Raw genomic sequence first — 48,178 nt, forward strand, 5'->3', positions numbered from 1 at the left:
CTTATCGTGGAGGATGGTGTGATATTTAATGGTAAATGCTTAATGGATGAAAAACTAATTAAGGAGGCAAAACAAAAAGAAGAAAAGTGAATTTTTCTATAATTGTAGTTAATTTTAACAGTGGAAATTACCTTACCTATACCTTACGTTCCATAAAATTAAACATTTTAAATAAAGAAGATGACTTTGAAGTTATCGTGGTTGATAATAGTTCTACAGATGGTTCCTTAGAAAAGGCTCAAAAAATTTTTCCTGAGTTTAAATATATTAAAAGTCAAAAAAATCTTGGCTATGGAGGCGGATGTAACTTAGGAGCAGAGCTATCTAAGGGCAAAATTCTTATTTTTTCTAATGCTGACATAGTAATTCCACAAGGAACTTTTGATAAAATAAGATGGTATTTTGAAAAAGAAAAAAAACTCGGAATTCTTGGAGCAAAACTAGAGTATCCAGATGGAACTTATCAACCAAGTTGCAGAAGATATCCCAGGTTTAAATATCTTTTATTTGGAAGAAAATCAATTGGATCTTTTATTTTAAAAAATAACCCTATAACACGAGAATTTCTCTATCTTGACCTTGAAAAAGAGAAAAAAGCATGTGAAGTAGAAGCTGTTTTAGGTGCCTTTATGGCTATAAAAAGAGAAGTCTTTGAAAGTGTCGGAGGTTTTGATGAAGAATTTTTCTTGTTTGCCGAAGATATCGACTTATGTCTAAGAGTTAAAAAAAGAGGATACAAAGTTTTATACGCTCCCGATATAAAAATTATTCATTTTCATGGGGGTTCAAGAAAGTATTTAGGCCCCAAATCTGAACATTATTTAAGAAAATCTATTTTTAAATTTTTTAAAAAACACAATTCAATAAACACCCTATCAAGGCTAATTTTATACTTAGGACTAGTTGCATCTACTTCCTATTCCTCTGCATTTTCAATTTTCCACACAAATAAAAATTAAAGCTTTTGGAAGGACCGGGTGTTTTCCTTATAGCAGAAAAATTGAAATTTCTAAAAGGGAAAAATCCACTTGAAGTTAAGGGAAATAGTCGCGAAAGTAAAGAAGTCATCCTAGGGAAAAAAATTTTAGATGTAAAGAGTCATGGTAAAAACTTAATCTTTGAATTTGACTCCTTTTACCTTATAATCCATTTTTTAATTTATGGTTCGATCAGAATAAATAGTGTAAAAGAGGGAAAAAAAGAAAGATTATCAATTAGATTTAATGATACTTTAATAAATTTTTACAATACCTCAGTTAAAATACTGAACAAAAGGGACTTTAAAATTGATCCAACTATCGATGTAATGAAGAGAAACTTTGATAAGAATAAAGCGAAGGAAAAAATTATTAATTCAGATGAGTTTATTTGCGATATTCTATTGGATCAAAAAATTTTTGCTGGAGTAGGAAACATAATTAAAAACGAAGCACTCTTTAGAGCAAAGATTCACCCGCTAAGTATAGGGAAAAAAATAAAAGAAGAAAATATTGAAAGATTAGTTAAAGAAGTACTGTCTTTTTCCCGTCTTTTCTATATTACAAGAAAATCGAATAAAAGATTAAAGGACTATCTTTTAATATACGGAAAAAAACTCTGTCCAATTTGTAATGGAAAAGTTAACCTAAAATATATAGCAAAAACAAAAAGAAAAACCTACTTTTGCATGTCCTGTCAATTTTTATATTGAATCAAAAAATCTAAACTTTATTTAATATTTTAACAGGCACGCCCTTTAAATCAAAATCTCTTCTAAACCTATTTTTAAGATATCTAAGATAATCTCCACTTAGAAAATCTGTTGAAATTACTTCATAAACTCTTGGAATTTTACTTATTTCTCTCATATCTTTTATGTAACAGGGCGGTGTATTTTCTTTTATAGCCTTCGCTAAGAACTTTTTGAGTTCTCTTTTTTCTATTTTTCTATTCATTTCTTTCCAGACTTCCCTGATTTTTAGTGGAATAGCGTCTATTCCGTATTTTAAAGTAGCAGAAGTAAAAACTTGAGGAATATACGAAAAGTAAGGATAAAGCTCCCTTTTTTCAGTATAGATATTATTTATTTCCTTTTTCGTCAGTAAGTCTATCTTGTTTAAAATAATAACGATTCCCTTTCCTTTCTCCTCAATTAAAGATAAAATTTTTCTTTCAATTCTAGTAAAAGGTTCCCTTATGTCCATTACAAACAATACAATTAAGGCATAATCTAGAGAATGTGAGGTTTTCACATAAGAAAAGTATTCAAGATCACTTTTAAATTTATTTCTTATTCCTGCTGTATCAATAAAAATAAACTCGCCACTTTCAAGCTCTATCGGATCCCTTGTAGTTCCAGGAATAGGTGATACTATGGCATAATCTTTTCCTATTAGACAATTTAAAATTGAAGATTTTCCTACATTTGGCCTTCCAATGATTGCTACAGGAATTCTTAAAATTTTTTCTCCCTTAAAGGGAAAATCTCTTGATAGCACCTCTATTAACTCAGAAATTCCAATCTTATGTGACGCTGAGATCTTAAAAATTTTTTCTTTGCTAACAGGTAATAGGGCAAATTCATCGTCTTTTCTTTTTTTCACATCAATTTTATTTATAATAAGGTAAATAGGCTTACCCTTTTTTCTAAGCATCTCCATAATTAACTTATCACCTTCGGTTAAGCCCTCTTTCGCATCTACAACAAATAGAAAGGCATCTGCTTCATCTAGTACCTCTAGGACTCTTTTTTCTATCTCTTCATTTAATGGATCAACGGAATTAAAAAGACCACCAGTATCACAAATTTCAAAGGCAAAATCGTCGAGGAAAACTTTTTTCCTTAGAACATCTCTTGTAACACCTGGCATACTGTGAGTCACAGCAATATTTTTCCCGATTATTGAATTAAAGAGAGTACTTTTTCCTACGTTAACTCTTCCCACAATCACAAAAAAAGGCAAATTACTCATCTTTTAAAAAGATAAGAGAAAATAGGGGGAAAAATAAAGTTAAAAATATATTGGTAAAAGTAAGATTAATTATAACAGCTGAAAGCGAAAATGTGGAAATTCTCAGAATATAAACAGTAAACTCATCTTTTACAAGTTCTTTATATAGCTTAAAAAGGGGAAAATTTTTTAATAATAGAAAAGAATAGAGGAAAATAAGAGCAGAAATTAAAATAGAAACAAATTTTAATTCTTTGAAAATATCGGGTAAAAATGAGGAAAGTAAATAGGGAAATAAAAAAATTAAAAAATAGAAGAAAAATTTAGACCCGGGGGACTTTTTTTTAATAATTTTACTTTTTCAAAAGGTTTTTAAGTTCAGAAGAAGGTCTAAAGAAGGGAACCTTTTGGGCAGGAATTTGTATTTCTGCTCCAGTTTTTGGATTCCTGCCCTTTCTTGCTTTTCTTTTCTTAACTCCAAAGGTTCCAAATCCAACCAATCTAAGCTCTGAACCTTTTTTTAAAGTTTGTTTTACAGCATCTACAAAAGCATCAACGGCTGCCGCAGCAGCCTTCTTTGATATTTTTGCATAATTTGCTACATGACTTATAAGTTCTGCTTTGTTCATGGTTTACCTCCTTTTTGTTTTTTTCCGTCCCCCGGGTCTTTTAAATATTATAACATTTCAATTGAAAAAAGTCAAGTCTTTTCATTGATAAAGGCCATTTTTCCTAAAGCTTAATTAAAAATTTAAAATTTACTATATTATAATATTTCTAATTTAGTATTAAATATACGGGATTAAATTTATCTTTATTTTTCAATATCTGCCGTAGATATCTTAAGGAACTTATTATTTCTTCTGATTTTTCCCTTTTTGATTTAAGTGTAACTAAAAACTCTCTAATTTCTTTTAAATTTATATGTTGAACGTATTCTGGAATAACTCTTTTTTTTAAAATTATATTTACTAGTGAAACGTAGGGAACTTTAGTTAACAACCTACCCAAAATATAGGTAGGTTCAGAGACTTTATATATTACAACCATTGGAGTACCAGCAAGAGCACACTCAAGAGCTACTGTCCCACTTACTGTAATTGCATACCTTGCTCTTTCTATATAGGGAACCACATCCTCCCTTATAATTTCAAACTTACCCTCAACCTTAGACAGTATCTCACTATCACTATATAAAAGTGAAATTAAAAATCTATAATCTTTAAAATCTTTTTCTATATAATCTCTTATTCTAACCATGTCATTGACATGCCTTATTATTTCCCTTTTTCTTGAACCAGGCAAAAAAATTATAATATTTTCCTTATCTTCATTCCATCTAATTCTTTCAACTATAGGGTTACCGACAAAGAAGGTATTTACTTTCTTTTTTCTTAAAAATTCTGCCTCAAAAGGGAACGTAGAAAGAACCCTATCAGTGTATTTCCTAAGTTCTCTGATTCTCCAAGAACCCCAAGCCCAAACTTGAGGAGGTATAAAATAAAAGATTTCCCTTTCTATCTTTTTTAAAACTCTGGCTAAATTTAAATTAAAACCAGGAAAATCAACAAGAACAACCTTTTTTATATTCTCTCTCCTAACAAAATTAAAAATCTTTTTTAGTAAATTTTTAAAATATAAAATAGAACCTATAGCTTCGGTAAAACCAATAACTGCCTTATCGGTTATATCTTCAACTAAAATTGCTCCAACTTTTTTACTTTCCTTTCCTGCATAAGCATAAATTTCTAGGTCTTTTTTTACTTGTTTCAATTTATCTATAAGATAAGAAGCATTCCTATCTCCAGAAGGCTCACCAGCTACAAATAAAATTTTCATTTTATATACTTTAATAAAACTCCAACAAATATTAAAAAAAGAATCAGTATTAAAGTTGACTTTTCAAATCTTAATACTTCTTTTAAATTATATAGCCTTTTCGTTTTTTTTTCATAGGAAGGAAACTTAGGTATAAATCTAAAAGTCTTCCTCTTATACTCCTTATATTCTTCTCCAAATTTTTCCTCTAAAAATTTTTCCTCTTCTAAAATAATAAAATAGTATTGAACAAAAAAAAGTATGAAAAATAGAAGATAAAAGATTATAGGAGGGTTATAAAAAATAACGAAAAAAAGAGCTATAAAAAAATTACCTAAATAAATTGGATTTCTCACATAAGAGTAGGGACCACCAGTAACAAGAAAGTTTGCATTAATTTCCTTTGCCCTAGTTAGCTCTCCCACATACATCAAACTGTAAATCCTTAAAAACTCACCTAGAAAAAGCAAGGGGATTAAAAGAAAACCTTTAAAGCTTGGATTAGAAAAAAAAAGCATTATAACAAAAAAAGGGATTGGGATTTTATCTCTATTTCTATATAGAAACTTACCAAAGTTAATCAAAATTTTATCCTCTTTAAATTATTTTCTATAACTCTTTTTATCCTTAAAGCAATACTTAAACTTTTTATAGCCTCTCTTCCGTCTACAAGAACTTTCTCGCCATATAGACAAGCCCTAACAAAATTTCTAAGTTCCTCTTTTAAGGGATTAATATTAAAACTTTTAACTGGATAGGGTAAAATCTGATTGTCTTTTTTTATGTAAACTTGTGCTGTTTTCCCCCTTAAATCAACAGAAATGTATGTATCCTTTTGGAAAAAGCGAATCTTTCTAAAAGGCTCCCTTGATATTCTTGAAGCAGTTAAGTTGCATACTCCTCCATCTTGAAACTCAATTCTCACATTAGCAATATCTATCTTATCAGTTATAACAGGCACTCCTACAGCCTCCAATTTTTTTATCTTCGAATTTTTAAAAAGTAATACAAGATCTATATCATGAACCATAAGATCTAAAATAACATCTACATCTGTACCCCTTCCGACAAAAGTAGAGAGTCTTTCTGCCTCAATAAACATTGGATTGAGAATAAGATCCTTTATACTTAAAATACCTGGATTTAGTCTCTCAACAAAACCAACCTGTAAAATAAGACTTCTTTTTTCTGCCTCTTTAACAAGCCTTTTGGCTTCACTGATTTTTGTTGTTATTGGCTTTTCCATAAAAAGATGCTTATTGTTTTTTAAAACCATAAACCCAACTTCGTAGTGAGAAAGTGTAGGAACAGCACATGTCACAGCATCAACCATTTCTAAAAGTTCATAAGGTGAGTTAGCTGCATATAAATTGAATTCCTTTGCTACCTCCTTTGCTCTATCTTCATTTATATCATAAACAGCAACAACTTCTGCCTCCTCAATTTCTTTTAAAAGTTTCACATGAATCGAACCAAGATAACCTACCCCGATTGTTCCAACCTTTAATTTTCTCATAAATGACCCTTATATCCAACCTGAAAAGTTCTCATATATGTGTCTGAAAGTAAGTCCCTAAAAGAAAAAGTAAAGAAGAACTGATTTATAAGATTAAAAGATACACCAGAGTTAAGAATACCCTTAGTATGTAGTGGATCGTTGTATCCAAGGGCATATTCAAGAAAAAAACTAAACTCGGGTGAAAAATTCAAAATCAAAGAAGAAAATATATCAAAACCACTTTTTTCATCTTTTGTCTCAAAGGTTCTGTTTAATCCCCCATTTAAAATAAAGCCTGAAAGCACAGGAAATTCTTTACTTATACATAAATATAGTCCTCGTGACTTTATAAAATACCTTTCATTATCTTCGATATAATGATCAAAGCCCTGAGTCTCTATACCTAAAATAGCTGAGGGCCAATATTCTAACTCTTCTAAAATTAGATAGGAAATACTAACACCTGGAGCAGGATTAAATCTAACTTTCCCATAGCCGATGATACCTGTGCCTCCATATCTTAATCCAATAGACAATTTATCTAATATAGCTGCATCAATAGAAAATAAAAGACCGCCATCATTATAAAACCTAATATCAAATTTATATTCACCTCTTGCAAGATTTTTTGCTATTGGAAAATCACATGGCAAAACAGAAAGAGAAAACAAACTTACAGGAATAACGAGTAATAGTTTATTCATTTTTTCTAAATAAATTAGAAATTTTATGATTTTTATAGAGCTTTTTTCAAAAATTCAAAATCAGAAATTAGGATAAGGTCACAACCTGCCTTCATAGAAAGTTTTATACTTTCTCTAAGTGAATAAAACTTTTTTATCCCACCCATTAATAAATCATCTGTTATAACCTTTCCCCTAAAAGAAAGTTTTTTCTTTAATAATTTCTTTATAAAATATTCGGAAAAAACAACAGGCTCATCTGAAATTCTTCTGTACTTTATATAACCAGCCATTATGTAAGAAATACCCTCTTTTATTAATACTTTATATGGTAAAAGATCCCTTGCAATATCTTTAAGACTAGAATCAGAAACTGGCAAATCCCTGTGGGGATCTTCCCTTGCTCTTGCTTGATTAACAAAATGTTTAGCACAACACTCCACACCATTTTCCTTCATTATCTTATAAAATCTATATGAATATTCCATTACAATTTTTAAATTTTTACCAAAACTCCTCTCTTTTTTGCAGATTACCTCATTTTCTTCATCATAACAGATATCAACACAGGGAGCAAAATTTATATCAATCCCTATACTTTTAAGCTCCTTTGCCATTTTATTGCAGGATACTTCAAATTCTTCGAGACTATTCTGTCCCCACTTCATCGGTGAGGGGTAACCATCTATAACCCAAGAAGCATAACCACCTTCCTGATCTGTAGAGAGTTTTAAATCATAACCTGCAAACTTTTTTAAATCTCTTATAAATTCCCTCAGCTCATTCAGATTCTTGTTTTTAAAATGACTTGTTAAAAAAATAGAAAAGGGGCTAAAATTTTTTACAACTTCAAAGCCATCCTCATAATCACTTATACCAATAATAAAATTACTAAAATCCATTCAGAAGTTGATCTTTTTCTCAGTTCCTTCTAAGAGTCTTTTTATGTTAGAAAGATGTGCAATATATATGACTAAAACTGTCATCAAAGAAATAACATCAAAATAAAGAGGATAATCTTCGATAAACACTATGATTAAAAGCCAAACTAATGAAGCAATGAGTGAACTGAGGGAAACGATTCTAAAGAGTAAAAGAAAGGTAATAAAGGAAATTAAGGCTATGAAAACTGGATAAGGCGTAAGGGCAAGATAAGCTCCAAAGGCTGTAGCAACCCCTTTTCCTCCTCTAAAATTAAGAAAAGGAGATGTAATATGTCCTAAAATTGATGCAAAGGCAACTAAAATAGCAAAATTAAAAGAAAAAAATTTAGTGGCAAGAAGTGTAGGGAAAAAAGATTTAGCAGTATCAAAAAGTAGTGTTAAAATTCCTAACTTTTTGTCATATCTAAAAACATTTGTAGCACCTATGTTTCCACTTCCAAGTTTTCTTATATCGATCCCTTTTAGGGTCTTCACAAGTAAATATCCAAATGGTACTGCTCCTAAAAAATAAGATAAAATAAGATAGAGAATTTTAACGTGCATTTAATTATTCTAAGCTTTTATAATTTCAAAATGAAAGCATTTGCACAACTTATCTCTATTATAGTGCCAATTTCTTTCCCACTCTCGGTAACTCTCTCATCCATTTTATTTATAATTCTTATAATATTTCCGATTTTAAAATTTAAGGATTTTGCAATTTTTTCGAAAAAATTCAAACTTTTTTATTTACTTTTCTTCCTATTTTTATTATCCTACACGTTATCAGCGATTTTATCATGCGATACTGTTGATGCAATTAAAAGAGCAAGGGAATATTTTTTCTATCTTGGAATAATCTCTGTAGCCTTTATTTTTAGAGAAAAAATTGACTTAGAAAAAATTTTGAAGATATTCCTATTTTTCTCGGCAATCTCTGTTTTATATTCAATTTTAAGCATACTAAGGGGAACTGCAAATGAGGGAAGGGCTCATGGTTTTTTTCTTCATCCGTTAACATATGCTGGATTCCTTATAATTCCAACTCTCTTTTCGGTTGGACTCTTTTTCATTAAAAAAAAGAGCACTCAAAAAATTATCCTCCTATTAATCTCCTTAATACTTTTTTTAGGCTTAATTTTAACTGATTCAAGAGGAGCAATAGTCGTAACCTTTTTGTCCTTGTTAATTCTAATCTATAAATTCAGTAAGAAACTGATTTTACCCTTAATAGTAGTGGCCTTATTTTTTTCAGCGCTATTTATCATAAAAAATCCTTTAAATTTGAGAGAGAAAGCCTTAAGAGAACAAAGTTTAAAAAAGAGATTAGAGTTAATTAGAGCTTTCCCTGAATTTTTTCTTAAAAGAGCACTTTTTGGATACGGTAGAGTCCATACACAAAAAATAGTCTCTCACCTTGAAAAAGAAAACTTTAATAGAGAAAAACTTGATCTTTTGAGATATATGAATCATTTTCATGTAAGTTATTTACAGGTTCTTTTTTATTTTGGTATTTCCGGTTTTCTTTTACTTTACTCTTTGTTTTTTTATCTTCTCTATATTCTTTACAAAAAATCAAGAGAAAGTATCTTTTCTTTTTTAAATTTAGTAAATCTTTTTGCCTTTTTGACTTATGGATTATTTGAAATAAATATCTTTGCCGATGAGATTCTTTTACCACTTTTCTTCTTTATAGGAATTTCACTAGTTGAAAATGAGAATAATTCTATTTTCAGGGTTTAAACCCTTTGCAACTGTTTCTTACTTTTATAAATATCTTAAAAGAGAAGAACCAGATACAGTGTTTGTTTCCTATGATGAAGGAACAGATTTTTATCTAAATTCACACAAATTAAACTTAAAGAAAATCTTCAAAGAGATATTTGAACCTGATCTTTTTATATATGTAGAAACAGATCCTGGTAAAGGTTTTTTTATTGAAGACCTTTTAGAGGTAAAAGTTAAGAAGGCCACATGGCTTATTGATAGTCACTTAAATTTTAGATGGCATAAAAATTTTGCCAAATTATTTGACTACGTGTTTGTTGCCCAAAAATCACTTATTCCTTGGTTTAGAAAATACAGTATAAATCCAAAGTGGCTTCCACTTGCCTGTGACCCTGAAATTCACAAGGAATGGTTCAAAACAAAAGAGTATGATATTGTTTTTATTGGACATCTAAATAGAGAAAGAGAAAAATTTTTTAAAGAAATGGAAAGTAACTTAAGAGGAATTAAAATACTTGTAAAAGAAAAAATATACCTTGAAGAGAATGCAAAAATTCAAAGTAAAGGAAAAATAGGTTTTAATCTACCTGTAAGAAAAGATATTAACATGAGAACTTTTGAAGTTCCAGCCTGTGGCTCACTTTTATTTTCTCCCTTTGTAAAACATTTAAACGAGATTTTTAGTGAAGAAGAAATTGTAATCTATAGAAATAAAAATGAAATTTATAAAAAAATTGAGTATTTTCTCGAAAGAGACGAAGAAAGGGAAGAGATGAAAGAAAGAGCTAAAAATTTAGTAATAAATAAGCATAATTACCTTGAAAGAGTCAAAAGTTTTCTTTTTGAAATAAAAAAAGATAAAAAAATAGGCGAAAAAAGCTACTTTGACTTTTTTTATTTAACCTATAACAAAAACTTCAAAAAGTATAGGAAATTTCATTTTCTTTTTAAGATTTTAAACTTTAAAAAACTGCTTCAGAATTTGCTACTTGAGTTTGAAGAAAGAATAAGAAAAAAATTTAATAGGTTTCCGTACTAAATATATGAAGATATTTGTGGACACAACGCCGCTTAGGTACACATTTTCTGGTATACAGGTTTTTATAGTAAATTTAGTTGATGAATTAAAAAGGAAAGGTTTAAAAGTAATTGAGATTAAAAAACCCTTTTTAAGATTAATTTTTGAAAAAGGCGATATCTATCTGGGCCCAGATGGAAGAGTCCCCTCTTTTAAAAACTTTAAACTTTTAACCACTATGATTCACGATCTTTGCTTTGAAATATACCCAAAACTTTTTCCACCTAAGGCAATCAAAATATCAAGAAAAAAGATTAAAAAAGCTCTCTATTACTCAGACATTGTATTTGTCCCATCAAAATTTACAAAGGAAAGTATTATAAAATTTTATGGCTTTAAAGATAAAATTGAGGTAATTTATCCTGGTGTAAAAAAAATAGAAAATTTAAAAAAAGTTAATAATATAGGAGAGAATTTTTTTCTGTTTGTTGGGGTCATTCAAAAAAGAAAAAACTTAGTAAACCTTGTAAGAGCCTTTAAAGAGTTGAATTTAAAAAATCATCATTTATTATTAGCAGGTAAAGAAGGCTTTGGTTATGAAGAGGTTGAAAAAGAAATTGATAATAAAACTTCCTTTTGGCTAAGAAAAACTTTTGATCAAAGTGAGATATTTTATTTATATAAAAAATGCACTGCCCTTGTATTTCCAAGTTTCTGTGAAGGATTCGGTTTACCTGTTCTCGAGGCAATTTCTCTAAAAAAACCTGTTATTGCCTCGCCACTGAGCGTTTTTAAAGAATATCTCGGAGAAAACCTTTTTTACCTAAATGGATTTGATAAAGAAGATATAAAGGAAGGTATAATAAAATTTCTGGATGAAAAAAGAGAAAACATTGAAATAAAAATTAACAGGGCCTATGAGATAGTGAAAAGCTTTACGTGGGAAAATACAGCTTTGAATATGATAAAAAAATGGAGGGAAAGAATATAATAAAAAGATTAATAGAGAACCAAGAACTATTAGCACCTGAAACTGAACCTAATCCCCTGCATTATAAAAACATAACAAGATTTTATGAAATTTTAGAAGAAAAAAAAGAATTCGGAGAAAAAATTTATGTAATAGGTCATGAAGACTTAGATGGTATAGCTTCTTTATACGGAATTGAACTACTCCTTAAAGAGCTAGAAATAGAGTTTAAAACCTATCTTCCTTCAAGAGAAAATGAATCTTATGGTGTGTCAAATGCTGTGATTGAAAGATTCGTAAAAGAAAATTTTGATTTTTTAATTACAGTAGACTGTGGACTTTCTAACAGTAACGAAATAAAGCTTTTGAGAGAACTAGGATACGATATTTTTATAATAGACCATCACTCTGAGGGGAACTTTGAAGAAGAAAATTTGATACATCCCTTTTTGGGAATTGGATTCCCCTTTTTGTCTAACGCAGTGCTTGTATTTGTCATACTATTTTTAAAGTTTGGTGAAAGACTTTGGAAAGAGAAAAAATTTTTGGATTTTACCTATCTTTCTGGTCTTTCAGTTCTTTCAGATAAGGTTCCTCCTTATTCGGTAAACGGTTTTGTTTTAAAGAAATCACAGCTAATTTTTCAAGAAACTGAAATTTATAAGGTTTTCACCGAAGTTAACACTAAACCACCGGAGTTTAGGAGGATCTCAAGAATTATTCCCTTTATATCTGCAAGAAATGGAACTCACCTGATCATAGAATTCTTAAGAGAAAAGGATGAAAAAACAAAGAGAGATATAATGAGCAATATAATATCTAAATATATTGAGGAGCAGGGAAAATTTGAGGAGTCCCTCTTCAATTCGAAAAATTGTTGGCAAAGCGATGATAGAATGGTATTTATAATATCTAAAAATATTAATCCGAGATATGCAGGATGGGTTGCTTCACGATTTCTTAAAGAAAGTGGACTTCCTTCAATATGTATAGCAAAAAAGGGAAACAGGTGGGTGGGAGAAGCACGATCTAAACCACCACTCTCTGTGTTAAAAATATTAAAGGAAACATCTTATCTCTTTGAAGAATTTGGAGGACACCCCTTTGCCTGTGGGTTTAGTATAAGGGAAGAAAACATAGAACCACTTTTAAATAATCTAAAAATTTTGTCAAAAAGAATTTCAAATTTTATACCTGAACCTGATCTTTTCCTAAGTGAAGATGAATTTAAAAAAATTAAAAGTATTTTAGAAAAAATTGGCCTTATGGGTATCACTGTATACTTTAAAGTGGACGAAAAAATGTACTACACCTCCCCCAGCGGAATTTTAGAGATTGTTCTTACATAGGGACTTAGCCGTTACAACAGTGTAAGCAAAAATAAAATCTCTATATAATCCTTCAGATGTCTTTGCTTTTATACTTATAACTTCAGGTTTTATTTTCAAAATTTTTGCTAATTTTTCCCTTATTTTTTTCTTTTTTTCTCCAAGCTTTGGAGAGTCAAGTAAAATAGTTATATCAATATTTGAAATTTCATAGCCATCACTCTTAAAAATTTGAAAAATTTTCTTTAAAAAAAAAGTAGATCTTTTCCCCCTCCATCTCATATCAGTATCTGGAAAAAAATCTCCTATATCTCCCCTTACAGTAATCCCTAATAAGGCATCACATAGAGAGTGAATAACTGCATCACCATCTGAGTGTCCAACTGCATAAATTCCCTTTTTTATAGCTACACCACCTACAAAAAGACTTTTATTTCCTCTTGCTAACCTATGTATATCGAAACCAAAACTTGTTTTAAAATTAAAGTGACCTAAAAAATAATCTAAATCAGAAAGATCCCTGTCATAAGTGATTTTAAAATTAAAAAGAGAATCTTTAACATAAAAAGGGTTAATATTTAAGACTTCTTTAAGTAGAGTACTTTCATCAGGGTAATCTCTTTTTTCTGTTTTTTCAAGGGCTTTTAATATTAAACTCTTTTTTGTTGCCTGAGGTGTATGAATTAACTTAACGTTATCTCTATCGATTCTTTTATTCTCGTAGATGCAGGTATCATAGGGTGAAAAATAGGGAACAACGATATTGGCTTTTTTAAGTTTTTTTCTCATGTCTACTACTAGTGATTTTGAAAAGAAAGGTCTTGCAAGATCATGAATAAAAACATATTCAAATTTAGCCTTTTTGACAGCCTTCTCCATACTTTCACATCTTGTTTTTCCACCCTCTATTACTTTCACTTTTAGTTTAGGTTTTTGGTTTTTAATCTCTTTTTTAACCTTTGACTTATACTCCGCTGGACATGCAAGGATTACTTCTCCGATAAATTCTATACCTTCAAGTTTTTCAATTAAATACTTATAAATAGGTTTATCCTCTATTTTTAGAAAAATCTTTGGTTTTCCGATTCTTTCCCCTTTTCCGGCCCCTAGTATAATAAAAGATGTATCTTTCAAATTTTTTGTAAGAGATATATCATAAGAAAAATAAGGACAAAAGTTAGGATATTTATTGAGAAATTAAATCCAAATTTAAAGTCTAGTATAATGAGATTGATTTTTAGTTCTTCTAAACCAATTTTGGAGCTATAGAGCACTACGTCTCTGGCAGGAGATGGGGGTATAAGATTTTTAAGTATGACGCCTAAAATATCACCCAATGCTCCTGCCAGTATTACAGCAATAATGTTTCTGATTGTAAAAATTTTACGGGAAGACATTTATTTTATTATGCCGGGGGCGGGACTCGAACCCGCACGGGGTCACCCCCAGGGGATTTTAAGTCCCCTACGTCTACCGATTCCGTCACCCCGGCATAACCCTCCCTCTGACTTGCTTTTTATATTTTAATAAAATTAAAATTAATTTTCAAGATGGTTCAACTCCTTATGTTTTTAAGAAAGGAGAACCTTAAATGGATGTATTTGCAACATTAAGAGATATAATAGTAGAAGAATTAAACGTTACACCAGAACAAGTAACAATGGAAGCTAGATTTCAAGAAGATTTGGGTGCTGATTCTTTAGATGTAGTCGAGCTTGTCATGAAAATTGAAGAAAAGTTTGGCATTGAAGTTCCTGATGAAGATGCCGAAAAAATCAGAACAGTAAAAGACGCAGTTGAGTATATACAAAGTAAACTAAAAACATGAAAGAAAGAGAAGTAGTCGTTACAGGAATAGGAATCCTTACTTCACTTGGCAGAACTAAGGATGAAAATTTTGAAAACTTATTAAAGGGTAAAAGCGGAGTATCAAGAATAGAAAGATTTGACACCTCTAATTTACCATCAAAAATTGCAGCCGAAATTAAAAATTTCAACCCAGAAGAAAGATTATCTAGCAAAGAAATTAAAAGACAAGATCTTTATACTATCTACTCCCTTTATGTAACCGAAGAGGCTTTAGAAGATGCAGGATGGGGTAATGGTTTTCCCTATAAAGGCGAAGATGTAGGAGTTATAATTTCATCTGGAATAGGGGGAATAATTACACTAGAAGAAGAGATCAGAAAAATGTATGAAAGGGGAGTTAAATGGGTTTCTCCTTTTCTTGTTCCTATGATGATACCAGATATTGCCTCTGGTGTAATTTCAATTAAATACGGATTTAAAGGGCCTAACTTTTCGGTTGTTTCTGCCTGTGCCTCTAGTGCCCACGCCATTGGTGAAGCGATGCTACTTATTAAAAACGGACATGCCAAGGCAATTATAGTTGGTGGATCAGAGGCACCTTTAACTCCAATTGCACTTGCGGGTTTTGGCAACATGAAAGCATTGTCAACGAGAAACGATGAACCAGAAAAGGCTTCAAGACCTTTTGATAAACTGAGAGATGGATTTGTAATGGCTGAAGGTTGTGCTGTTCTTGTACTTGAAGAAAAAGAAAGTGCTATGAAAAGAGGTGCAAGGATTTATGCTGAGCTTGTTGGATACGGAGCAACTGCAGATGCATACCATATAACTGCTCCCTGTGTTGACGGAGAAGGAGCCTATAGATCTATGAAAAGGGCCTGTGAAAGTGCCTCTGTAGACCCTATGGAAATAGACTACATAAATTCTCATGGAACTGCAACACCTAGAGGTGATGTAGCAGAAACTTTGGCTATAAAAAGACTTCTGGGGGAAAGAGCCTATAAGATACCTATCAATTCCACAAAAAGTATGGTTGGTCACCTACTAGGGGGAGCTGGAGCTTTGGAGGCGGGGGTTACAGTGTTATCTATATATCACAAAAAAGTACATCCCACAATTAACCTTGAATATCCTGATCCTGAATGTGACCTTGACTATGTTAAGGAGGGCGCAAGAGAAGTTGATATAAGGTATGCACTTTCAAATTCTTTTGGCTTTGGGGGACATAACTGTTCCCTTTTATTTAAAAGATTCGAGGGTTAAAAATGAAAGATGAGAGGAAAAAAGCACTTGAATTAGCAGTAAAACAAATAGAGAAAGTCCACGGCAAAGGTGCCATAATGAGACTTGGCGAAAAGGAACTTATAAAGGTTCCAGTAATCCCCACTGGTTCAATTTCTCTTGATCTTGCTATTGGAATAGGTGGATATCCAAGGGGAAGGATAGTAGAGATATATGGTCCAGAAGCATCAGGAAAAACTACTTTAGCACTTCATGCGATAGCAGAAGTTCAGAAAGAAGATGGAATTGCAGCTTTCATAGATGCTGAACATGCGCTCGATCCAGCCTATGCTGAAAAACTTGGAGTAAATTTATCAGAGCTGTGGATTTCTCAACCAGATACTGGGGAACAGGCTCTTGAGATAGCTGAAACTTTAGTAAGATCAGGAGCGGTTGACCTCATAGTAGTTGATTCGGTAGCGGCTCTTGTGCCTAAAGCTGAGATAATGGGAGAAATGGGAGAGTCCCACGTTGGACTGCAGGCAAGACTTATGTCACAGGCTATGAGAAAATTAGCAGGTGTACTCAATAAATCAAAAACTTGTGCAATTTTTGTAAATCAGATAAGACACAGGATAGGGGTACTTTATGGTAATCCTGAAACAACACCTGGAGGACTTGCTTTAAAGTTTCATGCATCTTTAAGATTAGAGATTAAAAAAGTTGAGAATATAAAGGTAGATGAAGAGGTAATTGGAAGTAGAGTTAAAGTAAAAGTGGTAAAAAATAAACTTGCACCTCCCTTTAAAGAGGCGACTTTTGACATACTTTACGGCAAGGGAATTTCAAAAGAGAGTGAATTAATTGATCTTGCTGTTGAAAGAGGAATAATACAGAGATCTGGAACATGGTATTCCTATAAAGGAAAACAACTTGGACAGGGGAGGGAAAATGTAAGGAAATTACTTGAAGAAAATCAAGCTCTCTTTAGCGAGATTGAAAAGGAATTGAAAAAGGAGATTTTCGAGAAACAAGCAAAGGAAGAGAAAAAAGATTAAGGTAGGTGTAATTTTTAATCCCTATTCAGGCTCAGGAAAATCTTTTAAAATTCTTAGGTGGTTAAAGGAGAGATTAAAAAGGGATAATCTAAAATTTTTTATTGAGAAAATAGAGAAGAAGATTAATATAAAAGAAAATTTGTTAAGATTAAAGGAGAAAGGGGTTGATAGAGTTATAGTTCTTGGGGGTGATGGAACACTTTTTCATATTATTAACAACTTACCAGTTGATTTTAAAATACCCTTTTGCCTTTTTCCCTCAGGGTCAGGAAATGATTTTCTAAAGACAGTTTTTGGGAAAAAGAGAGACTTAAATTTTTTCTATACTGTTTTCAAAGAGGGTGAAGTTAGAGAAAGCTTTACTGGAGAAATAGAAACAGAGAAAAGAAAGCTATTATTTACTAATGCTGCAGGTATCGGATTTGATGCCAAAATAGCAAAGAGAGCACTTAAAATTAAAAATTTAAGGGGTTTACCAAGATACCTACTTTCACTTCTAATTGAGCTAAAAGGAAAAATTTCATATAAGATGGAACTAAGAAACGGTGATAATTTTTTAGTCGGAGAATACCTCCTTTTAGGAATTGGACTTGGTAAATATGTGGGTGGTGGATTTAAACTTTTTCCAAACGCTTCACCCTTTAAAGATGAATTTTCCGTTTGCATAATTAAAAATATGGGGAAAATAGAAGCTTTAAGAAAGCTCCCCTATGTGATAAAGGGAACTCATCTTTCTTTACCGGATTGTATTTATTTTAAAACAAAAGAATTAAAACTCAACATCAAGGAAGATTCTCTAATTCAACTTGATGGTGAGGTTTTAAATTTAAAAAGAGGAGATATTAAAGCAAGGATATCTCAAAAAAAGTTCCTCTTTCTTTATAAGACCTCTATTTGAAAATTATCTTAGAGACTATATTTTCTCTATCACTACTAATGATGACTTTACCTTTTTTGTTTTTACCGAATATTCCGAAAGCAACTTTTTCAAGCTCTTTAAGAAGTTCACTTTCTATTCCTCTTGCTCCTGTTCCTCTTTTGAGAGCTTTTTGAACAATTAAATCTTTAGCCTTTTCAGTAATAACAACATCAAAACCTTCCAGTTTAAATTCATTTTTTAATTTTTCTAATTTAAGATCTAGGATATCTTTGAGGGTTTCTTTATCAAGAGCTTCAAAGGGTATTATTCTTTGAAACCTCGCGATGAGTTCAGGTAAAAAGCCGTATTTTAGAAAATTTGTAAGATCTTCCTCTTCTCCCCTTAGTTTATATGCTATTAATTCCTCATTTTCCTCAATTTCCCTTAAAAAACCAATACTCTCTCTCTCTATTTCTCTTTTAAAACCAGTGAAGGCTCCTATTGCAATAAAAAGTATCTCCCTTGTATTTATTTTTCCCTCTACGTTATGATCCTCGCCATATTCAAATATTTTATGTTCAAGAAGTTTTAGAAGCTCTCTCTGAACTCCATAACCAGAAACATCTTTTTGAGTCCCAGCTCCAGCAAATCTTAAATTACTAGTTGACCCTGCTATTTTATCAAATTCATCAATAATTACTGCTCCAATTTGAGCTAAGTATTTGTTTCCCCTTGCTGCCTCAATTAATTTATAGGGAATATTTATGACATTTTCACCTACGTATCCTGTTTCACTGTATTTTGTAATATCAATTATCACATAGGGAATTTTCAGGATTTTACCAAAAAGTAGCTCCACTATATAGGTTTTTCCACAACCTGTAGGACCCATGAATATGTAATTTACCTTCTCTGGAAGTAACTCGGGCGCAATTTTGTCTTCATAAATCATCTTTATTCTTCTAAGATGCCTATAGATTGCCACACAAACCATTTTCCTTGCTTCTTTTTGCCCTCTATAACCCTCTTTTTCGAGAAGCTCAAAAAGTTCTCCAGGTGAATATAAAGGTAAATCTCTTACAAATTTCTCAAATTCTTTTATTTTCTGACCCTCTATTTCAGAAACTTTATTAAGAAAGAAGAAAAAATCATCAGCATACCGGTATTTTTTTTCCTTCATTTTTAAAATTATAAGAAACAGGTATTTCTATTTGACAAAGTGTATACTTAGACTTTATTAAATTAACTACCCTGGGAAAAGACAAAAAAATTAGAGTAATTGTAACAAAAATTATGGACAAAATTGATTTAGAGAGAAATTTTAAAAAAATTCACTTTAATGTTATGTGGAAATTTTCCCTTGATTTTAAAAATCTTGCTCTTAGAGAAGTAAATATTTATAGAAATAAATGTGGAAAACTTTGTGGAAAAATTTTATATCAAGGAGGGATTTAAAATGAGAGTGAAACTATGGGATCTTATTAAGGAAAGGTTGCAAACAGAATTATCTGAAAGTGAGTATAAATTTTTTGAAAAAGCAAAAGCAAGTGATCTTGAACCTGATCATGTGATGAGAATAATCTGTGACAATGACTATGTGTTAAATATAATGCAGAAAGTATTTGATGTAAAGTTAAGGAGAATACTTATGGAACTTGGGTATCCAATGGTTAAACTTGTTTATGAAGTGAGAAAGGATGAAAAAGAGGACGAGAAAAAAGATCCTGTAATCGAAGTTAGGGATGTAAATGTCGAAGCCTCAAGATATGGATTAAATTCAAAGTATACTTTTGAAAATTTTGTTACTGGTAAAAACAATGAAATGGCTTATACTGCAGCAAGAGCTGTTGCTCATGCTCCAGGGAGTGAATATAATCCCTTTTTTATATATGGGGGAGTTGGACTTGGAAAAACTCATTTACTCCATGCTATTGGAAACGATATTTTAAAAAGAAGAAGAAATACGAAGATCCTTTTAATTACAACAGAGGAACTTATTTCTAAAATAGTAGAGGCTATACAAAAAAGAAAAATGAATGAATTTAGATCAAAGATTAGATCCTTTGAAATCTTATTAATTGACGATATTCATTTTTTGGCTGGAGCAGATTTTTCTCAAGAGGCACTCTTTCATATTTTTAATTCGTTTTATAATGAGAAAAAACAGGTTGTATTTACGGCAGACCGTGCACCATGGGAACTAGATAATATTGCTGAGAGGCTGGTAGACAGATTCTCATGGGGACTTGTAACTGACATAAAACCACCTGAATATGAAACAAGACTCGCTATTTTAAAACTAAAGGCGGAAGAGAGGGGTCTTGAAGTTCCAAATGATGTTTTAGAATTAATTGCGAAAAATGTTAAGAAAAACGTTAGACTTTTGGAAAGCTGTATAATTAAACTCTATGCACTTCAATCAACAAAAAATATAAAAATTAACTTAGCTATTGCTCAAAAGGTACTAAGTGATATATTTTCAAAGTCTCAATCTAGTGATCTTGAGGATGTTTTAATAACTGTTTCAGAGTACTATAATTTACCAAAAACTGAAATAATGAGTAAAAAGCAAAAGAAAGAGCTTGTTCATGCAAGACAAGTAAGTATGTTTATTATGAAGAATGTTCTCAACATGTCTATAGTCGAAATTGCAAGATTTTTTGGGAAAGATCATACAACTGTTTTACACGCAATAGAAAAAATTGAAAATTTATTAGATAAAGATGAAAAATTAAAAAACGAAATTTTAGAAATAGAAAAAATGTTAAAAAGAGTGTGAATTCTATGTTGATAAACAAAAAGGAAACTTTTTCACAAATTTTCCACACAAGTCTCCTGCCGGAATGACTTGGTATTTTAAATTTCCACAGCTTAAATATTATAATTAATTATATATTTTTTATATTTTTTAAATTTATTTTAGGTTCAAACCCATTATTAATTATTAAATTTATGAGGTTTAGAATATTAAGGGATGAATTTTTAAAAATGATAGAGAGCGTATACCATGCAATCCCATCAAGGGCAGCTTTGCCAATTCTTGAAAACATTAAAGTAGAAATAAAAGGAAACGAGCTTAGTCTTTTTTCTACAAACTTAAATTTTTCCTTGAAGGTTAAAGGACAAGTTGAAGTAGAAGAGGAAGGTGCACTATGTGTAAGAGGAAGGGAGTTAAAAGAGATAACATCAAGATTAAAAAACGAAAAAATTTTAATTGAAAAAAAAGAAGACAGAGAACTTTTAATTTACACTTCTCAGGGGCACTATAGCTTTTATATTCAACCAGTAGAGGAATTTCCAGTAATTGAGGAGGTCAAAGTAAAGGGTGAAATAACAATTTCATCGGATAAGATTTTAGAGGGAGTGGAAAAAGTTTCTTTTTGTGTAGCCAAAAATGATTCAAGACAATTTTTAAATAACATCTTACTTGACGTAAAAGGTAATAGACTCTCAATTGTGTCTTCAGATTCACATAGGTTAGGACTATATGACATAGAAATAGAAAATGATGGGTTAGAGGGTAATTTCTTAGTTGATCCAAAAAGTTTTGATTTCTTAAAAAATTATAAAAAAGAACAGATAAAAATACTTTTTTCAGATACAAAAATTCAATTTAATTTCAGCAATGGATACGAAATAGTTAACCTCGTTGATGATAAGTTTCCAGATTATAGAGCAGTGATACCGATTAACGTCACGAATAATTTAAAAATTTCAAAACAAGATTTAATTGAGGCCTTAAGAAGGTTACGTATTTTTACTTCACCACCAAATAATCCTATTCAATTTACACTTTCAAAAGACTCTCTAACTATAAAAGCTGTTTCAAGTGAAATTGGAGAGGGTTATGAAAGACTAAATGGTTTTTATGAAGGAGAAAGTATAGAAGTAGGGTTTAACTGCAACTATTTACTTGAGATCTTAAGACACATTGATGAGGATGTAGTTTATATGGGTATTACAGGTAGTGAAAGTGCCTGTATTATAAAGGGCGAGGGTGTTCATCATTACCTATATCTTCTAATGCCTATCAGGATTTAAAAGAGAATCTAAAATTTGGAAAACCTCTTTTGTCTCCTTTACATCATGTACTCTTAAAATGTTTATATTTTTTAAAAATAGGTAGGCTGAAATAGCAAGTGTGGGAATTCCTCTATCTTCTGGTTTTTCTATGTTTAAAACTTTACCTATAAATGACTTTCTTGAGTGTCCAACTAAGATGGGGAAGTTAAGTTCCTTAAAGATTTCGATGTTTTTTAAAATTAAAAGATTGTCAATTACTCTTTTACCAAAGCCTATTCCTGGATCTATAACTATTTTTTCTTTTTTAATTCCCTTTTTTATAGCGTAATCTGTTCTTTCCTTTAATTCTTCCTTAATCTCTTTAATTGTATCCTTATAGTATGGATTTATTTGCATATCCTTAGGTGTGCCTCTAATATGTACTATTATAATCCCTGCGTCAAATTTTTTAACTACTTCAACCATTTCCTTATCGTGTTTTAATCCTGATATATCGTTTACTATGTTAGCACCCTTTTTTAGGGCTTCATAAGCCACCTTTGATTTTCTAGTATCTATTGAAATAGGGATATCGATTTCTTTTCTTAATTTTTCAATAACAGGAATTACCCTTTTTAACTCAACTTCAAGTGGCACTTCTTCTGAAAAAGGTCTTGTAGATTCTCCTCCAACATCTAAAATATCAGCACCACTTTTTGTCAGATACTTTCCCCATTCTACAGCCCTATCAACATCTAAGAATTTTCCGCCATCGAAAAAGGAGTCAGGGGTTACATTTAAAATACCCATTATCTTGGGTTTATCGAGATTGAGGAAACCGTCCTTAAAAGAAAAGATCAAAAATAAAAGATGGGCCCGGTAGGACTCGAACCTACAACCAACGGATTATGAGTCCGCCGCTCTACCGTTGAGCTACGGGCCCTTTTTATTTTTAATAATAATTTTTAAAAAGTTTTTTTTCAAGACTCTTTTTTCATTAATTTTCTTATAGCTTCTTTTAAGGTTTGTACAGTAAAGGGTTTCGGAAGGAAGAAGTCTGCGTTTATATTTTTGACTTTTTCTCTAGTCTCAAAAGAATCATAAGCTGTTATCACAATCGACTTTATATTTGGATCGTGCATCTGGATCTTCGAAAGTAATTCAAGGCCTGATATTCCAGGTAATTTTATATCAGTTATTATTATATCAAACTCACCTGGAACAAATTTCTCTAGGGCTTCTTCGCCTGATCTTGCCCAAACTACATCATGTTCCTCTTTCAAACTTTGTGTAATAAAAAAAGACAAAGGTCCCTCGTCTTCGACAACTAAAATTTTTACTCTTTTCATTTTGTCTCCTCCAATAACTCTATAAATTTATCTACAATAACTGGACCAAATTTATTTCCCCTTAAGTTTTTCAAAAGCTCTATTGCCTCTTGTTTGCTTAATTTATCAGCATAACTTCTTTCATGAGTTATAGCATCATATACGTCACATATAGATATAATTTGTGAACCTAACGGAATTTCTTCACCTTTAAGCTGCTCTGGATATCCGGTACCATCCCAGTTTTCGTGATGATACTTTATTAAAGGTAAAACTTGTTTTAAAAAGGTTATCGGTTTTAAAATTTCAATTCCTATATTTATATGTTCTTTCATTAACTCCATTTCTTCCTTTGAAAGTGCCCCAGGTTTATCAAGTAAATATTCCCTTATGCCGATTTTGCCTACATCGTGGAGTAAGGCAGCATACCGTATATTTTTGATTTCCTCTTCTGAGAGATTAAATTTTTTTGAGAGTTTAACAGCAAGGTCTGAGACTCTTTGCGAATGTCCCCTTAAAGAAGGATCCTTAGCCTCTATTGCTTTTACAAGTGCAAGAAGTGACTCTATGTAGCTTCTCTCAAGTTTTTTAAATAATAGAGCATTTTGAAGTGAAGAAGCTGCATGCTTTGCAAATATTAAAAGTTCATCCCTTAATTCTTCTAAATTTTCACCTGTCCTGTTTCCAACAATTAAAACTCCTAATACCCCATCCTTTGTTTCTAGTGGTATAACTATCACTTCTTTAATATCACCTTCCTGATACTTAATAATGTAGCTCTCCTTTTCTTTTTCTAGGTGTAATTTATCTTCTTTTTTGATAATATTATCAAAGCCGTATACCTCACACACTTCAAAAGTGTCATTTTCCTTTATTAGAATTGCACAATCCTGTTTCTCCACTATTTCTATTACTCCCTTTAAAATTAGAGATAAAAGTTCCTCAAGATTAATTTCTGATTGGAGTTTATCACTCCAGTAAAGAATCTTTGAGAGTTTTTTAATTTTTTCCTCAAGTTTTTTGTCTACCTCAGCTTTTGCCATTTTTAATCTTTCGTTTGCAACTTTTAATTCTTTATTTAACCTTTCAAGTTCATTTAAAAGTCTTTTGTTTTCTTCTTGTAATTTTCTTTTGTTAAGGGCGTTTTTAATTGTATTTTTCAGAGTTTCAACTTTGAAAGGTTTAATTAAATAATCATAAGCTCCAGCTTTTAAAGCTTCAATTGATGTATCAAGAGAAGCATAAGCTGTCATCATTATAACTTGAACATCAGGATCTAAAGCCTTAGCAGCTTTTAAGATTTCAATTCCCGTAATATCAGGAAGTTTTATATCCTGAAGAATTAGATGAGGCAAAAATCCCTCTATTATCTTTAAAGCATCATTTCCACTGTTTGCAACTCTTACATCATAATCTATATTGTCCTGAGTTATGTTCTTTACTATAAAATTTGCTAAAGTTTCTTCATCGTCTACTACAAGTATTCTCCATTTTTCCTCTTTCATAACTTCTTTATATCCATATTTTAAGTTCTTTATTTAGGTAAATCAATTAAAAATTTTGTTCCTTTCCCTTTTTCGCTTTCAACACTTATTTTTGCTCCATGGTCTTCTAATATTTTATGTACAATTGAAAGCCCAAGTCCCGATCCCCCTTTTTTAGTTGTATAGAAGGGCTCAAATATATGTATCAATTCAGAAGGTTCTATTCCTACTCCAGTATCTTCAACGGAAATAAAAATTGTACCACCTTTTTTTTCTCCCAGAGATATAGTTAATCTTCCTCCATCTGGCATTGCCTCAATCGCATTTCTTATTAAGTTCTCCATCACCTCCCTCATTTGATCCTCATCAACAAAAGCTATAATGTCCTCTTCTGGTAAAATTAATTTTAGTTCTATTTTCTTTTCGCTTAGTTCTTGACTAAAGAATATTGAAAGTTCTTCAATCATATCTTTTAAATTTATTTTTTTTCTCTTTAGGGGTGGTCTTCTAGCAAAAGATAGGAGGTTTTTTATTAATCTATCAAGTCTTGATATTTCCCTCAATATAACACCAAGATGTTTTTTCTTGGGATCGTTTTCACTTAGAGTTGAATAGATATACTCTATTCCTACAGAAATACTTGCAAGGGGATTTTTGATTTCATGAGCCATATGGGCTGCCACTCTTCCAATTGCCGAGAGCCTTTCTGAACGTCTAAGTTGTTCCTCTAAAGCTACAACCTCTTTTATATCTTCAATCATAAGTATTATTCCCTTTATTTTCTCTCTTTCATAAATAAAAGTCGATGAAAGAGAAAGAGGTAGTACCTCTTCGCCTCTTTTTATTTCTATGTTCTTTTTTACTAAGGGTACTCTTTCTTCTATACTTTTTTTAAATATGCAGTTAGGATCTCCAGGTTCATGCTCTTCAAAAATCTTGCATAGAATTGTTCCCTTTAAATCTTCTTCTTTTAGTTTTAAAGTATAAACAGCTGTGTAATTAACCCTTTTTATATAAAGATCCCTTTCAGCATAGATTATTCCGATAGGAATGTTTTTAAGAATAATATCAATAAACTCTTCCTCTTCCTTTAATAAATATAAGTTTTTTTGAAGCTCATCAATTATTCTCCTATATCTGAGAAATGAAGATACCAATTTAGATATTTTTTCAAATGTTTCTATGTCTTCTTTTGAAAAACCATCAATTTTTGGTGAAGATACAATCATTACTCCTATAGCTTTATTTTCATCAAGTATAGGGATAGCTACCTCTGACTTAACAAGGGGAGAGGCTTGAACATATCTTGCATCTTTTGAAACATCAGGCGAGTATATAATCTCTTTTGTATGAGCTGCAAAACCTGATAGACCTTCATATCCAATTTTTAACTTTCTCTCTAAGAGTTTTTCATAATCCTCATATCCAATACCAACCTTCATTCTAAGGTAATCCTCATCTTCCCTTAGAAGAAAACCTGCATAAACAATGTCTAACTCTTCCTTTAAAATGAAACACACTTGATGGAGTATTTCATCAACTTTTTCTGTGCGAGAAATAACTTCTATTATTCTCATTAACACTCTGTTAAACTTATTTATATTCTCAACTTTCCTGTTAATAACTAGAAGATCTAAGATAATTGAAATTAAATTTAATGGGATTTCCTTTTTTTCACCGGTAAAGGAGATCAGATATTCTCCCTGTCTACCCTTTAATTTATAAAAATTTAAATTTTCCCTTTCTTCAAAATTAATTCTATCTATTATTGATTTGTAATTCCCGTTTTCCTTTATATAAATTTCGCATTCTTTGATATTAAATTTCTCATAGAGAAAGTTTTTAAGGAATTTTATTGATTCGTTAGGTTTCTGGGACATTAATTTATCTAGTAAATCAAAAGAAATAGGGAGTTTTTCTTCAAACCATTCTTCAGTTAGTTCTAAAATAGATATCAGAAACTCCCTCTCATCATCATATAGATAATCTTTTTCAACAAGTATTAGAGATTTTTCTTTTAGAAAACAGTAAAGTCTCAGCTCCTCAAACTCAATATATTCTCCCTTTGTTTCAAAAAAAGGCAATACCTTTAACAGTTTTTCATCATCTAACTGAGTTAGAGATCCAAGTTTTATCAAAATTCCTTTAGTTTTAAAGTAAAGTCCCTTTGAGTTTAAAATAAAGGAGAGTTCCTTTAATGAGTTTGTTATATTTTCCTTTATTTGCGATTCAAGGGCCCTGTGAAAGTTAAAGAGAAAATTTAATTTAAAGATTTCATTTTTAGCATCTTCAAGGAGCCTAAAATTTTTAAGAAAAACACTTGTAAGGTTTAATGCGTTCTCAACTTCTTCTATTTTTTTATCATCTACTTTTCTAAAAGAAATAATCGTATAAATTTTCTCCTCATCTTTAAGTGGAATATAAGCTTTTTCATCTTTAATAACTTTTTCCCTATCTATCAATATTTTCTTTAAATCAGTTATGCTAAGTATTTCCTTAATTTTTTCTGTATCTATAAAATCTATCTCAGATAAAATATTTTTTTCTAAAAAAAATTTTAGGTTTTCAATTAATTCACCTATACTTTTTGCTTGGCTCAGTAAACTAAGTAGATTCATCTATTCTTCCATTAGCTTTTGCAGTCTCTCTTTTGCCTCTTTATGATCAGGAATTATTTCAATAACTTTTTTGTAAAGATTAATTGCCTCCTCCCTTTCAAGGAGTATTTCCTTAACTATAGCAAGGTGATATATTATGTCAGTATCGGAGGGATTATCTTTATAAAGATTTTCAAGAATTTCCTTAGCTTTTCTATAATTTTGTGAAAGGATTAAAAGTTTAGCTTGGTCAAGTAAATCCTCTTTCATTTTGAAAATAAATTTTTTACCTTTTCCTTTTCACCTAAAACAAAAAGTATATCTCCATCTTTGATTTCCTCATCTCCTCCTGGCCCTACTATTATTTCATCTCTTATAACAGTTTGTCCCCTTTCATTAACCTCTGGAATTTTTCTTTTTATTGCAATAACATTTACCCCAAATTTTGATCTAAACTCAAGTTCAGATAGTTTTTTATTTGAAAATATAGGTAAAGAAGCTCTCTCTTCAAGTACATACTTATCGGATACTTCAATTATCTCTAAAAGACCAGGAGAAACAAGGTGCTTAGCAATTTTTTCGGCCATTTCCTTTTCAGGATAAATTGCGTTGGTAAAACCAAGTTCACGAAGAACTCTTAGATGTAATTCGTTTTTTGCTCTTGGTATTATTTTTTTTGCTCCCATTTCCTTTAGAATTACACAGGTTAATATACTAGCCTCAATACTACCTGTTATAGTTACAAGTATTGCATCAAAATCTTTTACATCGAGTGTTTTCAGAGCTTTTTCATTAGTTGTATCCATTACGTAGGATTCAAAAACAAATTCTTGAACAGAGAGAACTTTTTCTTCATTTTTATCAATTGCAACCACTTTTGCTCCTAGTTTACTGAGATTTTCAATTAACAATCTACCAAATCTTCCAATTCCAATTACACAAAACTCTTTTTTCATTTTTCATTACATTTTTCATTATCTCTAACTCTTAAATTATAAAAAATTTGATAACTAACTTCAAATTGATTTAAAATTATAAAATGAAAAAGTTATTTTATGCTTTAAATTTTATATTATTGATTGTGCTCATTTATATAATTCAGTACCCTGTGATAAAGAAGGGAGAAAAAATAAAAGTAAAGATCGCTTATCACCCTTCAGTTGCAAGTTTTCCACTTTTTGTTGCCTTAGAAAAAAAAATTTTTGAAAAACTAAAACTAGAACCTGAGGTTATAAAAACTTCCTCCTATGAGGCTTTAGATAATTTAAAAAGAGGAAAAGTTGACATTGTAGTAGGTTTTCCAACAGTTGACTTTTTTATAAGGGAAAGAGAAGAAATCGATAATTTTAGAATTATTGCTGATGTTAGTATTAGTGAGAACTTTTTGTATGCCTCAATTTTCGGCTTTGGAAGACTAAAAAAGATAGATGATATAAAGAATTTTCCATTTTACGCACCTTCTCAGAGAATGGAAGGGAGAGTTATAGGTAAAAAGCTTGCTGATAATTATGCTTTTAGCTTAGATAATTTTTTTGAATACCCAACAGTTATACCTCAAGTAAGCGAGGGGGGTGTGCTTATTTACTATCCCACAAGAGAATACTTTGCTAAAAAGGGAGCAAACATCTTAATAGAAGACGTTTTTAAGAGCCTCTTTGGAGAAAACTTTGTAATAGGAAGTGTACTTTGTTCTAAAGTTACCTTAGCTTACAACAAAAAAGCTATGGAAAGATTTAGGGAAGTGTGGGATCAAGCTCTTGATTACATTAACAATAACAAAGAAGAAATCCTGAGTCTATATAAAAGCTTTTGTATTCAGCATCTCGAAGCAGATTTTTTAAAAGAGGGTGAGTTTGATCTAAGGCTTCCATATTATAAAAAATCTAATGAGGTTAGTGATTTACCCTATTTAGCTATTGTTAGAATTTTAAAAAATTTAGCTTTTATATACTCAGAACCAGATTTAGGAGTTCTCTTTGAACTGAAGTGAAGATTTTAAAAATAGGCGCTCTCGCATCTGGAAGAGGCTCTAACGTTGAGGCAATTCTAAAGAATATAAAAGAAGGTTTACTTCCCTGTGAAATGAGAATTGTTATATCTGATAATCCTAATGCGCCTGTGCTTAAAATAGCGGAAAAGTATGGAGTTAAGGCTTTATACATTGACCCAGGAAAAAGAAAACATACATTAGAGCCAGAGAGGGAGGAAGAATATGCAAAGGTTCTAAAACAAGAAGGGGTTGAACTTGTAGTACTAGCGGGATTTATGAGAATTTTAAAAGGAGCCCTTTTAAGAGAGTTTAAGAACAGAATAATGAATATCCATCCCTCTCTTTTACCCTCTTTTAAAGGTCTTGAAGCACAAAGACAAGCTATAGAATACGGTGTTAAAGTATCTGGTTGTACCGTTCATTTTGTAGATGAGACTGTTGATGGAGGCCCTATAATATTGCAGAGATGTGTTCCAGTTTATGACGATGATACTCCCGAAACTCTTGCAGAAAGGATTCTTAAAGAGGAGCATAAGATTTATTCTGAGGCAATTAAACTTTACGCTGAGGGACGATTAAAAATAGAGGGGAGAAGGGTTATTATAATAAAGAAAGATTAGAGAAAGATGAGTAATTTTGTTCATCTTCACGTTCATACTGAGTATTCCCTTTTAGATGGCATAATCCCTATAGATCGTCTCTTGGATAAATGCCTTGAAAACAATATGTTCGCCTGCGCAATCACCGATCACGGTGCCATGTTTGGAGTAATAGAGTTTTATAAAAAGGCAAAGGAAAAAAACATAAAGCCAATAATTGGAGCTGAACTTTATATAGCAAGATCAAGGAAAGAAAAGGTAGCCTCTGCTGGGCACGATCCATATAATCACATAACTTTAATAGCAAAGGATTATAAAGGTTACAGGAATTTAATGAAACTTTCTTCTTTGGGTTATTTAGAGGGATTTTACTATAAGCCCAGAATAGACAGAGAACTTCTTGGAATTTATTCTGAAGGTCTTATTTTTATGACTGGTTGTCTTAAAGGGGAAATTCCACAGCTGATTTTACAAAATAGAAAAGAGGAGGCTGAGAATCTCCTAAAGACTTACATGGATATTTTCGGAAGAGAAAACTGTGTAATAGAACTTATGGATCTTAATCTTGAGGAAAATATAATAGTAAATAAATTTCTCTACGATTTAGCCAAAAAATATGATCTTTTATATGTTGCAACAAATGATGTACATTATTTAGAAAAAGAAGATTACGAGTTTCATGAAGCAATCTTAGCACTCCAAACCGGAAAGACTTTAAAAGACGCGGATAGGTTTAGGTTCAAGACTAAGGAAGTTTATTTTAAGAGCGAAAGGGAGATGAGAGAGATATTTAGTTATGACGAAAAGGCAGTATTAAATACAGTAAAGGTTGCAGAGAAAATAGATTTAGAATTGAATTTAGATAAAGGTTTTTATTTACCAAAAGTTCAAATTCCACACGATTTTGATAATAGCTTTGAATATTTGAAGTATCTAAGTTATAAGGGTTTAAATGAGAGGTTTAACGGTGATGTAAAGAAAAAGTATATTGAACGGCTGGAAAAGGAGCTAGAAATAATTAAAAAGCTTAACTTTGAAGGATACTTTTTAATTATAAAAGATATAGTAGATTTTGCAAAAAGTAATGGAATTCCTGTAGGACCAGGAAGAGGTTCTGCTGTATCTTCCCTTGTGCTATACTCGTTGGGAGTTACAAATATTGATCCAATTAAATACGATTTGCTTTTTGAAAGATTTTTAAATCCGGAAAGAATATCACCGCCGGATGTGGATATTGACTTTGGAGATGAAAAAAGAGACGAGGTGATATCTTATATAAAAAGAAAGTATGGTGAAAGAAGTGTTTCACAGATAATTACCTTTGGAAGAATGAAGGCAAGGCAGGCTATAAGGGACATGGGGAGAATTTTAGGTTACGAATATTCTTTTGTTGATAGACTCGCTAAGGAATGCACTGGAAGTACTTTATCAGAAACTTATTCGGATAATCCAATTTTCAGGAAATTAGTGGAGGAAAGTGAAGATTATAAGAAAATTTTTGAGTATGCAAAAAAGGCTGAGGGACTAGCAAGACACGCTTCAGTACATGCTGCTGGTGTAGTTGTTGCTCCCTCAGAGATTACAGACTATGTACCACTATACTCAGACTCCGAGGGAACAGTGTGTTCCCAATACGAGATGAACTCACTTGAGGCTGTAGGGCTTTTAAAGATAGATATTCTAGGTCTTAAAACTCTTACTGTTATTGAAGAAACACTAAAAATGCTAAAGGAGAAAAATATAAATATAGATCCATATAACTTACCACTTGATGATGAAAAAACTTTTGAGATTTTAGCAAGAGGAAAAACGCAAGGTGTTTTTCAACTTGAGTCAAGGGGAATGAGGGAGCTCCTTAAAAGATTAAAACCAGATGACTTTAGAGATCTTATTGCTATACTTTCTTTGTATAGACCAGGTCCCATTGGTGCAGGGACAACAGATGAATATGTGAAAAGGAAAAAGGGTCTTGTTCCCGTAAGTTATCCTCATGAAAAACTTGAGAAAATTTTAAAGGAAACCTTTGGTTTAATAGTCTATCAGGAACAGGTTATGCTTATAGCACATGAACTGGCTGGATTCTCTTTTGCAAAGGCAGACGTATTAAGAAAGGCAATGGGTAAAAAGAGGGAAGAACTTATGAGTGAAAGTATCATGAAGGAATTTGTAGACGGTATGGTTGAAAGAGGTATTCCAGAGGAAATGGCTAGAGAAATGGCTTTTAAAATCTATTCTTTTGCAAGATATGCCTTTAATAAATCCCATTCAACAGGTTACGCTCTTCTTTCATATATTACAGCCTACCTTAAGGCAAACTATAAAACAGAGTTTTATACGGCGCTTTTAAACAGTGAGATAAATAAAATCGAAAAACTATCATATTTAATTCAAGTTGCAAGAAGAGACGGTATAGAGATATTACCAGTTTGTATTTTGAAATCCGATAAGTTTTTTAAGATGGAGGATGAAAACAAAATAAGGTATGGTCTTTTGGGAGTCAAAAACGTAGGTGTTCAGGCTTGTGAACATATTCTTCAATTAAGAAATCAGAGAAACTTTGTTTCTTTTAACGATTTTATAAAAAGAGCAAGTTCTAAAAAGGTAACCAAAAAGGTGGTTGAAGCCCTTATAAAAGCGGGAGCTTTTGATGTGTTTGAGCCTGACAGAGAAAAACTAATGAATCTATTTAAAGATAAGACTCAAGCCAAAGAGGAACTCTCTCTTTTTAAAACTGTTAAAAATGATATTTCAGGAGAAAGAGATCCTATTAGAGTAATGGAGTGGGAAAAGGAAGTTCTTAACCTATACTTTAAGAATCATCCCTTAGATCCCTATGCGGATTACGTGCAGGTTCTCTCAACACATACATCAATGGATCTTATGGAGGAAGAGAGTGAGTATAAAAATGTGAGGATGTGTGGTGCCCTAAGTGAAATTGAAACAAGGATTAGTAGTGATAAGAAAAATTATTATATTTTACATCTTGAAGATTTTGAGGGTTCTTTTGAGGCAGTATTATTTGAGGAATTAAAAAACAAGGCTGAAAAGTACCTAAAAAAGTTAGAACCACTTTATATAGAGGGCGAGGTCATACAGGGCTCTTCAAGAGTTTTAGTTAAAGAAATTATGCATATAAAAGAGGCAATCTCAAAAAAGTTAAGGGGGATTATAGTTAAATTAAATAGCTCAGATTTAAACGAGGATAAAATAGTAAAATTAAAAGAGACAATAAATAAATATAAAGGGAATTTCGATTTATATTTTTCTCTAAAAGTAGGGAATAAAAATAGACTATATAAGTCTCTTACGTATAGAGTTCCATTTAATGAAGATTTCTTCAATGAAATAAACGAGCTTCTTGGAGAAAAAAGCATAGAAAGTTTAGTTGACTAAAGTCTTTTAACAAATTTTTAACTTCAATTTAAAGAATTTTTAAGATAAGGAGGTTAAATCTTTTTAAGACAAAAAACAGTAGGGTTCAAATCCCTAAAAAGTTAACTTAAGGAGGTATTGTATGGGTAGTTTCCTGAGGGGAGCCGCTATATTGGCTCTCTTGAAGGGATTACTTCTTTCTGCTGAGAAGGTAATTTACATAGACGGATCCAGCACTGTGTTCCCCATAACAGAGGCTATTGCAGAGGAGTTTCAGAAGATACATAAGGATATTAAGGTAGTTGTTGGAATTTCCGGAACAGGTGGAGGTTTTAAAAAGTTTCTGAGAAATGAAATTGATATAAACAATGCTTCAAGGCCTATAAAGGAAAGCGAAATCGAAACTGCTCAGAAAAATCAGATCGAATTCATAGAGATCCCTGTAGCCTATGACGGTATAACTGTTGTTGTTCATCCATCTAATACTTGGTGTAATGAGCTCAAAGTCAGTGAACTTAAGAAGCTCTGGGAGCCTGAGGCACAGGGCAAAATTAAAAAGTGGTCACAAATTAGAAGCGATTTTCCGGATAAAGAGATAAACCTTTACGGTCCAGGGGTAGATTCAGGAACATACGATTATTTTACAGAGGCGATCGTTGGTAAAGAGGATGCTTCAAGGGGAGATTTTGTAGCTTCTGAAGATGATAACGTTTTGGTTCAGGGAGTTAGTAGTGACCCTTACGCTCTTGGATATTTTGGCTTTGCCTATTATGAAGAAAATAAAGATAAACTTAAGGCAGTTAAGATAGATCCAGAGGACGGCAGAGGTCCAATTGCTCCCACTATCGAAAACATACTAACAGGTAAATACTATCCGCTTTCAAGGCCTCTTTTCATATACGTGAATGTTAACTCCCTAAAAAAAGAGGAAGTTAGAAAGTTTGTTGAGTTTTATCTTAAAAATGCAAAGAAAATTGTAAGAGAGGTTGGGTATATTCCTTTATCAGATAAGGCTTATGGATTGGCTCTTGAAAGAGTTAAGAAATTAAAGAAGGGAACCCTATTTGGAGGAAAGGGATCTAAGGTTGGTGTTACTGTTGAGGAGATACTTGGAAAAGATAAATAATAGGGAGGTAAAGATGAAAAGATTTATTTATGCCTTTATAATGGTGTCTTTAATTCCTCTGAGTTTAAGATCACAGGGGAAGATATCTGGCTACAGCTACTTTGACTTCTTCTATGTACCACAGCATCACAACGACTCTATCAGAGATATGAATGGATTTTGGTTTAGGAGGATCTATTTCACCTACGATCATGAAATAAGTGAAAAATTCTCCGCAAGGCTAAGGTTTGAGCTAAATAGTCCCGGTGACTATGTAAGAAGAGAAGACCTCAGGCCTTACATAAAGGATGCTTATTTGAAATGGAAATTGAACTCTTTTGAATTTTTGCTTGGTTTAACTCCTACTCCAACTTGGGAAGTTATAGAGGATCACTACGGTTATAGAAGTGTAGAAAAAACTCCCGTAGATTTACAGAGAATAGGTACTTCTAGAGACATAGGTTTCAGTTTAAAGGGTGGCTTTGGTGAAGACAAAAAACTAAAGTTTCACTTCACATTTGGAAATGGTGAAGGTATAAGGTCTGAAAACAATAAGCAGAAGGCACTCTATTTATCTATATCCTACCATTTGCCAATTTTTCTCTTTGAAATTTATGGAGATTGGTTTGATGCTCTGGGGCACAAACAAACTTATACTGTTCAGGGATTTGCTGGATTAAAAAACAAAAAGTTTAGACTAGGATTACAGTATGTTAATCAGACTCAACTTAGAGATCCTGATAAGACTCAAAGCTTCAGAATAGCTTCTTCTTACCTTGTGTTTAGCCCCACTGAGTTTTTCGACGTGCTTTTAAGATATGATAAAAACTTTGATAAAAATTCTAGGGGTAGAACTATAAGTTATACACCTTTTAGTCCTGCCTTCTCATCCAATTTTGTACTCGTTGCTTTTGCAGTGAAACCTCACAAGAATGTTAGTATTATTCCAAATGTAAAGGGTGTTTTCTATGACAAGGAAAATGATGTACAACCTCGTTCTGATATTTACCTAAGTTTAACCTTCTATTATAACTTCAAGTAGTTGAAATAAAGTAAGTTAGAGGAGGGGGGCTTGAAAAAAGTCCCCCTCTTTCTTTTTTTATTTACTCTTTTAAAATTTCTTTAATCAAATCTTCAACCTTTTCAAATTTTTTTTCTTTTAATTTTTTTGTAACCAACTCTTTTGCTTTACTTCTTTGAAGCCCAAGTTTACATAGGGCTGAAATTACCCTTTCTATATCAATTCCCTTAATCTCTCCTTCGTGAAAGTATTCTTTGAATTCAAGTAATATCAAGTTTGCTCTTTTTTTGCCAACTCCCTTAATCCTTGAAATTTCTTTTTCATCTCTCCTTCTCAAAATATCTAGAAATTCATCTACACTATAATACGAAAGAATTTGAAGAGCGACTTTTGGTCCTATACTAGGTATTGAAATGAGTTTTTCAAAGAGATCTTTTTCTCTTTCATCAGTAAATCCATATAATTCTATTTTTTCCTCCGAGAATAAAGTTGTGATATATAAACTTGTTTCATTTCCTTTATCTGGTAATTTTTCCATAACTTTTAAAGGTACGGTAATTGCAAATTCGATGCCGTTATTTTCTATTGTACAGAGAAAATTTCTTTTTAAAGTTATCTTTCCTTTTATTCTATAGAGCATCTTGTTAATGCAAAGTAAGCAAGAGAGAGAGCATCCAGTTCATGTTCTGATAACTTGTTTTTCAAATTACCCTTAAGAATTTTTTCTAACATAAATTTTACTTGGTAACTTTTTGCCTTTCCGTAGCCAGTTAAAGCTTTTTTCCATTCCTGTGTGTGCACGTTAATATAATTTAATTTATTTTTTTCAAGTAAAAAAATAATAACACCGCGATTTTCGCAGAGTTTAAGAGCCTCTCGCGGATTTCTCTTTGTAAAGACACTCTCAACAGCTGTCAAATAAGGCTTATACTTTTTTAAAATTTTTTCAATTTTACTAGCGAATTTTAATAAACTCGCTGACTCTATTTTAGAGTATTTTAAAATTCTTTTATTTATGTCAATAGCTGCTATTCCTGTATATTTTATTCCTGGATCAATTCCGATAAAATAAAGATTTTTACTTTTTATGCACTTCCAACTAGTTTTGAAAACTCCTCTTCACTCATTTCAAAATTAGCTACGACCTCTTGAACATCGTCGTGCTCTTCGAGAGAGTTGAGCAATGAAATCAATCTTTCTGCTTCTTTACCTTGAACTTTAACCTGATTTTTTGGAATCATATGAATAGAACCTTCAGCTTCTATTCCTAATTTTTTTAGACTTTCTTTTACATTTAAAAATTGTGAAGGAGAGGTGTAAATGTCGAAGTATTCTCCTTCTGTTTTTACATCCTCAGCTCCAACCTCTAAGGCAATTTCTATGAGTTTTTCTTCGTCTATAATGTCCTTTCTGACATGGAGTACCCCCTTTTCTTCAAATTGCCATCTTACGCTTCCTGTCGTTCCGAGGTTCCCTCCGTGTTTTGTAAATAAATGTCTTATTTCTGAGGTGGTTCTATTTTTGTTATCGGTTGTTGCCCTGATAAATATGGCAACTCCAGCTGGTCCATAGCCCTCATATACAACTTCTTCATACTTTAGGCCCTCAATTTCACCAGTTCCCCTTTTTATAGCTTTTTCTATGTTATCCCAGGGCATATTATGGTCTCTTGCCCTTTCAATTGCAAGTCTCAGTCTTGGGTTATTATCTGGATCTCCTCCTCCCAATTTTGCTGCAATCTGAATTTCTCTTATTAATTTATTAAAAATTTTACCCTTTTGGATGTCGGCCTTAGCTTTTTTATGTTTAATTTGTGCCCACTTTGAATGTCCTGCCATTTTTCCCTCCCCCTACAATACCCAAAATTTTTTCAATTTACTTTTATAAACTTTTCCTTCAATTTACTTTTATCTGTTTCTAAATACAAAAAGTAAGTTCCACTTTTTATTTCCTCACTATTCCAGTAAATAATGTACTCTCCTTTTTCCATGTTCTCTTCTTTTATAGTAGCTAATTTTTTACCTGAGATATCAAATACTGACAATCTTACCCGTGTATTTTCTGATAATCCAAATCTGATTAAATAAGAATTAAAGGAATTTAAATATACAGGCTTTTTTAAATAAGTTTTTTCTGCCTCTTTAGTTTTTTCTGATACTTTTTCTTCTACAAATACATTTGAGAAGTTTCCAGTAATAACAAGGGCGTATTTCTGTGGCCCGTGGGGTATATTTCCTCCCTCAACTTGGATACTATAAGTTCCTGCAGGTGCGTTAGCTAAATAAAATACCTCTACTGTATTTCTATTATCTTTTTGTCCACCTACCTGTGATTGTCCGTTATAGAACCTATTACCATAGTAAGTTCCAGATGGACCCTGAACAATTAAGTTTAAATTATTAACAATAGCAACTCCTGCACCGGCTGTAGCTGGATAATCACTCCATACCAGCACCACCTTTAATTTTCCTCCAGTTGTATTAACTGTATAGTACCTTGAAGAGCCTGTTGTAATTCCAGTTAAGTTATCATCTATGAATAACCGTTCAGGATCACCTTGAAAATAAAGTGAATTTTCTAACTTAATTCTCCCCCAACCCTGTGAAGAGTCTGGTATTGGACGAACTGCTCTTGAGTCTATGCCGTCAGGATCTGTTCCATTCATCTGTTCTGCACAGGAAATAATCATTGCCTTTAAAAGAGCACCTGAAGGGGTTCGAGCATCGCTTGGATTTCTTGTTCCTGTAGGATACCATCCTTCAGTGAAATATTGCCTTACAAGGGCTATAGCTCCTGCAACGGCAGGGGTAGCCATGCTTGTTCCCATAAAGAGATAGCTCGCTGTATCACAGGTGGGAGAAGATATGGTATCATTTTGGGCGGACCTTATATATAAATTCGGGTCTTGATTTAGAGCACTTGATCCGCAGTCACCTCCTGGAGCCATTACATCTGGTTTAATTCTTCCATCAAAGGTAGGCCCTTTACTTGAATAAAAGGCTGATATATCGTGCTTTGGTGGAGGAGGAGTCGCTCCTACTGTTACTACGCTTTTTGCTGCGCCTGGTGTACTGATAGTTCTGTAATAAACTGAGTCATAAACTATACCTGTCCATGGATCCATGCTTCCACCTGAATTTCCTGCTGCAAACACGCATATTGCATCATTATAGTCATACATGAACTTATCAACTTGATGGTCAAAGGTTGTATATACTGTAGTGTCTACGCCTCCCCAAGAATTTGAAAAGATTCGTGCACCGTTATTATACGCGTTTAGAAAGGCATTATATAGATCGTCTGGAATATAAAGTGCTCCTACCCAGCATGTTAAAAAGTTATCACCTGCGTATTGGACTGTTAATTTAGCGTTATAGGCCATTCCTTTAAACTGATTTAATTGGTTAGAAACATCATAGCCAGCTATAGTTCCAGCTACATGTGTTCCGTGTCCAGTAGGACAGGCATCTGTGTAAAAACCTGAATAACTTTCTTTCCAGATTATCTTTCCACTTCTAAAAAAGCAGGAAGCTGTATCAACACCCGTATCTAGTACGTTAATTATCTGGTTTTCTCCTCTTATTCCTCTATTCCATATAGGTGATGTATTTGGAACATTGTTCTGTATCACCCAGTATGTTCTGTCATTCATTGTGAAAAATGGTCTTTTTTCCTCTATCCAAAAGATGTTATCGTCAAAGGCAAGCTTTTTAACACTCTCTTTATACTCTACAACAAGAGCTGGATGTGTAAGAGACTTTATTTCTGAAATTACTCTTGCTCCATATTTTTCCACTATTTTTATTGCCTCTTCTCTACTTACATCTTCAAAAAAGTGTACGTAATAGATATTTTTGTAAGGGTTTTCGCACTTTTGCCCCTTTACTTTAACTTTTTTACTGATATTAGAAGAAATTTTAAAGGCAGGTTGGTATATATAGACCCCTCTGACGAAATCAAGTTTTTTAACTTCCTTTAAAACTAGTGTATCTTTTATTCTAACTGCAAAGGAGTTTAGGGGAACATAATGTAAGATCTTTGCTCCCTTTTGTTCAATCTGATGTTTGTAAAAATCATAAATTGGCGCTTCTAATAGAACGATATAAACAGTTGATCTTTTAGTTTTTAAATCTTCAGGAATTTTGGGATTCTCTAAGAGGGGATCAAACTTATAACTACCCAGAGCTATGTATGATATTAAAATTAACTTCATTTTAATGTATTTTTTACAAGGACTTCAACCTCTTTTTAAAAATTATATTTCCCATAAATGTTGTGTTTCAAACTTCTTTTCCAAAAAATTTTTGCCTTTTCATAGTTGTTGGTTAAATCAAACATTTTAGAGACTAAAGGAAGAGAAAGGGGATTTCCAAAGATAAGTGCAAGCATTGAGAAAGTTTTTAGCCTTAAAATGTCTTCATTAAAAATTGCTCCTACAAGTGATCTATAAAAGAAATAATCTCCAAGGGATTTTTCCTTTCTGTATTTTTCTAATAAAACTGATAAATTTTCATAGTTTCCAGTTTTAATTAAAATGTCAGCTGTTCTTAAAAAGGCATAACTATCTAAATATTTCATGTATAAGTAAGTGTACCTTGCCTCACTCTTTATTATAAAGTTTTCCTGAAGACTTTCAAATTTTACCCAGAAACTTCTCTCGTAAGTTAGAAGTGTTAAAATTATGAAAATGGCATTCAACAGAAAGTTCTCTTACTACCTTATTTCTAATTACAACTAAAAAAGATAGCAAAAAGGGAAAAAAGAATGGATAGATTAAATGAGAGTAGTTACCGAAAAAAACTGATGTACCGCTTAAGAAAATTGTATTAGCTGAAATTATTTTTTTAATCATATTGTTAAAGGGAGTATTTTCCACAATAAGAAAAAGAATAAAAAAGAAAATTGAGAGTTCACCCATCAAAAAAACTGTTAAAACTGATATTGTGTAGTAATAAATATTGTTCTTATTTTTGATCAAAATTAAGATTGGCAAAATTATACCTGAGATATAATCAAAGGGAAACAAGGGAGAAGGGATGTTGTGTTTAGTTTTTAATAATAAGATTTTTATTAATGCCGAAAAGTAGCCCCATAATGAAAATGAAAGAAGTTCACTATAAGCAATTTCTATTTTAAAGAAAAAGGGTATAAGTATAAGTGTAAGTAAAGCATAAAAGAGTCCTTGCTTAGAATTATATGAAAATATATAACCTCCTTCACCAAAAAACTTAATGAAATATCCTGGAATTCCCCCAACAATAACAATTATCATAAATGAGCTAAAAAAGGAAAAAATTGATTTAAGAAGACTTTTACTTTTTAGGTAGACATAAAGTGATATTAAAAAGCATATAACAGTTACCTCAAAAAGTTGTCCAGGCGAAACTCCCTGTTTTTCAAATTCTCCTTTTGATAGGCTAAAAAGTAAGTCCTTAATTGAAGTAGGATAAGAAAGTATTTTTCCTCCTCCGAGAAATAAAAAGTCAAAAATTGGAGCAATAATAACAAGGGGCGAAAAGTATACAAAAATAGTTAAAACCTTTGTCTTTTCTTCTTTTATAAGAAATGAGATAAAAAGAGCTAAAACTAAAAGGAGAGACGAATAAAAAAATAGATGATGTATTACAAAAAGTAGAGACTCGTAAAGTGAAGGGGTTCTAAGAATTTTGAAATCACCTTCGAGAGCACTTTCAAGTAAGTCTCTTATTAAAAAAGAACACGTTAAATATAAAAAATGCTCTTTTTGAAATTTTTTTTCTTCAAGATTTAAAATTAAAACCTTGAAAGCTGAAAGCATCTTAAATTATAAAGTATATCCATGGAGGTAATATGATATGGCAAAAAGAGTTTTAATACTTGGAGCAGCAGGAAGAGATTTTCACAATTTTAACGTTTTTTTTAGAGATAATGAAAATTATGAAGTAGTGGGATTTACAGCTACACAGATACCAGGCATCGAAGGAAGAAAGTATCCTCCCTCTCTTGCTGGAAAACTTTATCCAAATGGGATTCCTATTTATCCAGAGGAGGACTTAGAAAAAATAATTAGGGAAAAAAAGGTAGATATTGTTGTTTTTGCATACTCAGACGTTTCTCATGTTTATGTTATGAATCGTGCCTCAAGGGCTTTAGCCTGTGGTGCCGACTTTTGGATATTAGGTCCTGAAAGTACTATGCTTAAGTCTAAAAAGAAAGTTATCTCAGTTTGCGCTGTCCGAACAGGAAGTGGAAAAAGCCAGACCTCAAGAAAAATTGCAAAAATCTTAAAAGATATGGGAAAAAAAGTGGGAGTAGTAAGACACCCTATGCCCTATGGTGATCTTGATAAAATGAAGGTTCAAAAATTTACCTCAAGGGAAGATTTAGTTAAATACAAAACAACTATTGAAGAGAGAGAAGAGTATGAACCACATATTTCTATGGGTTTTGCTGTTTATGCTGGAGTTGACTACGAGGAGATTTTGGAATTAGCTGAAAAAGAAAGTGATGTGATTTTATGGGAGGGAGGAAATAACGACTTTCCATTTTTTAAGCCTGACTTACATATTGTGGTAGCAGATCCACTCAGGGTAGGGCATGAAGAAACCTATCACCCAGGTGAGACAAATATAAGAATGGCGGATGTGGTTGTTATAAACAAGATAGATTTTGCCCCCTTTGAAAATGTTTATAGATTAAGAGCAAACATAGAGCGTTTAAATCCTCGCTCAAGGATTGTTGAGGCTGTTTCTCCAATTTATGTGGAAAATCCAGAAATAATTAGGGGAAAAAAGGTTTTATGTATTGAAGATGGTCCAACTTTAACGCATGGAGAAATGGATATAGGTGCAGCTTATGTAGCTGCTAAAAAATACGGGGCAAAAGAGGTTGTTTCACCTCTCCCCTATGCGGTTGGCTCAATAAAGACTACTTTTGAAAACTATCCCCATACTAAAAAGGTTTTACCAGCTATGGGTTACAGTGAAACTCAAATAGAGGAGTTAAGAGAAACAATAAGAAGGACACCTTGCGATGCTGTGATAATAGGTACACCTATTAATCTTGCTAATTTGTTTGAAATAGATAAACCTTGGGTAAGAGTGAGATATGAATTGCAGGAAATCGGTGAGCCAACCTTAGAGGATATTTTAAAGGAATTTTTTGGAAAACTTTGAGGATAAAAAGCGAGTTTATCCTTTTAATATTAGGTTTAATTACAGGGTATATTATCTTTTACTTTTCTCTTCTTGTTACTCCGCCGGAAAGAAAGATGGGTGATCTTGTGAGGATAATGTATATTCATGTTCCAGTAGCTTGGGTTTCTTTGCTATCTTTTACTTTAGTTTTTGTTTTTAGCATTTTATATATTTTTAAGAGGGATTTAATATGGGATATTTATTCAGAGAGCGCCGCTGAGATTGGAGTTTTATTTAACTTTCTTACACTTGTTACAGGGATGTTATGGGCAAAAGCTGTTTGGGGATATTATTGGGTTTGGGATCCAAGATTAACAACCACTCTTATTTTATTTTTCCTTTATTCTTCCTATTTACTTTTAAGGGGATTTATTGATACACCAGATAAAAGGGCAAGATTTTCTTCAGTTTTAGGTATAATAATTTACGTAGATGTTCTCTTTGTTTATTTTTCAGTGAGGCTATGGAGATCAGTTCATCCTTCACCTTTTGCTCCTGGAGATGTGTTTATAACCTCTTCTATGAAGTATGCCCTGTTTTTGAGTTTCATTCCTTATTTAATTTTCTTTTTACTTTTATTTTTATTGAGGTATAAAATAGGTAAAAGGGCAGCTGAAAAATTGGGGGTGATTAAATGAAATTTTTGTATATAGCTTATGTTGTTGCATGGACAGTTCTATTATTTTATCTTTTTTATCTTCACAGAAAATTTAAGGAGTAATTTGTTTTTTTAAAATTTAGATAATATAATTAATTAAGTATAGGCGGGGCGTAGCGCAGCCCGGATAGCGCGCTTGGCTTGGGACCAAGAGGTCCGCGGTTCAAATCCGCGCGCCCCGATTTCCCTCTAAAACAATAACTTCAAAATCTCCCCCAAACCTAAATGAGAAAAAAAGTAATCAAACTACATAACCTCTATCTTTCCTATAAAGAAATAAAAAAGGATTTATTCTCTGATTTTAAAAAAATATTCAAAGAAATGAATCTTTACCTTGGGCCCTTCCAACAAATGTTTGAAAGAGAATTCGCCCTATATTGCGATAGTAAGTACTTCGTTAGCTGCTCCTCTGGAACAGATGCGCTCCACCTTGCCTTAAGAGCTGTAGGAATAAAAGAAAAAGATGAGGTAATATTGCCCTCTTTTACATTTTTCGCAGTTCTTGAAGCTGTCTGGATGGTTGGAGCTTGGCCTGTTTTCGCCCTGAAATTAAAGAGAGCGACTTTACTATTGATCCAGAAGATGTAAGATCAAAAATAACAGAAAAAACAAAAGGAATAATTTTAGTTCATCTTTTTGGCATGCCCTGTGATATGAAAGAGTTTTGGGAAATTAAAAAGAATAATCCTCAAATCGTTTTGATTGAAGATTCTGCTCAATCTCATGGTGCTCTCTATGAAGATAAAAGAGCCGGAAACCTTGGAGATGTATCAGCCTTCAGTTTCTACTACACAAAAAATCTCGGTGCACTGGGCGAAGCAGGGGGAGTTTCTACAAATGATTATGAAGTTTATGAGAAATTAAGACTTTTAAGGGTTCATGGGCAAGACAAAGCTTATGTAAGTAAAATTATGGGCTTTAACTTCCGAATGGATGAGATTCAGGCAGCTGTTTTGCTTTTAAAACTCAAACACCTTGACAGGTGGAATTCAAGAAGAAGAGAGATAGCAAAAATTTATTTTGAAAATCTAAAAGATATAGAAGAGGTGAAATTAATTAAAGAGGATGAGAATAAAAAATCTGTTTATCATCTTTTTGTGATACGTGCAAAGGATAGGGATAAGTTAAGGGCTTATCTCAGGGAAAATGGCATAGAAACAGGTGTGCATTATCCAATACCGTGCCATTTGCAACCAGCAGCAAGTTTTTACGGCTATAAAGAAGGTTATTTACCGTTAACTGAGAGACTTTGCAAGGAAGTTTTATCCTTACCTTGTCACCCCTACTTAAAAGATGAGGACGTTTTATATATATGTGAAAAAATTAAAAAATTTTATTTATAATTATTTTTTAAAATACTGGGTTCTACTCCAATCGCAGGAATGATAGGGTGAAATGAGGAGAATATTTAGTTTCTTATTTAGTATCTTATTTCTTTATTGTGCGGCAAACCCTCATTCTACATCTGTAAAGATATATATGCAACAGCAGAATTTTGAAAAAGTTATTGAAGAAGCTGAAAAGTGGGCAAAATCAGAACCTAAGAACCCTGAGCCCTACCTATGGATCTCAAGAGCATACACCTTAACAAATAGATACATTGAAGGTGCTCAGTACCTACTAAAGTCTATTGATATGGGTCTAAAGAAAAAACTGGAGAAAATAGATAAAACTACTCTTTTTAACGGTGGAATTGTTGCAAACCAAGAGAAAAACTATGATTTTGCGATAAGATGCTTTGAAAAACTAAGGGAAGTTGAACCAGATAGTCCAAAGGTTTACATAAATCTTGCCGCTTTTTATCAGAGTAAGGGTGATGCAAAAAGAGCAAAAGAGGTCCTTGAGGAGGGACAAAGAAAAGTAAAGGATAATATCCTTATGTCTTACTATCTTGCCAGATTCTATATGGAGGAAAATCCAGAAAAAGCTGAGGAAATAGCTAAAAATAATATAAACAAAGAAATGAATAGGGAGTTAAAGGCAAAGTTCTTTGGGCTATTAGGTGAGATTTACTCAAACAAGAAAAATTACGAAGAAGCTGAAAAGTTTTTTAAAGAAGCCTATCTTAATGATACAACAAATACAAAATATCTCTTTAATCTTGCCCTTTCAAACTTTTTGCTAAAAAGATACAAGGAGTCAATAACTTATTTTGAGAAGTATGCCCAAAAGAATCCTGAAGAAGCAGATGTTTATGAATATATCGGAAGAGCATGCCATTTAACAGGTGGTTATGATAAGGCATTGGAAAACTATAAAAAAGCTCTCTCTCTGAAAGAAAAATCAGAGATATATAGATTGATTGCAGATTGCTATTCAAAGCTAGGGAAAACTAAAGAAGCTCTTGAAGCTATTAAGAAAGCTTCAGAACTTGAGGGAATAAAAAAATGAAGAGAGATTTCCTTTCAATAACAGATATTACTTTAGCTGAATTAAATCGGATTCTTGATTACTCAGAAGATTTTAAAAAGGGAAAAAGTGAAAATTTTCTTAAAGATAAGATTTTTGCCCTTATTTTTGAGAAACCTTCTCTTAGAACAAGGGTAAGTTTTGAGGCAGGCATAAAAAAACTTGGTGGGCACTCTATATATCTTTCGCAAAGTGATATCGGAATGGGTAAAAGAGAAGCTGTTAAAGATATCGCAAAAAATTTAGAAAGATGGGTAGATTCAATTGTTGCAAGAGTTTACTCCCATGAAACTCTCATTACTCTTGCAAAGGAAAGCAAAGTTCCAGTTATAAATGCCCTTTCAGATTTAGAACATCCCTGTCAAATTTTGGCTGATCTTATGACTATAAGGGAGATTTCAGGGGATCTAAATGGTCCGCTTCTTTATGTAGGAGATGGTAACAATGTGTGCCACTCCCTTATTTTAGGGTTTGCTATAACAGGGGGAGAAATAAGGGTATCCACTCCAAAGGGATATGAGCCTAAAGGTGAAATAATGGAAAAGGCAAAAGAGTTATCTAAAGAGACCAAATCAAAAATAATTTTCAGTTATGATCCTTATGAAATTGTAAAGGGTGTTAAGTTTATATATACGGATGTGTGGGCCTCTATGGGTCAGGAGCATGAGGCAGAAATTAGAAAAAAGGTTTTCTTACCTTACCAAGTAAATAAAAATCTTATCGAGAAGGCCTCAAGTAATGTTAAGTTTATGCATTGTTTACCGGCTCACAGAGGGGAAGAGGTAACGGATGATGTTTTAGATGCAGATTATTCGATAGTTTATGAGCAAGCTGAGAATAGAATGTGGGCGCAGATGGGACTTTTAAAAATTTTGTTTAAATAATCCTTGCTCTGAACCTAAGGTTTTTTTAATTAATCCTCTTTTTTCCCATTCTTTCTTTGCAATCTTTTTATTTTTAAGGTGCTCTTTATAAGTTCTTGCAAAAATATGTGTACCATCACCTTTTGATACAAAATAGAGAAAATCGGTATTTAATGGATAAAGGGCTGCTTCTATTGATGCTTTTCCGGGTGAACATATAGGTCCTGGTGGTAGCCCTTTATTTATGTAAGTATTATAGGGTGAAGATATTTTCAAAAATTTTTTAGGTAAGGGAAAGATTGGTTCAGGTAGTAAGTATTGAATAGTTGGGTCAGCTTGTAGTGGTATCCCTTTTTTTAGTCTGTTATAGTATACTGATGAGATAATCTTTTTTTCGAAATCGTATGTTGCTTCTTTTTCTATAATTGAAGCCAACGTTAAAATTTGATTTAAATCTAAATCTAGTTTTTCTTTAATTGAATCGTACTTTAACTCTTTTAAGACCTCAAATAGTCTTTTGATGAATATTGAAATTATTTCTTTCGGTGAAAGATTATATGAGAGAAAATATGTATCGGGAAAAAGATAACCTTCAAGGCTTTTAGGTGGGTTATTTTTAAATATATCTTTGAAATTTTCCGTATTTTCCGTAAGTTTCTTTAATTCATCAAGTTCAATTCCAGTTTTTTCTGAGATTAATTTTAGAATTTTCTTTAATTCGTATCCTTCTGGGATAGTGATTAAAAATTGTGAGCTGATTTTAGCTTTACTTATGTTTTTTAAATTAAAAAGGTCATTACCTGAGTTTATGATTTTCCACTCTCCGGCAAAAATTTTAAATTTAGGATTATAAATTTTTAGAAGCAATAGAGATAGACTACTATTTAAAACTTTTTTTTCTTTTAGTATTTTAAAAAATTCCTTTAAATTAGTTCCTCTTTTTATTATTACCCTTTCCTCTTTTCCTTTAAAATTTACCAATGGGGAATAGAGAATAAATTGTAAAACAAAAACTAGAAATGATACAGAAAAACAGAGGAGTTTCAATTTTAGATTTTAACTAAATATTTAACTTGTTGGCGTATTTACCTATAATGGGAAGCTCTTCCATTTTTCCAGAGAGTGTGTTTGATATTCCGATTATGACAAATAAAATCCAGATTAAAATACCAATAGGCCAAATGATAAACCAGCCTATAATGGGGATTATACCGCCTACAATAAAAACGAGCATGAAAAAGGCAAAAAGCATTATTCCCTGTTTTACATGAAACTTTACAAATTCATCATTGGGTTCTAAAATAAGGGGCACTATAAATAAAATCCCTAAGTAGGAAAGTACAGATATGTACTTTTTATTTTCCATAATTCTATTTTAAAGAAAAATTTTGTGGAACACAAAGTGGATAAGTATCGTAAAAAAAAGGGAATAGATTCCACTTAGAAGATCGTCAAGTAGTACACCTTTAAAATTTCGAATTCTTTCCAAATTTTTAATAAATAGAGGCTTTTTTATATCAAAAAATCTATAAATAGCAAAGTAAAGGACGTAGAAAAAAATTTCAGTCTGGAAATAGAAAATAGGAAGTGTTCCTATTATTTCATCAAGGGTAAAAAAATCAGGATCTTTTTTATAAAGAAAATCTCTCAATACATAATGAAGTATATACGTATACATAAATAAAATCGAAAGTGTAATGAAGGAGGGTTTGTAAAAAATCAAAAATATAAG

Annotated in this window: 50 protein-coding genes and 3 tRNA genes (1 of these 53 cut by a window edge); 26 read left to right on the forward strand and 27 right to left on the reverse strand. The window is 31.9% G+C overall.

The window, feature by feature from the left end; genetic code table 11:
* The 3 genes in view from ABDH49_03005 to ABDH49_03015 are tightly spaced (at most 5 nt apart) and all read left to right on the forward strand, a layout consistent with a single transcriptional unit that may run on beyond the window.
* Positions 1-90, forward strand: partial view of a polymer-forming cytoskeletal protein gene (locus ABDH49_03005; GenBank protein ID MEN3045940.1) — the 3' portion only. 285 nt of this gene lie to the left of the window's left edge; 90 of the gene's 375 nt are visible here — the last part of the coding sequence; its start codon lies off the left edge, out of view; it ends in the stop codon at positions 88-90.
* Positions 87-959, forward strand: coding sequence for a glycosyltransferase family 2 protein (locus ABDH49_03010; protein MEN3045941.1), 873 nt, complete (start codon positions 87-89; stop codon positions 957-959). Before ABDH49_03005 ends, ABDH49_03010 begins: the two co-directional genes overlap by 4 nt.
* Before the next feature lie 5 nt (positions 960-964).
* Complete coding sequence (locus ABDH49_03015; protein MEN3045942.1) at positions 965-1,690, forward strand: DNA-formamidopyrimidine glycosylase family protein; 726 nt, start codon at positions 965-967, stop codon at positions 1,688-1,690.
* Between the two features lie 10 nt (positions 1,691-1,700).
* Here ABDH49_03015 and der read toward each other — a convergent pair whose 3' ends face one another.
* From der to plsY, 8 genes are all read right to left on the reverse strand, one after another.
* Complete coding sequence (gene der / locus ABDH49_03020) at positions 1,701-2,951, reverse strand: ribosome biogenesis GTPase Der (protein ID MEN3045943.1); 1,251 nt, start codon at positions 2,949-2,951, stop codon at positions 1,701-1,703.
* A 332-nt stretch (positions 2,952-3,283) separates the two neighbouring features.
* Positions 3,284-3,559: an HU family DNA-binding protein gene (locus ABDH49_03025; protein MEN3045944.1), complete on the reverse strand. Its 276-nt coding sequence runs from the start codon at positions 3,557-3,559 to the stop codon at positions 3,284-3,286.
* Positions 3,560-3,707: 148 nt separating this feature from the next.
* Positions 3,708-4,769 (reverse strand): lipid-A-disaccharide synthase, encoded by a 1,062-nt coding sequence (gene lpxB, locus ABDH49_03030; protein ID MEN3045945.1) that lies wholly within the window; start codon positions 4,767-4,769, stop codon positions 3,708-3,710.
* Complete coding sequence (locus ABDH49_03035) at positions 4,766-5,332, reverse strand: methyltransferase (GenBank protein ID MEN3045946.1); 567 nt, start codon at positions 5,330-5,332, stop codon at positions 4,766-4,768. Before ABDH49_03035 ends, lpxB begins: the two co-directional genes overlap by 4 nt.
* The gene (locus ABDH49_03040) at positions 5,329-6,264 is read right to left on the reverse strand and encodes a Gfo/Idh/MocA family oxidoreductase (GenBank protein MEN3045947.1); all 936 of its coding nucleotides are present in this window, start codon (positions 6,262-6,264) and stop codon (positions 5,329-5,331) included. The genes ABDH49_03035 and ABDH49_03040 overlap by 4 nt, the downstream gene beginning before the upstream one ends.
* Positions 6,261-6,950, reverse strand: a complete 690-nt coding sequence (locus ABDH49_03045; protein ID MEN3045948.1) for a hypothetical protein — start codon at positions 6,948-6,950, stop codon at positions 6,261-6,263. The genes ABDH49_03040 and ABDH49_03045 overlap by 4 nt, the downstream gene beginning before the upstream one ends.
* A gap of 32 nt (positions 6,951-6,982) precedes the next feature.
* Positions 6,983-7,831, reverse strand: coding sequence for a glycoside hydrolase family 3 N-terminal domain-containing protein (locus ABDH49_03050; protein MEN3045949.1), 849 nt, complete (start codon positions 7,829-7,831; stop codon positions 6,983-6,985).
* Positions 7,832-8,416: a glycerol-3-phosphate 1-O-acyltransferase PlsY gene (gene plsY / locus ABDH49_03055; GenBank protein MEN3045950.1), complete on the reverse strand. Its 585-nt coding sequence runs from the start codon at positions 8,414-8,416 to the stop codon at positions 7,832-7,834. It abuts the gene before it with no gap.
* 30 nt (positions 8,417-8,446) lie between these two features.
* Here plsY and ABDH49_03060 point away from each other — a divergent pair, with 30 nt between their 5' ends.
* From ABDH49_03060 to ABDH49_03075, 4 genes are read left to right on the forward strand one after another with little or no spacing between them, the layout of a single operon-like run.
* Positions 8,447-9,595, forward strand: a complete 1,149-nt coding sequence (locus tag ABDH49_03060) for an O-antigen ligase family protein (GenBank protein ID MEN3045951.1) — start codon at positions 8,447-8,449, stop codon at positions 9,593-9,595.
* Positions 9,567-10,619, forward strand: coding sequence for a glycosyltransferase (locus ABDH49_03065; GenBank protein MEN3045952.1), 1,053 nt, complete (start codon positions 9,567-9,569; stop codon positions 10,617-10,619). The genes ABDH49_03060 and ABDH49_03065 overlap by 29 nt, the downstream gene beginning before the upstream one ends.
* Positions 10,620-10,623: 4 nt before the next feature.
* Positions 10,624-11,589, forward strand: coding sequence for a glycosyltransferase family 1 protein (locus tag ABDH49_03070; protein ID MEN3045953.1), 966 nt, complete (start codon positions 10,624-10,626; stop codon positions 11,587-11,589).
* Positions 11,571-12,917: a DHH family phosphoesterase gene (locus ABDH49_03075; protein MEN3045954.1), complete on the forward strand. Its 1,347-nt coding sequence runs from the start codon at positions 11,571-11,573 to the stop codon at positions 12,915-12,917. The genes ABDH49_03070 and ABDH49_03075 overlap by 19 nt, the downstream gene beginning before the upstream one ends.
* Here ABDH49_03075 and ispF read toward each other — a convergent pair.
* Entirely contained in the window at positions 12,897-14,030 is a 1,134-nt protein-coding gene (gene ispF, locus ABDH49_03080; GenBank protein ID MEN3045955.1) for a 2-C-methyl-D-erythritol 2,4-cyclodiphosphate synthase, read from the reverse strand. The genes ABDH49_03075 and ispF overlap by 21 nt on opposite strands.
* A 274-nt stretch (positions 14,031-14,304) precedes the next feature.
* A tRNA-Leu gene (locus tag ABDH49_03085) sits at positions 14,305-14,388 on the reverse strand.
* Positions 14,389-14,487: 99 nt separating this feature from the next.
* Between ABDH49_03085 and acpP the strand changes: the two genes are divergently transcribed.
* The 4 genes from acpP to ABDH49_03105 are packed head-to-tail and all read left to right on the forward strand — an operon-like array spanning position 14,488 to position 17,882.
* On the forward strand, positions 14,488-14,724 hold the full coding sequence (gene acpP / locus ABDH49_03090; protein MEN3045956.1) for an acyl carrier protein: 237 nt from the start codon (positions 14,488-14,490) through the stop codon (positions 14,722-14,724).
* The gene (fabF, locus tag ABDH49_03095) at positions 14,721-15,968 is read left to right on the forward strand and encodes a beta-ketoacyl-ACP synthase II (GenBank protein ID MEN3045957.1); all 1,248 of its coding nucleotides are present in this window, start codon (positions 14,721-14,723) and stop codon (positions 15,966-15,968) included. Before acpP ends, fabF begins: the two co-directional genes overlap by 4 nt.
* Positions 15,969-15,970: 2 nt before the next feature.
* The gene (gene recA, locus ABDH49_03100; GenBank protein MEN3045958.1) at positions 15,971-16,984 is read left to right on the forward strand and encodes a recombinase RecA; all 1,014 of its coding nucleotides are present in this window, start codon (positions 15,971-15,973) and stop codon (positions 16,982-16,984) included.
* 10 nt (positions 16,985-16,994) lie between these two features.
* Positions 16,995-17,882 (forward strand): diacylglycerol kinase family protein, encoded by an 888-nt coding sequence (locus ABDH49_03105; GenBank protein MEN3045959.1) that lies wholly within the window; start codon positions 16,995-16,997, stop codon positions 17,880-17,882.
* Here ABDH49_03105 and ABDH49_03110 read toward each other — a convergent pair.
* A complete protein-coding gene (locus ABDH49_03110) occupies positions 17,875-19,023 on the reverse strand; it encodes an AAA family ATPase (GenBank protein MEN3045960.1) in 1,149 nt (382 codons plus the stop codon). The two genes, ABDH49_03105 and ABDH49_03110, sit on opposite strands and share 8 nt — an antisense overlap.
* A 113-nt stretch (positions 19,024-19,136) precedes the next feature.
* Between ABDH49_03110 and ABDH49_03115 the strand changes: the two genes are divergently transcribed.
* The 3 genes from ABDH49_03115 (at position 19,137) to dnaN (ending at position 21,884) form a co-directional block, all read left to right on the forward strand.
* Positions 19,137-19,298, forward strand: coding sequence for a hypothetical protein (locus ABDH49_03115; protein ID MEN3045961.1), 162 nt, complete (start codon positions 19,137-19,139; stop codon positions 19,296-19,298).
* A gap of 1 nt (position 19,299) precedes the next feature.
* The gene (gene dnaA / locus ABDH49_03120) at positions 19,300-20,622 is read left to right on the forward strand and encodes a chromosomal replication initiator protein DnaA (GenBank protein MEN3045962.1); all 1,323 of its coding nucleotides are present in this window, start codon (positions 19,300-19,302) and stop codon (positions 20,620-20,622) included.
* A gap of 173 nt (positions 20,623-20,795) precedes the next feature.
* Positions 20,796-21,884 (forward strand): DNA polymerase III subunit beta, encoded by a 1,089-nt coding sequence (gene dnaN / locus ABDH49_03125; GenBank protein MEN3045963.1) that lies wholly within the window; start codon positions 20,796-20,798, stop codon positions 21,882-21,884.
* On the opposite strand, the gene folP is transcribed toward dnaN, so the two are convergent.
* From folP to ABDH49_03160, 7 genes are all read right to left on the reverse strand, one after another.
* Complete coding sequence (folP, locus tag ABDH49_03130; protein MEN3045964.1) at positions 21,864-22,655, reverse strand: dihydropteroate synthase; 792 nt, start codon at positions 22,653-22,655, stop codon at positions 21,864-21,866. The two genes, dnaN and folP, sit on opposite strands and share 21 nt — an antisense overlap.
* Before the next feature lie 61 nt (positions 22,656-22,716).
* A tRNA-Ile gene (locus ABDH49_03135) sits at positions 22,717-22,788 on the reverse strand.
* A gap of 37 nt (positions 22,789-22,825) precedes the next feature.
* Complete coding sequence (locus ABDH49_03140) at positions 22,826-23,194, reverse strand: response regulator (protein MEN3045965.1); 369 nt, start codon at positions 23,192-23,194, stop codon at positions 22,826-22,828.
* Positions 23,191-24,678: an HD domain-containing phosphohydrolase gene (locus tag ABDH49_03145; GenBank protein MEN3045966.1), complete on the reverse strand. Its 1,488-nt coding sequence runs from the start codon at positions 24,676-24,678 to the stop codon at positions 23,191-23,193. Before ABDH49_03145 ends, ABDH49_03140 begins: the two co-directional genes overlap by 4 nt.
* Before the next feature lie 29 nt (positions 24,679-24,707).
* Complete coding sequence (locus ABDH49_03150; protein MEN3045967.1) at positions 24,708-27,275, reverse strand: ATP-binding protein; 2,568 nt, start codon at positions 27,273-27,275, stop codon at positions 24,708-24,710.
* A complete protein-coding gene (locus ABDH49_03155; GenBank protein ID MEN3045968.1) occupies positions 27,276-27,524 on the reverse strand; it encodes a hypothetical protein in 249 nt (82 codons plus the stop codon).
* Entirely contained in the window at positions 27,521-28,210 is a 690-nt protein-coding gene (locus ABDH49_03160) for a TrkA family potassium uptake protein (GenBank protein ID MEN3045969.1), read from the reverse strand. The genes ABDH49_03155 and ABDH49_03160 overlap by 4 nt, the downstream gene beginning before the upstream one ends.
* Before the next feature lie 83 nt (positions 28,211-28,293).
* On the opposite strand from ABDH49_03160, the gene ABDH49_03165 reads away from it, so the two are divergent.
* From ABDH49_03165 to ABDH49_03185, 5 genes are all read left to right on the forward strand, one after another.
* Positions 28,294-29,244 (forward strand): hypothetical protein, encoded by a 951-nt coding sequence (locus ABDH49_03165; GenBank protein MEN3045970.1) that lies wholly within the window; start codon positions 28,294-28,296, stop codon positions 29,242-29,244.
* On the forward strand, positions 29,241-29,864 hold the full coding sequence (gene purN / locus ABDH49_03170) for a phosphoribosylglycinamide formyltransferase (protein ID MEN3045971.1): 624 nt from the start codon (positions 29,241-29,243) through the stop codon (positions 29,862-29,864). Before ABDH49_03165 ends, purN begins: the two co-directional genes overlap by 4 nt.
* Positions 29,865-29,870: 6 nt before the next feature.
* A complete protein-coding gene (gene dnaE, locus ABDH49_03175; GenBank protein ID MEN3045972.1) occupies positions 29,871-33,236 on the forward strand; it encodes a DNA polymerase III subunit alpha in 3,366 nt (1,121 codons plus the stop codon).
* A gap of 121 nt (positions 33,237-33,357) precedes the next feature.
* Positions 33,358-34,341, forward strand: a complete 984-nt coding sequence (locus ABDH49_03180) for a PstS family phosphate ABC transporter substrate-binding protein (GenBank protein ID MEN3045973.1) — start codon at positions 33,358-33,360, stop codon at positions 34,339-34,341.
* Between the two features lie 13 nt (positions 34,342-34,354).
* Positions 34,355-35,362, forward strand: coding sequence for a hypothetical protein (locus tag ABDH49_03185; protein ID MEN3045974.1), 1,008 nt, complete (start codon positions 34,355-34,357; stop codon positions 35,360-35,362).
* 61 nt (positions 35,363-35,423) lie between these two features.
* Here the strand turns inward: ABDH49_03185 and ruvA are convergent, their stop codons facing one another.
* Genes ruvA through ABDH49_03215 form a run of 6 tightly spaced genes read right to left on the reverse strand, consistent with a single transcriptional unit; the run spans position 35,424 to position 41,138 of the window.
* A complete protein-coding gene (gene ruvA, locus ABDH49_03190) occupies positions 35,424-35,981 on the reverse strand; it encodes a Holliday junction branch migration protein RuvA (GenBank protein MEN3045975.1) in 558 nt (185 codons plus the stop codon).
* Entirely contained in the window at positions 35,966-36,430 is a 465-nt protein-coding gene (locus tag ABDH49_03195; protein ID MEN3045976.1) for a crossover junction endodeoxyribonuclease RuvC, read from the reverse strand. The genes ruvA and ABDH49_03195 overlap by 16 nt, the downstream gene beginning before the upstream one ends.
* A complete protein-coding gene (locus tag ABDH49_03200; GenBank protein MEN3045977.1) occupies positions 36,427-37,179 on the reverse strand; it encodes a YebC/PmpR family DNA-binding transcriptional regulator in 753 nt (250 codons plus the stop codon). Before ABDH49_03200 ends, ABDH49_03195 begins: the two co-directional genes overlap by 4 nt.
* A 32-nt stretch (positions 37,180-37,211) precedes the next feature.
* Positions 37,212-39,554 carry a S8 family serine peptidase gene (locus ABDH49_03205; GenBank protein ID MEN3045978.1) on the reverse strand — a complete coding sequence of 781 codons (2,343 nt, stop codon included), beginning with the start codon at positions 39,552-39,554 and terminating at the stop codon, positions 37,212-37,214.
* A gap of 35 nt (positions 39,555-39,589) precedes the next feature.
* Positions 39,590-40,039 carry a hypothetical protein gene (locus ABDH49_03210; GenBank protein MEN3045979.1) on the reverse strand — a complete coding sequence of 150 codons (450 nt, stop codon included), beginning with the start codon at positions 40,037-40,039 and terminating at the stop codon, positions 39,590-39,592.
* A complete protein-coding gene (locus ABDH49_03215) occupies positions 39,975-41,138 on the reverse strand; it encodes a hypothetical protein (protein MEN3045980.1) in 1,164 nt (387 codons plus the stop codon). The genes ABDH49_03210 and ABDH49_03215 overlap by 65 nt, the downstream gene beginning before the upstream one ends.
* A 37-nt stretch (positions 41,139-41,175) precedes the next feature.
* Between ABDH49_03215 and ABDH49_03220 the strand changes: the two genes are divergently transcribed.
* The 7 genes from ABDH49_03220 (at position 41,176) to argF (ending at position 46,467) form a co-directional block, all read left to right on the forward strand.
* Complete coding sequence (locus tag ABDH49_03220; protein ID MEN3045981.1) at positions 41,176-42,495, forward strand: cyclic 2,3-diphosphoglycerate synthase; 1,320 nt, start codon at positions 41,176-41,178, stop codon at positions 42,493-42,495.
* Positions 42,492-43,154 carry a cytochrome c biogenesis protein gene (locus tag ABDH49_03225; GenBank protein ID MEN3045982.1) on the forward strand — a complete coding sequence of 221 codons (663 nt, stop codon included), beginning with the start codon at positions 42,492-42,494 and terminating at the stop codon, positions 43,152-43,154. The genes ABDH49_03220 and ABDH49_03225 overlap by 4 nt, the downstream gene beginning before the upstream one ends.
* A gap of 127 nt (positions 43,155-43,281) precedes the next feature.
* Positions 43,282-43,356, forward strand: a tRNA-Pro gene (locus tag ABDH49_03230).
* A gap of 43 nt (positions 43,357-43,399) precedes the next feature.
* Entirely contained in the window at positions 43,400-43,762 is a 363-nt protein-coding gene (locus ABDH49_03235) for a DegT/DnrJ/EryC1/StrS family aminotransferase (protein ID MEN3045983.1), read from the forward strand.
* The gene (locus ABDH49_03240) at positions 43,702-44,517 is read left to right on the forward strand and encodes a DegT/DnrJ/EryC1/StrS family aminotransferase (protein MEN3045984.1); all 816 of its coding nucleotides are present in this window, start codon (positions 43,702-43,704) and stop codon (positions 44,515-44,517) included. The genes ABDH49_03235 and ABDH49_03240 overlap by 61 nt, the downstream gene beginning before the upstream one ends.
* Positions 44,518-44,569: 52 nt before the next feature.
* Positions 44,570-45,565 carry a DUF2989 domain-containing protein gene (locus ABDH49_03245; GenBank protein ID MEN3045985.1) on the forward strand — a complete coding sequence of 332 codons (996 nt, stop codon included), beginning with the start codon at positions 44,570-44,572 and terminating at the stop codon, positions 45,563-45,565.
* Positions 45,562-46,467: an ornithine carbamoyltransferase gene (gene argF, locus ABDH49_03250; GenBank protein ID MEN3045986.1), complete on the forward strand. Its 906-nt coding sequence runs from the start codon at positions 45,562-45,564 to the stop codon at positions 46,465-46,467. Before ABDH49_03245 ends, argF begins: the two co-directional genes overlap by 4 nt.
* Here the strand turns inward: argF and mltG are convergent.
* The 3 genes from mltG to ABDH49_03265 all read right to left on the reverse strand — a co-directional run.
* Complete coding sequence (gene mltG, locus ABDH49_03255) at positions 46,447-47,493, reverse strand: endolytic transglycosylase MltG (protein MEN3045987.1); 1,047 nt, start codon at positions 47,491-47,493, stop codon at positions 46,447-46,449. The genes argF and mltG overlap by 21 nt on opposite strands.
* 13 nt (positions 47,494-47,506) lie before the next feature.
* A complete protein-coding gene (locus tag ABDH49_03260; protein ID MEN3045988.1) occupies positions 47,507-47,812 on the reverse strand; it encodes a hypothetical protein in 306 nt (101 codons plus the stop codon).
* Positions 47,813-47,821: 9 nt separating this feature from the next.
* The coding region (locus ABDH49_03265) for a phosphatidylglycerophosphatase A (protein MEN3045989.1) at positions 47,822-48,178 on the reverse strand (357 nt) is incomplete at its 5' end.

The organism is Candidatus Hydrothermales bacterium (assembly GCA_039630235.1).
GTDB lineage: Bacteria > Hydrothermota > Hydrothermia > Hydrothermales > JAJRUZ01 > JBCNVI01.

Bases quoted from the DNA above. Each gene is read 5' to 3' on its own strand.
- der (MEN3045943.1), bottom strand. From the start codon at position 2,951: ATGAGTAATTTGCCTTTTTTTGTGATTGTGGGAAGAGTTAACGTAGGA.
- ABDH49_03025 (MEN3045944.1), bottom strand. From the start codon at position 3,559: ATGAACAAAGCAGAACTTATAAGTCATGTAGCAAATTATGCAAAAATA.
- lpxB (MEN3045945.1), bottom strand. From the start codon at position 4,769: ATGAAAATTTTATTTGTAGCTGGTGAGCCTTCTGGAGATAGGAATGCT.
- ABDH49_03040 (MEN3045947.1), bottom strand. From the start codon at position 6,264: ATGAGAAAATTAAAGGTTGGAACAATCGGGGTAGGTTATCTTGGTTCG.
- ABDH49_03045 (MEN3045948.1), bottom strand. From the start codon at position 6,950: ATGAATAAACTATTACTCGTTATTCCTGTAAGTTTGTTTTCTCTTTCT.
- ABDH49_03050 (MEN3045949.1), bottom strand. From the start codon at position 7,831: ATGGATTTTAGTAATTTTATTATTGGTATAAGTGATTATGAGGATGGC.
- plsY (MEN3045950.1), bottom strand. From the start codon at position 8,416: ATGCACGTTAAAATTCTCTATCTTATTTTATCTTATTTTTTAGGAGCA.
- ABDH49_03060 (MEN3045951.1), top strand. From the start codon at position 8,447: ATGAAAGCATTTGCACAACTTATCTCTATTATAGTGCCAATTTCTTTC.
- ABDH49_03065 (MEN3045952.1), top strand. From the start codon at position 9,567: ATGAGAATAATTCTATTTTCAGGGTTTAAACCCTTTGCAACTGTTTCT.
- ABDH49_03070 (MEN3045953.1), top strand. From the start codon at position 10,624: ATGAAGATATTTGTGGACACAACGCCGCTTAGGTACACATTTTCTGGT.
- ABDH49_03075 (MEN3045954.1), top strand. From the start codon at position 11,571: ATGGAGGGAAAGAATATAATAAAAAGATTAATAGAGAACCAAGAACTA.
- acpP (MEN3045956.1), top strand. From the start codon at position 14,488: ATGGATGTATTTGCAACATTAAGAGATATAATAGTAGAAGAATTAAAC.
- fabF (MEN3045957.1), top strand. From the start codon at position 14,721: ATGAAAGAAAGAGAAGTAGTCGTTACAGGAATAGGAATCCTTACTTCA.
- recA (MEN3045958.1), top strand. From the start codon at position 15,971: ATGAAAGATGAGAGGAAAAAAGCACTTGAATTAGCAGTAAAACAAATA.
- ABDH49_03110 (MEN3045960.1), bottom strand. From the start codon at position 19,023: ATGAAGGAAAAAAAATACCGGTATGCTGATGATTTTTTCTTCTTTCTT.
- ABDH49_03115 (MEN3045961.1), top strand. From the start codon at position 19,137: ATGGACAAAATTGATTTAGAGAGAAATTTTAAAAAAATTCACTTTAAT.
- dnaA (MEN3045962.1), top strand. From the start codon at position 19,300: ATGAGAGTGAAACTATGGGATCTTATTAAGGAAAGGTTGCAAACAGAA.
- dnaN (MEN3045963.1), top strand. From the start codon at position 20,796: ATGAGGTTTAGAATATTAAGGGATGAATTTTTAAAAATGATAGAGAGC.
- folP (MEN3045964.1), bottom strand. From the start codon at position 22,655: ATGGGTATTTTAAATGTAACCCCTGACTCCTTTTTCGATGGCGGAAAA.
- ABDH49_03140 (MEN3045965.1), bottom strand. From the start codon at position 23,194: ATGAAAAGAGTAAAAATTTTAGTTGTCGAAGACGAGGGACCTTTGTCT.
- ABDH49_03145 (MEN3045966.1), bottom strand. From the start codon at position 24,678: ATGAAAGAGGAAAAATGGAGAATACTTGTAGTAGACGATGAAGAAACT.
- ABDH49_03150 (MEN3045967.1), bottom strand. From the start codon at position 27,275: ATGAATCTACTTAGTTTACTGAGCCAAGCAAAAAGTATAGGTGAATTA.
- ABDH49_03155 (MEN3045968.1), bottom strand. From the start codon at position 27,524: ATGAAAGAGGATTTACTTGACCAAGCTAAACTTTTAATCCTTTCACAA.
- ABDH49_03160 (MEN3045969.1), bottom strand. From the start codon at position 28,210: ATGAAAAAAGAGTTTTGTGTAATTGGAATTGGAAGATTTGGTAGATTG.
- ABDH49_03165 (MEN3045970.1), top strand. From the start codon at position 28,294: ATGAAAAAGTTATTTTATGCTTTAAATTTTATATTATTGATTGTGCTC.
- dnaE (MEN3045972.1), top strand. From the start codon at position 29,871: ATGAGTAATTTTGTTCATCTTCACGTTCATACTGAGTATTCCCTTTTA.
- ABDH49_03180 (MEN3045973.1), top strand. From the start codon at position 33,358: ATGGGTAGTTTCCTGAGGGGAGCCGCTATATTGGCTCTCTTGAAGGGA.
- ABDH49_03185 (MEN3045974.1), top strand. From the start codon at position 34,355: ATGAAAAGATTTATTTATGCCTTTATAATGGTGTCTTTAATTCCTCTG.
- ruvA (MEN3045975.1), bottom strand. From the start codon at position 35,981: ATGCTCTATAGAATAAAAGGAAAGATAACTTTAAAAAGAAATTTTCTC.
- ABDH49_03200 (MEN3045977.1), bottom strand. From the start codon at position 37,179: ATGGCAGGACATTCAAAGTGGGCACAAATTAAACATAAAAAAGCTAAG.
- ABDH49_03205 (MEN3045978.1), bottom strand. From the start codon at position 39,554: ATGAAGTTAATTTTAATATCATACATAGCTCTGGGTAGTTATAAGTTT.
- ABDH49_03215 (MEN3045980.1), bottom strand. From the start codon at position 41,138: ATGCTTTCAGCTTTCAAGGTTTTAATTTTAAATCTTGAAGAAAAAAAA.
- ABDH49_03220 (MEN3045981.1), top strand. From the start codon at position 41,176: ATGGCAAAAAGAGTTTTAATACTTGGAGCAGCAGGAAGAGATTTTCAC.
- ABDH49_03235 (MEN3045983.1), top strand. From the start codon at position 43,400: ATGAGAAAAAAAGTAATCAAACTACATAACCTCTATCTTTCCTATAAA.
- ABDH49_03245 (MEN3045985.1), top strand. From the start codon at position 44,570: ATGAGGAGAATATTTAGTTTCTTATTTAGTATCTTATTTCTTTATTGT.
- argF (MEN3045986.1), top strand. From the start codon at position 45,562: ATGAAGAGAGATTTCCTTTCAATAACAGATATTACTTTAGCTGAATTA.
- ABDH49_03260 (MEN3045988.1), bottom strand. From the start codon at position 47,812: ATGGAAAATAAAAAGTACATATCTGTACTTTCCTACTTAGGGATTTTA.